Below are 57671 nucleotides of genomic sequence, written 5' to 3' on the forward strand. Positions count from 1 at the left end.
GAATGAACTTAATAAATAACCAGTTTTTAATCTATTTTTATTTTGATTGCTAAATTTAATTCGTAGTTAAATTTCAGACATAAAAAAACCACCTGATGCGGTATCTATATAATTAATCATTTTTATCGATGGTCGGAGCAGTAGGATTCGAACCTACGACCCCCTGGTCCCAAACCAGGTGCACTACCAGGCTGTGCTATGCTCCGATGTTCAACTCAAAGAGTTGGGGTGAATGATGGGATTCGAACCCACGACAACCGGAATCACAATCCGGGGCTCTACCAACTGAGCTACATCCACCATTACGGTGTCTTCATTATTTAGACATAAAAAAACCGCTTGACGCGGTATCATTTATCTTAACCACCATGAAGAAGATGGTCGGAGCAGTAGGATTCGAACCTACGACCCCCTGGTCCCAAACCAGGTGCACTACCAGGCTGTGCTATGCTCCGATGTTCAACTCAAAGAGTTGGGGTGAATGATGGGATTCGAACCCACGACAACCGGAATCACAATCCGGGGCTCTACCAACTGAGCTACATCCACCATTGCCTTGGTTCTTAAATATCAAGCCACCAAAAATGGCGCGCCTGACAGGATTCGAACCTGTGACCATCCGCTTAGAAGGCGGATGCTCTATCCAACTGAGCTACAAGCGCTTTACTGATGATTTTCACCATCCGCCTTGAAGAATTGGTCGGAGCAGTAGGATTCGAACCTACGACCCCCTGGTCCCAAACCAGGTGCACTACCAGGCTGTGCTATGCTCCGATTCATCTCAGCTTTCGTATCAAGCTTATCGCTTGGTACGGTGTGCATTCTAGGCGTGACGCCATAAGACGTCAACACCTATATTTAAAAAAAATCAAAAAAACACTTCAAGCGTTTATTTATCAAGCATTTCAGACATTTTTTATACAAAATCTTAGCGTTTCAAGCTGGCACTAAAATCCAGCATACGATCTAAAGGCAGTTTGGCTCGTTGAGCTAATGCGGGGTCAACATGAATCTCCTGATCACGATGTTGTAGAACATGCAAGATTCCATCTAGCTCGTTCATGGCCATCCAAGGACAGTGTGCACATGAACGACAGGTTGCTCCTTCTCCAGCGGTTGGAGCTTCAATCAAAATCTTATCTGGCACAGCCTGCTGCATTTTATAGAAAATACCGCGATCTGTTGCCACGATCAAACGCTGATGTGGCAAGGTTTGAGCTGCCTTGATTAACTGAGAAGTACTTCCGACTGCATCAGCAATTTCTACCACAGACATCGGTGATTCTGGATGGACCAGCACTGCCGCATCTGGATATAAGGCTTTCATATTAGCAATTCCGCGCGAACGAAATTCTTCGTGGACGATACACGCGCCATCCCAAAGCAGCATGTCAGCACCGGTTTTATTCTGGATATAACGCCCTAGATGCTGATCCGGTGCCCAGATAATTTTTCCACCTAAACTATCGAGGTGTTCAATAATCTCAACTGCACAACTTGAAGTCACGACCCAGTCAGCGCGGGCTTTAACCGCAGCCGAAGTATTAGCATACACCACTACAGTATGATCAGGATGCGCATCACAGAATTTGGTAAATTCTTCTACCGGACAACCCAAATCCAGTGAACAGGTCGCTTCAAGAGTTGGCATCAGGACGGTTTTTTCTGGTGAAAGTATTTTTGAAGTTTCACCCATGAACTTAACCCCAGCTACCACCAAGGTCGATGCGGGATGGTCACGTCCAAAACGCGCCATTTCCAATGAATCGGACACACAGCCACCAGTCAGTTCTGCCAGTTCCTGTATTTCAGGATCACAATAATAATGTGCAACTAGTACTGCATTCTGCTTTTCCAATTCGGCTTGAATCTGTGCAAATTTTTCCTGTTTGGCCTGTGCACTGATCTGATGCTCTTTGGGTTCTCCTAAACGATCTAAATGCGCCTGCACAATCGATTTGGCTTCATTGGCTATTAATTTGGTCGCATCATTCATAACAACTCTTACTCTACCCTCATGGTTCATTATTCAACGAACCTTTCACCCTACATCCCGGTCATCTCTAGCAAAATACTTTTTTGACCAGTCATTAAAAATCATAAGATATAAAAAAAGCCCCACAACGGAGGCTTTAGAAACAATCTGAATTATGAACGATAATCAGCATTGATCTTCACATAATCATAGGACAGGTCACAGGTATAGACTGTATCTTTTGCTTCACCACGTCCAAGATCAACACGAATCGTCATTTCAGCTTGTGCCATCACACGTGCACCTGCCTCTTCGGTATAGTCTGCTGCTGCACCACCATCCTTGCAGATTTGTACATCATCTAACCAAACCTGAATTTTTGCAACGTCTAAATTCGCCACACCTGCATAACCGATTGCAGCCAGAATACGCCCCCAGTTTGGATCAGAAGCAAAGATCGCAGTTTTCACCAATGGAGAATGCGCGATACTATAGGCCACGTCACAGCATTCCTGAGTATTGGCGCCACCTTCTACTGCAACTGTGATGAACTTAGTCGCACCTTCACCATCACGCACAATCAGTTGCGCAAGACGTTTCATGGTACGCATTAATACCTCAAGCACAGCTGCATAACGCGGATCTTCAACTGATGAAATTTCTGTTCCACCGGCCTGACCTGTAGCAATGAAAATACAAGAGTCATTGGTAGAGGTATCCCCATCAATGGTAATGCGGTTGAATGACTGATTCACTGTTTCAGATAAAAGCTGTTGAACCAGTTCACGGCTGATTGGTACATCAGTCGCCACATAGCCCAGCATAGTGGCCATATTTGGGCGAATCATGCCGGCGCCTTTGGAAATCCCGGTCATGGTATAGGTGACACCATCCAGCTCGAGCTGTTCAGACGCACCTTTCGGTGTAGTGTCTGTAGTCATGATGCCGGTTGCAGCATCGATCCAGGCATCATCACGCAATGACTCTAATGCAGGCTGTAAACCACTGAGCAGACGCTCCATTGGTAATTGTTCGCCAATCACCCCTGTTGAAAATGGCAATACTTCTTCAGCTTTCACGCCTGCAAGTTCAGCCAGTTTAGCACAAGTGGCTTCAGCATTTGCCATACCTGTAGAACCGGTACCTGCATTAGCATTTCCGGTATTAATCACTAAATAACGTGGATTACCTACCGCCAGATGTGCTTTAGAAACATGCACAGGGGCAGCACAAAAAGCATTCTGGGTAAATACACCTGCAACATTGGAGCCTTCAGCCAGTTCAAATATCACCAGGTCACGTCGGTTCTGATAGCGTACATATGCTTCTGCCGAACCAATTCTCACCCCTTTTACCACATGCATCTGTGGCATAGATACGTCACCAACTGCCATTTTTAAATGTCCAATATTGAAGTTTCAGAAAAATACAGCTTAGTTGATCTTCATTAAAAAATCGAGCCAAAGCCAGATGAACACTCACTTTTCTTATGGTTTTTCACAATAAAAAACCAGTCATAGTGACTGGTTTTATTAAACTGGATCAAACTTAGTTTTTAGCCAGCTGGGTTGATTCACTCAATAAAGCCTGTTTCGCCTGTTGCTGACTTGCCGCAGAAAGCGCAGGGTTAGAAGCAACAATACGGTCTGCATTGGCTGCATTAGCTGCTGCAATCGCTGCAGTCTGCAAAACGATTGGACGGTTTGAATTATTAAAGGTATAGCGAATGCCGGTACGCGGACTTGCAATGGTCACCTGACCATCTGTACCCGTCTGAACCTGAGCCGTAGTTGGACCAATGGCCTGCTGAACTTTAGCAGGTGTCGTTGTTGCTGTTTCAGCAAAACTTAAAGTCGGGATTACCAAAGCAGCAACCATCATCGTTTTTAATACTTTTGTCATTGTTTCTTCCACTTTGCGGTGTTCAATCTGCCATTAAATACCATTTAATCCGGTACAGTGCAAACAGTATTCATCAGCTGAAAAGTCCATATACATAAAAAGATCAGGACCATTTGGTCCTGATCTTTTTATAGTTTAGAAACTTAGCAGAAATTAGATCTTGCCATGACACTGTTTGTATTTCAGACCTGAACCACATGGACAAGGTGCATTACGGCTTGCCGGTGCTTCAAAGACTGGTGCAACAGGATTAGCCTGCGCATTTTGTTCAGTGGTGATTTCATCTTCTTCATCCAGTAATCCATCAAATTCCTGATGAGATAACTGTAAACGCATCGCTTCAGCCTGTGCCTGCTGCTGTGCTTCCATTTCAGCCAGCTCTTCAGGTGTTGGCACATGGATACGTGACAGATCAGTAATGACGTCAGATTTAATCACGCCCAGCATGTTTACAAACAGGTTATAGGCTTCTTTTTTGTATTCCTGCTCTGGGTTTTTCTGTGCATAACCGCGTAAATGAATCCCTTGACGCAGGTAATCCATCGCAGCCAGATGCTCTTTCCAGTGACGGTCCAGAGAGTTCAGCATGAAATGACGTTCAAGTGATGCTGCAGATTCAGCACCCATTTGTTCACGACGTGAACGGTAACGATTTACCACTTCTTCAGTAATTCGCTCAACCAGTGCTTCTTCATCTAAACGACGATCCTGCTCTAACCATTGTGCAACTGGCAGATCAATCGATAAGTCTTCACGTAGTGCAAGTTCCAGACCTTCAATATCCCACTGATCATGAATTGATTCAGGCGGAATATAGTTGGCGATCATGCCCTGCATCACTTCACGGATCATCTCTTCGATATAATCCTGCAATGAGCTTTCAGCCAGAATCTCATCACGCTGACTATAGATGATTTTACGCTGTTCATTATTCACGTCATCGTATTTCAACAGGTTCTTACGAATGTCGAAGTTACGTGCTTCTACTTTACGCTGTGCATTTTCGATTGAGCGTGACACCATTTTGTGTTCAATCGCTTCATCTTCTTTTAAGCCCATTGCACGCATCATGGCAACCACACGGTCACCCGCAAAGATACGCATCAAGTCATCTTCAAGAGACAGGTAGAAACGCGATACACCCGGGTCACCCTGACGGCCCGCACGACCACGCAACTGGTTATCGATACGGCGAGATTCATGACGCTCAGAACCGATAATATGCAAACCACCAGAAGCAAGAACTGCTTCATGATTTGCTTCCCATTCTGCTTTCAGGCGTGCTTCATCTTCAGGGGTTGGGTTTTCAATTTTGGCCAGTAGCGCTTTCCAGTTACCACCCAGCAAAATATCGGTACCACGACCGGCCATGTTAGTTGCAATCGTTACAGCACGCGGTGCACCCGCTTGGGCAATAATATCTGCTTCACGCTCATGCTGTTTGGCATTCAGGACTTCATGTTCAATACCAGCTTCTTTAAGCTTGTCAGAAAGAATTTCCGACGCTTCAATAGTGGCCGTACCAATTAGGATTGGCGCAACACCAGCTTCATGAACACGCTGGATTTCCTGAATAATCGCGTTGTATTTGCCTTCACGATTCAGGTAAATCAAATCGTTCTGGTCATTGCGGATCATTGGACGGTGGGTTGGAATGATTACCACATCCAGACCGTAAATTTCTTTCATTTCCGCAGCTTCAGTATCTGCAGTACCGGTCATACCGGATAATTTTTTATACAGACGGAAATAGTTCTGGAATGTTGTGGTTGCAAGAGTTTGGTTTTCCGGCTGAATTTCCAGACCTTCTTTTGCTTCAACTGCCTGGTGCAAACCTTCAGACCAGCGACGACCTGGCATGGTACGACCGGTATTTTCATCAACAATGATCACTTCACCTTCATGGATGATGTAATGCACGTTACGTTGATATAAATAGTGCGCACGAATCGCAGCAGTCACATGATGCAGCAAATTCAGATTAGAAGCTGAATACAGGCTTTCACCTTCAGCCAGCAAGCCCATTGCAATCAATTCACTTTCAATGGTTTCAAAACCGGTTTCTGTAATTTCTACTGAACGCTGTTTTTCATCAATCCAGAAATGACCGCCATCCGGTACTTTTTCTTCTTTCTGTGCTTTTAATTTCGGCGGAATGTTATTGATTGCTGCATAAAGCTGGGAAGAATCTTCACTTTGACCAGAGATAATCAGTGGTGTACGTGCTTCATCGATCAGGATCGAATCGACCTCATCGATAATGGCATAGGTCAGACCACGCTGTTTTTTCTCAGCCAGCGAGAACACCATGTTGTCACGAAGATAGTCGAAACCGAATTCGTTATTGGTACCGTAAGTGATGTCTGCTTTATAGGCTTCAGATTTTTCTATCGGATTCTGCATGGAATAGATAATCCCGATGCTTAAACCCAAGAATTCGAACAATGGACGGTTTAACTCGGCATCACGTTGTGCCAGATAGTCGTTCACCGTGATGACATGGACACCCTGCCCACTCAATGCATTAAGATAACAGGCCAGCGTCCCCATCAGGGTTTTACCTTCACCGGTACGCATCTCGGCAATCTTGCCTTCATGCAGGGTAATACCACCAATCAACTGTACGTCGTAGTGACGCATTCCCATAACACGTTTTGCAGCTTCACGACAGACTGCGAATGCTTCAGGAAGTAACTTATCTAGGCTTTCACCCTTATTATATCGTTGTTTGAATTCTTCAGTTTTTGCAGATAAGTCTGCATCGCTTAGGGCTGATATCGTCGGCTCGAGCGCATTAATCTTGTCTACGATTTTACGCATGCGTTTGAGTTCGCGCTCATTTTTGGTACCGAAGATTCCTCCGATCAGACTTGCCAACATGAATAGACTCTCTAAATCTTGCTTGTCAAATAAATATGTTCTTAGTCGTTATTATGGTGCTAGAAATTTGAACTACAAGGGTTTTGCCAGAAAACCAATGAAAAAAACTCATCCTTCGTCCTAGCCCTGAGACCTAAGGCAAAGTAATGTAGCAAATTTTACCCATGCAATATAGTTAATTAGACGACTGATTTGTCTGATTCTGAATCGACAGCCTACTTCTTTATTCGGTTTATTCATAAGAAATTCTAAAAACACTATTTTTAATCATAAAAAAATTGGTTCATATTTATTCTCATCGACACATTACAAGATCAATTGAGGCAAGAAAAATGAGTTTACGTTTAGGCGATACCGCACCGAATTTTGAACAGCAATCTAGCGAAGGCTTAATTAACTTTTATGACTTTCTAGGCGATAGTTGGGGCATTTTATTTTCACATCCAGCAGACTACACACCTGTATGTACCACTGAACTGGGCTTTACCGCGAAACTGAAAGACGAGTTTACAAAACGTGGCGTGAAAGCGATTGCGCTTTCTGTTGATGATGTTGAATCGCATCATGGCTGGATCAAAGATATCAATGAAACTCAAGGTACCACCGTTAACTTCCCGATCATTGCTGATCAGGACCGAAAAGTGTCTGAGCTGTATGGTTTCATTCACCCAAATGCCAGCGAAACCCTAACTGTACGTTCTCTGGTAATCATTGATCCAAACAAGAAAGTGCGTCTGATTATTACCTACCCTGCATCAACAGGTCGTAATTTCCATGAAGTATTACGTGTAGTCGACTCTCTGCAATTAACCGACAACCATAAAGTCGCAACCCCGGCTAACTGGCAACATGGCGATGATGTAGTGATTGTACCTTCACTGAAAGATGAGGAAGAAATTAAACAACGCTTCCCTAAAGGTTATAAGGCAGTAACTCCATACCTACGTCTGACACCACAGCCTGAGCGAGGATAAGCGAAGCACTGCTTCGCCCGAGCGCAAGAGCCATAGCTATGCTATGGCTGGTAAGGAATTAAAAGGACTCCTTTTTAATTTTGCGCAAGGCAAGCGTAGCGCGCAGTTTCCATTGTACTGCCCTTGCGCAAGACGAGAAGCTATGCTTCGAGTGACAAAACTGAAAGCACTGCTTTTCAGTTTTGCGCAAGGCAAACGAAGTGCGCAGTATTTGAGCACTGCCTTAATTTGTGGCAAGACAAGCGAAGCGCGTAGTTCAAGTTAAAACGAAGTACTGCTTCGCCCTGAGGAATATATTCCGCAAGAAGACCCACAGCTATGCTGTGGGTGCAAGAGGATAAGCTAAAGGTTGTTCTATCCTTTTTGAATAGTAAAAAACCCCAATCAACTCTCCACCATGAAAATGAAAATCGTCATGCATCAACCATCATTTTCATGCTTAGTTTGATACCCACCGACGAGCCGGGTTTTCGAACTTTTCCCATCAAGCCTGTCTTCGGACAGGCTTTTTTTTGCAAAAGCCGATATGCTGTTGAAGAGAATGATTAAAAAGAGGGTTTAACGCGCAATGAAAAATAATTATGTACTTCTTCTGGTTTCTACGCTTGTTTTATCTGGCTGTACTCCAGCGCTGCCTGAACAGGAACGCCCAATGCATTGGGGACAGGGAGTGCATGAAGAACATAATTTTTATCAGATTAGCGATGAACTTTACCGGAGTGAACAGCCGAGCGATGAACTGACGCCCTTATTAAAACGATATGCCATTAATGTGGTGATCAACCTGCGTTCACGCGATAAAGATACGGATATTTTGTCAAATGAAGACCTCAAGCTTAAACATGTTCCCATTCATACCTGGGCTATGAATCGCGAGGATTTACTGAACGTAATGCAGTTGATTCAACAGGCACGGCAAAATAATGAAAAAATACTTTTACACTGTTATCATGGTTCAGACCGTACCGGTGCCAGTGTGGCCATGTACCGGATTATTTTCCAGAACTGGCGCATTGAAGACGCAGTACGGGAAATGAAGCATGGCGGTTATGGCTTTCATTCCATTTGGCGCAATATTGAAAAATTATTTATCCCTGAAAATGTAAGATGGATTCGCGAGCAACTCACGAATCCATCTACAGAAACTTCGGTTAAGTAAGAGAATTAACGCTTATCTAGCGGCACCCAGTCATTCACCCAGGCTGATTTCATGTTCAGGCTGGCATCAGACGCGATTTTCTTACGCAGTGCATCTGCTGTTTCACGGTCTTTAGATGGACCGACCATGATACGCACACCTTTAGATGTCTGACTCTTGGTGACCTTGTAGCCTTTGGCTCGCAGTTTGGCCGCAATGGCATCAGCATTGGCTTCATTGGCAGCCAATGCCACCTGCACCATCCACTGTTTATCACTTTCACCTTCAAGAAGTTTACGGGCTTTTTCAGCTTCAGCCTTTTTCTTGGCCTCTTCTGCTTTATGTTTCTCTTCAGCTTTGCGCTTTTCTTCTGCCTTACGTTTTTCTTCTGCCTTACGTTTTTCTTCAGCAGCTTTATGCTCAGCTTCTTTTTTCTTTTCAGCCGCTTTGTGCTCTTCCTCGGCCTTACGTTTTGCTTCAGCTGCCTTATGCGCTTCTTCAGCTTTACGTTTCTCTTCTAGCTTACGTTTTTCTTCTGCAGCCTTCTGCTCTGCCTGTTTCTTGGCAGTATCAGCTGAAGTTTGGGCTTTTTGCTGCTCAAGTTTCTGCTGTTCTAACTTTTTTTGTGTAGCAGCCTTGTCTTCAGCCAGACGTTTTTGCTTCGTCTGTTCATCTTCTGCCAGCTCAGGTGGAATATTGTCTGAACTTTGCTGTCCCATACGATGGGCATTCAAAGCAGCATATTCTTCAGCCGCACGACGTGCTGCATCTGCCTCAGCCTGCTGTTGCATGGCTAAAAATTCAGCTGCACGGGCTTCCTGTTCAGCCACTGCTTTTTCGCGGTCACGACGCTGCTGTTCCAGCAGACGTTTTTCTGTTTCCACATCGACTGTTAAAGAACCTAATGAATTGTTGACTGTATCTTTTGATTCTACTTCTGCAGCCAGTGCCGGGTTTTGCTGACGATCCTGATGAATTTCATTTTGGCCTTTCAGGAGTAATGCTGCCAATAAAACACCACCACCTAGTAAAACAACGCCACCCATCCAGCGTTGTTTGTTATTCATTGACATTCTTCCAAATACTCCCATACCGCTTCTAAGGTATGAAATGATCCACATACCAAAATCAGCTGATTATTCTCTGTTTCATCCAGCGCTGATTTAAAAGCTAATTTTACATTGTCAAATTGTTCTATCAATTCACCTTGCAATGCATCAGTCAAAAGTGTGACCTCTACCGCACGTGGCACAGATAATGGTGCAATTTTCCACAAATGAACAGTGTCTTTCAACAACTTGACGACAGAATTTATATCTTTATCTGCCAGCATGGAAAATACACAAATGACTTCTTTATATTTCTTGTTGTAATTTAAATAATTGCGTAATTGTTTTAACAGGAACTCTACCCCATGCGGGTTATGTCCGGCATCAAAAATTACAGTCTTATTCTGAATTTCTCGGACTTCAAAACGCCCCGGCAATTTAGCTGCCTGAACTCCTTCCGCAATCGCTGTCTGGTTGACTTCCAGACCACTTAGCAAGATCGCTGCAACTGCTGTCGAAATATTATCCAGCGCCAGTGAACCTGTTGGCAATTTTAAAGTCATACCTGACGATGCAAAGGCCCAGGTTTTGCCATCTTCAAAGGCTTCATAGAAATAATCACGGTTAACTGCATATAACGGCGCATTGCATTCAGCAGCTTTATCCAGAATGGCTTGCGGAATATCTTGCTGACCACCAAATATCACAGGAATATTCGGACGGATAATGCCAGCTTTTTCAAAAGCAATTTTTTCAATGGTGTCACCGAGCCAATCGGTATGATCTAGCCCAATATTGGTGATGACTGCAACATCCGGATTAACCACATTCACGACATCCAGACGACCGCCCAATCCGACTTCCAGCACCCACACATTACACAGTTCATGTTTAAAAATCACAAATGCAGCAAGTGTGGTTGCTTCAAAGAATGACAGGCTTAAATCGCATTCGCGACGTGCCCGATCGACTTCAACAAAAGCATCAATCAGCAACTGGTCTTCGACTTCAACCCCACGTAATTTCACCCGTTCATTAAAACGATATACATGAGGAGACTGATACAGTCCGACCTTAAAACCTTGAGCATTGAGAATGGCAGCCAGAGTCGTGGTCGTTGAACCTTTACCATTGGTTCCGGCAACCGTCAGGACTTTAGCCTCCGGATTGATCACCCCCAGCTTTTCAGCCACAGGAATAACACGTTCTAGACCTAAATCAATCCCCGTAACGTGAACATGGCTCCAATAATCGAGCCATGTATCAAGTGAATCAGTTGCTAATGGTGCTGTGTTCAAGGCAGGTTCATCAATTTCGTGATAATACGATAAACTGTATCACGTAATGCATGACGGTGAACAATCTGATCGATTACACCATGATCAAGCAAATATTCAGCGCGCTGGAACGGTTCGTCCAGTTTTTCACGTACAGTTTGTTCGATCACACGTTTACCCGCAAAGCCGATCATGGCTTTCGGTTCAGCCAGATGTACATCACCCAGCATGGCTAAAGATGCAGTTACACCGCCGTAGACCGGATGGGTCAATACCACCACATAAGGCAGACCTGCTTCTTTCAAACGCTGAATCGCTGCTGAAGTACGTGCCATTTGCATCAAAGACAGCATGCCTTCCTGCATACGCGCGCCACCAGAAGCTGCAAAACAGATTAGAGGTTGATGTGTTTCAATCGCACGCTCGGCTGCCTGCACAAAGCGGTCACCCACTACAGTGCCCATAGAGCCGCCCATGAAGTCAAACTCAAATGCGGTTGCAATCATTGGCACGCCTTTCAGCAGACCTTGCATTACGATCAGTGCTTCAGTTTCACCCGTTTTCTTTTGTGCTTCCGACATACGCTCAGGATAAGCTTTGCTGTCGACAAATTTCAGTGGATCTTTGGCCGTAAATTCCTGACCCATTTCAGTCTGTACCTGATCAAAGAACCAGTTCAGACGGTCACGTGCTTTCATTTTCAGATGTTCATCGCATTGTGGACAAACATAAGCATTAAATGACATTGCAGTACGTGTCACCAAAGCATGACATTCAGGGCACTCAATGGTTGGCTCTGTGAATGTCGCTTTTAGGGTAGTTTGCTCATCAGGTACATGAATGCCCGGAACAATACGCTCCGTCCATGGGGTCGATGGGCTCAGAATTTTGCCTGATTTCACTTGTTGACTCATACTATAACTCATCGAGCGCTGCTCGAAGCTCCTTGACTTTATTCACCGTCGCAATAACGGCTTGTTCTGGCGCGAGGGTTGCAAACTGTTTTACAAACGCACTTCCCACAATAACTGCATCGGCAGCAACACCCATCGCTTTCGCAGATGCAGCATCACTGATACCAAAACCCACGCCTACAGGAACATCTGTCTCTGCCTTAATTTTCTGAATACGTGCAGCTGCTTCAGATACATCTAATGTTGCAGCACCCGTCACACCTTTCAACGACACATAGTAAATAAAGCCACTGGCCTGTTTCACTACATGCTGAATACGCTCATCAGTTGAGGTCGGAGCCAACAGGAAAATCTGATCCATTTCATATTTTTCCAGCACCTGCCCCAAATCTTGAGCTTCTTCAGGAGGAAGATCGACCAGAAGCACGCCGTCGACACCGCATTCATAGGCATAAGCCACAAACTTTTCATAGCCAATGACTTCAACCGGATTGAGATAACCCATGAGCACTACTGGTGTTTCGCGGTCTTTCAAGCGAAATTCTTTCACCATGTGCAGGGCATCCAAGGTATTAGTGCCACCGGCCAGCGCGCGTTCAGCGGCCAGAGCAATCACCGGACCATCTGCCATTGGATCTGAGAAAGGAAGACCCAGTTCAATCACGTCGACGCCAGCGTCCACCATCTGGTGCAGCAAAGGTACGGTTACCTCTGGATGCGGGTCACCAGCCATAACATAAGAAACTAAAGCTTTACGCTGTTGAGATTTAAGTTGTCCAAATCGTGTGGCTAAACGTGACATAGGGCTGAGCTTTCCTTAAGGTGTTTCAAACTTGAGACATTGACTATGTAGAAATACAAGACATCGCATTGTAACGCTATTTTTTGTACATTGAACAGTGTGCAACATCGACCTCTGGCATTTCATTTCCTGTGCGAGGATTTCAGAACAACCCGAAGGGATCTATTTACGATTATTTTGATTTTTTTCTCAATGATCAAAGATGCCTAATTTTGGCATTCCCTAAAATGTTGAATATTTAGATAAACTTATTTTTATCATGGAAAAATTAATAAAAATGCAGATGTTAGCGCATTCATTTAAAGTTTTCTGAAATTGCAAAACCTGTTTTATACTAGCCCCATTCTCTTATTTTTTTATCTCCTATGCAGACTGACTCTGAAGGTACAGTGCAGGCACGCGCCATTGCACTGTTGCCGCTTATTGTATTTTTAACCATCTTTTTAGGTAGCGGGATCTATCATTCTCTGATCGGAACTGAATTTGCGTTTTATCAGATTAAAGCACCTGTTGCCGCCCTGCCCGCGATTATCTTGGCTGCATTAGTGTATCGCGGCAAACTCAACCAGGGTATTGAAGAATTTCTGAAAGGTGCCAGCCATCCCAACCTGATTCTGATGTTCATGGTGTTTATGCTAGCCGGTGCTTTTGCTAGTGTTAGCAGTGCGATTGGCAGTGTTGATGCTACTGTACAAATGGGCCTGTCCGTTATTCCTCCGAGTTTTGTCTTACCGATGCTGTTTGTGATTTCGGCATTTATTGCGACGGCGATGGGTACCTCTATGGGAACCATTGCCGCCTGTGCACCCATTGCCTTTGGCTTTGCACAAGTGACCGAGATTCCGGTGGTTTATGCGATCGGCGCCGTGGTCGGTGGGGCAATGTTCGGTGATAACCTGTCCATGATTTCGGATACTACCATTGCTGCAACCAGCAGCCAGAAAGTGCAGTTACGTGACAAATTCAGCGTCAATGTCTGGATTGCTGTACCGGCTTCCATTGTTACGATTTTGATCTATATCTTCAATGCTGGCAGTTCTAGTCCAGTGGAATACAAGGATTTTAACTGGATCCTGGTCCTGCCTTATATTGCAGTCTTTTTACTGGCTTTTAGCCGTCTGCATGTTCTAGCGGTTTTAACCATCGGTGTCGTGTTATCGGGTTTATTCGGGCTATTTGCTACGCCAGATTTCAATATTCTCAAGCTGAACACTTCCATTTATGACGGCTTTGTCGGCATGTTTGAAGTGGCATTATTATCCATGTTCCTGGGTGGCCTGTCTGCGATCATGCAACGTGAAGGTGGTTTACGCTGGCTGATCGAACGCATCTACGCGCTGACTCGCTTATTTAAAGTAGGCCGTCAGCGTGCCGGTGAAATTGGAATCAGCTTTCTGGTGGTATTTTCCAATCTGTTTGTAGCAAATAACACTGTCGCGATTATTCTGGCTGGTGATATGGCCCGTGAAGTGGCGAAAGAATATGGGGTTGATCCGAAACGTGCCGCCGCCCTGATGGATATTTTCTCCTGTGTGGTACAGGGGCTGATCCCTTATGGCGCACAATTATTACTGGCCTGTTCGATTGCCAAACTTTCTCCAGTCGAGCTAATCGGGGGCGTGTATTATTGCTGGATTCTGGCAATCTTTGCAGTGATCGCGATTGCTTTCCGATACCCTAAATTAAAAACAGCTTAAATTAAGTCATGAGATAAAGCGGCCAATGATGGCCGTTTTTTTATGCCTGATCCTGTTTTAATTGTTTTCTATATTGCAATAAAGTCCGGCTTGTTGCTGCCTTATAAGCTCGGGCCAAAGCTGACTGGTCAGAATAGTCTAGTTGTTGGGCGATTTCGGTCAGGGTTAGGGGCTGATGCAATAAGCTTTCACAGCGCTTGATCCTTTCCTGCTCCAACAGTTTTTTAAAAGAACTACCCTGTTCATTTAGTTGACGTTGCAAAGTTCGAGTCGATACAAAAAGTTGCTCAGCCAGCTGTTCAATTTTAATGGCCTGCTGTCTACTTCTCAGATGCTCTGCGACCACCTTTTGGGCCTGAGTTAAAATACTTTCTACAGGCGGTTTGGCCGCAATCGCTTCTTCAGCCTGACGAATCAATAACTGTAATAGCATGGGATCGGCCTGTTCCGATTTCAGGTTTAATCCCTGTATATCCAGTTCAAAGCCATAATCCTGCTGTGAAAACTGCACTTCCGCAGCATAGAATTTCTGATAATGAATTCGGGCAATTTCAGGAGTATGGGCAAAACGCACCCGACGCAAGAGCAAAGGATGATCCTGCAAAATAAAACGCCCCAATTGCACCATGGCTGCGATGGTCAGCTCATTCAGCAGGTTATAACGCTCATCCTGATAGATCCAATATAACTCAATACTCTGCGTATACTGTCTTAGTTGCAATGGGACAAATTCGCTCCCATCAATGACCAGTCGCTGAAAACGCATGATGTAGCTGATGATCTCAGGAATACTGCTGCTTTTGGAGACCATATAGCCCAGCACACCAAAATGTTCTGGCCGAATGCACTGCACAATTTCAAAAATTAACAGTGGACACGCTAGCTGTTTTTGGGTTCTTAACAGGATGCTATTGAGAAAATCCAGCGGAACTTGTGCATCAAAAGGCTGATCAATCAGTCCAATGAGCTGAGGTCGTAGATCTGCAAGAAACTTTGCGGTTAAAGGTTCTATATTTAAGCTACGTAAATAGGTGGCCCATAGCTGGATATAGCCATTGGAGATTTTGATGTCCTGCATGAGCGCGTCCCTGTCTCCGCTGCGAATGTATATTTTATTTTTCTCTGGCGTAAAATGTATAAAAATTGGCCATATCTGTCAAAACAATTTGTGCAATTCTGAACATACTGTCAGCATCTTCAGAAAAAGAATGAAAGCAGATGAACGCACCTTTAAAATCTTCCGTACAGCCTGTGGTACGCAGTAATCTTGATTTTAAGCTGAGTGAAATTCCGCGTTACTGGTTTGGTGGCGATCCATTCCTGACCCGTATGTTTGATGCACTGAGTCTGACCTTTCCAGATGGTGAACGTTATTTCATTCAGAGTGTGCGTCTGTTCCGCGACCAGATCAAAGATCCAGATCTACAAAAACGGGTAGCGGATTTTATCCGTCAAGAAGCCCAGCATGGCATTGCCCATGACAAGATGAATAACATGATGCGGGAACAAGGCATGCCGGTCGATCAGTTTATTCAGCGTCTGAACTACATGATGAACTATGATCTGAAGAACCGTTCGCCTGAGTACAATATTGCAGTCACTGCAGCCGCGGAACATTTGACCGCGCTCATGGCTGAAACTTTTTATGGGCAAAAAGATACTTTAAGAAATGCCCATCCTTTTGTCCGTGCCATGTTTGCCTGGCATGCGATTGAGGAAATGGAACATCGTGATGTTGCTTTTGATGTGATGAAAGATGTGGCAAAAACGCCAGAATGGCTGCGTCAATATACTTTGCTCATTACGACTTTGCTGATGTTTGGTTTTACCATTTACCGTGCCAATGTCATGCTTAAACATGATGGCTTTAGTCCGCTGCAACGCTTGCAAATGAATATCCGGGGCTTACCTTGGTTCTTTGGCAAAAAAGGGACTCTGACTCGTATGGGTAAACAGTATCGTGACTGGTTTAAAAAGGATTTCCATCCATCCCAGCACCCAGTGATTGCTCAATATGAGGTTTGGGTAAAAACGCTGGCAGAAACCGGCGACCCGATTCAGGCAGGAGAAGCCTTCTGGCAAGCTGCAGAAGATTAAACCTAGAAATCAAAAGCCTTCGAGATTGAAGGCTTTTTTAGATTTAGAAGTTAGAAAAATGAATTACCACTTGGCATAGTGCTGTTCTAAAAGTCCATATTCATTAACCAGTGCAATATCTTGGCCATCCTGCCGGATAGTTCCTGATACTTTTGCCTGCCACTGGCTAAACTGACTGCCCACCAGACGCAGATTCAGATTTTCATAACGGCGCCAGCCTGTGTGTACATTCAGGTTCAAACAGCCATCTAATGACTGGATGTTCCAGCGTTCGTCAGATTCCTGCTGAAACAATACATCCGCCACAGGATAAATTTTGCCATTTACCCACAAACAGTTTTCATTGCCAAAGCTTTCATTGACGCCGGAAGCGAGATTGATCCCGATACGGTTACGATTGGTATCCCAGAAATTACAAGATAGCCAGAACCAGGCAGTTTCAGGACGCAAAAAGCCGCAGGTATCATCCAGAGAGGCGAAGGTGCGCTCATTAAACTGGATGGTTTCACCTTGCTTATTTACGAAATAACCTTCACAACCCAAAGTGGTCAATTTCTGGGTATAGGTCCAGCCATTAATTCCGGTCGGACTGCACATACTCAGCGGATCTGTACCTGCACAGAAAATTCGGGCACTAAGCTTGATTTCACCATATTTGGTCACATGGATATAACGCACCCCATTGGCATGCTGTATATCAATCTGAAAGGGAGACTTATGAAAATAACTATGATTAAACAATGGCTGTTCATCTAGCACCGTATTGCGCGAGAAGAAATTAATCGCATTCCATTCCTGCACTTCGTTGGTGCTATGGTTATAGATGTAGAAAAAACTGTGTCCAGCCCAAGCGATATCCGCAATTGCAAGGCCAATCGTATAATGCTCGTGTTGAATACTACAGAATTTAAATTTTTTATATTTTAGTTGTTTACGCCAGCCAGTCAGTACATCACCATAAGGATTTTTGTACTGATACGCATTGTAGTCAATACTTTTTGGAATTTCCTTGAAACGTCCGTAACGTGGTTGTCCATTTTCCTGAATTAAATCCATTAAGACATTCCATCTCAATCAAAAACTATTTTTGCTTGAAGCTATTATGCCGATTATTGAGATTTGATAAAGAATTTTTTAAAACCGTTCGTCAGCTCTTCCGGCCAATTCTGCTTAAAATAACTATTTTAATTTTCTGAATGAGAAACTGATTTTTTGCTGTTTTATCCAGAACTTGAATAGTTTTTATCCCATTTTTAGCCAGATTGCTTCTTGCTCTTCATCTTTAAAAATTTTCTTATCTATAAAAATAAAAAAATCGTACTGAATAGCTTCAATACGATTTTTCTTAATCCACCCTACCCTCCTTTTAGAAAGGAGGGTTTTCTCTCTCTTTGAAAAGAGGGGCTGGGGGAGATTTTACATCTCAACCATTTCCACGCCATCAATACGGGCAACGGTCATCAAGTCTTTATCACCACGACCAGAAACGGTCGCAATAATGATTTGATCCTTGTCCATGGTTGGTGCAAGTTTAGTGACATAAGCCATCGCATGTGAACTTTCAAGCGCAGGAATAATCCCTTCGATCTTGGTCAGGTCACGGAAGCCTTGTAACGCTTCCTGGTCATTGATTGGCACGTAGTCCACACGTTCCATATCTTTCAGGAAGCTGTGTTCCGGACCTACGCCTGGATAATCCAGACCAGCAGAAATTGAATGCGTTTCAATGATCTGGCCTTCTTTATCAGACATCAGGTAAGTACGGTTACCATGCAGTACACCGACGTGACCCGCATTCAATGGTGCAGAGTGCTTGCCAGTTTCAATCCCTAAACCTGCGGCTTCAACACCATACATTTTCACATCCTGATCGTTCAGGAATGGATAGAACAAGCCCATCGCATTTGAACCACCACCGACACAAGCGACTAACGCATCTGGAAGGCGACCTGCCTGTTCCTGAATCTGACGGCGTGCTTCACGGCCAATGATGGACTGGAAGTCACGAACCAATTGTGGATATGGATGTGGACCTGCCACGGTACCAATCACATAATAAGTTGAGTCAACATTGGTGACCCAGTCACGCATTGCCTCGTTCATGGCATCTTTTAATGTTTTAGAGCCACTTTCTACAGGGACAACTGTTGCACCCAGCAGACGCATACGGTAAACGTTCATCGCCTGACGTTTCACGTCTTCAGCACCCATGAACACCACACATTCAAGACCTAAACGTGCTGCGATGGTTGCCGTTGCTACACCATGCTGACCGGCACCAGTTTCTGCAATAATGCGTTTTTTGCCTGAAAGTTTAGCCAGTAAAGCCTGACCAATTGTGTTATTTACTTTATGTGAGCCAGTGTGGTTCAGATCTTCACGTTTCAAGTAAATTTGCGCACCACCCAACTCTTTTGACCATCGCTCAGCATGATATAAAGGACTAGGACGACCTACGTAGTAGGCTAGATCACGGTCGAATTCTGCCAGAAACTGTTCATCATCTTTCATGCGGAAATAAAGCTTTTCCAGATCTTGTAAAGCCGCCATCAGAGTTTCTGACACAAAACGCCCGCCATGGATACCGAAATGTCCACGCTCATCCGGGAATTGGGTATAGTCAATCACGGGCTTGTTGTGATTAGTACTTTGCTGATCCACGATGGACTCCTTGCATAAAGCGTTCTATGAGTTGTTGGTCTTTTATACCTTTTGCGGATTCGACACCACCACTAACATCAACAGCATAAGCCTGCGTGGTGTGAATTGCCTGCTCGATATTGTCCGGGTTTAAGCCCCCAGCCAAGATCAAGGGAATATCTAATTGAGGAAAGGTGCTCCAGTCAAAGCTGTGGCCGGTACCACCTTTTAAATCAGGATGCCATGCGTCTAACAGTACTGCGCTGGCCCCTGCTGTCTGATAACGTTGAATCTCAGCGACTACGTCCAGATCAGGTTTGACCTGAATCGCTTTATACCAGCGACGCCCAACCTGCTTTGCGATAACCTGACATTGTTCAGGGCTTTCATCACCATGAAACTGCAGAATATCCAGCGGAACAGTTTTTAAAATATCCTGGATGTCATCTGCCGTACTATTAACAAATAAGCCCACCACTTGAATATAAGCTGGCACTGCTTTGACCAGCACTTCAGCCTGTGCCTGAGTCACGCTACGTGGGCTCGGTGAATAGAACACGAATCCAATGGCATCACAGCCGGCATCAGCAACAGCTTGGACATCTTCAACTCGGGTGATTCCACAGATTTTGGCACGGGTTCGCATATAGTGTTGGCTCTGATTTACCAAGATATCAAGTAATCTATGAGATTGGGGTGAATCATTGTAATGCAAATCATCGATCTTGCGTAAAGTTCATACGGATTATTCTTGATCTTGATTGTTTAAGTCATAAGCAGACTTTATACTTGCCACAATTTGCAACGAGTCAAGGCCTTAAGGCTTTAGGGAAGTTGGTGCAAATCCAACGCTGCCCCCGCAACGGTAAAAAATGAAAAGCTTGTCTTTATAAATCCTCAGGATTTACACCACTGCATCAATATGTGGGAAGGTGGATAAGTAAGTATGTTTCAATACTGCATTTAAGTCCGGATACCTGCTTGTTGTGTTCTTTAACTCAATCATTCACGGGGAGTGAATGTATGGAGCACATCTCATGTCTATTCCATTTCAACCTACTGCCTTGGTAGGTGCGATCGCACTTGCGTTGGGTTTTACTTCATCTGTTCATGCCGCCGAGCAAAAAGTTGCAAAAGCCTCTTTAGATACCATTGTAGTCACGGCAACTCGCTCTGCAGAAAACATTGAAAATGTACCTGCGCGAATTTCAGTGATTGAACCTGCGACTCTTGAGCAATCCCCTATTGCTTCATTGCCAAACTTATTGAAAAAAGAGGCTGCTTTAAACGTCGCTCAACTAGGCGGTTATGGACAACAATCCTCTATTTTTATGCGAGGCACAAGCTCGTCACATACACTCGTTCTGCGTGATGGCATGCGATTGAATACTGCTTTAAGCAGTTCAGCTTCTCTCCCTTTTATTGATACTACCGATATCAAGCAAATTGAAATTCTGAAGGGTCCAGCATCAGTTTTATATGGTACAGATGCCATTGGCGGCGTCATTCATATGATTTCTAAAACACCTGAACAATCAGGTGCATTTATAACAGGTGAAATTGGCGAGAATAAAACTTACAAATCACTCGTGGGTGCCGATTTAGCTGAAGATGGTTTTTATGCCCAAATCCGTGGTCAACGCCTGGAAACTGACGGAAAATCTGTTCTAGATGATGAAGATGAAAATTACTCCTTTGACCAAAAAGGTTTCAGCACAAAATTTGGCGTCCACAAAGACCAATATGGCTTATCTCTCGATTACAGCCAAAATAAAGGCACAAGTGATTACAATGCAGGTAGCCTCACTTCACAAGATTTTGAAAATGAAATGGTTAACCTGAGAGGACGAATTAACCTAGGCTCACAATTAGAACTCAATGCTCGCTTATCCCAGTTTGACGATCAATTAGATCAAAATGCTACGAATTATCTAGGTCAGGTCGATTATTCATATAGCACTACTCAAGAAGCAGAATTGTATGCCAAACTCAATCTAAATGATCAGCATCATATTTTACTAGGGACAACGTATAGCAATCTTGATGGTGATGTTCTTTCTTATGGAGTTGCCTACAAAGGTGATGTTTCCTCTCAAGGATATTACACACAGCATCAATATCAATCAGATAAACTCAATACACAACTCGGCATCCGTGTTGAAGACAACGAAAAGTATGGCTCTCATACTGTAGGGCAAGCTGCTGCACGTTATGCAATATCACCTCAACTCAGCGTCTATACGAATATTGGTTCAGCTTTTCGTTCACCAAACTTAAACGAGCTGTACAGTGGTGAATCTGCAAATCCAAATTTAAAAGCCGAAGAAAGTCTGTCTTATGAAATTGGCTTAGACCAGGCCCTCACTCAAAACTCATCTGTTTCATTTTCCGTGTATCAAAACGAAGTGGATAACATGATCCAAAAAGTTGATGGCAAGTTAAATAATATCAGCGAAGCAACGCTTCGTGGTGGCGAGCTGGCATGGAACTGGAAACAAGACGATTGGTTCATCGATACTGCTTTTGCGTATGTACAAGCTAAAGATAGCAAAACGAATATTGAGTTAGCTAAACGACCACGTCAAACCCTCACTCTGACCACAGGTTTGGAAAATGAAATTTATGGGATGAGTGCTTCTCTTATTGCCCGTTCCAAGTCAAAAAGCTGGAGTGATTCAGACCATAATCCGGGCTATGCGACCGTCGATTTAAATGCTTACTGGAATATCAACCCACATGTCAAAGTATTTACCAACATAGAAAATGTCGGTGATGTGCGTCATAAGATCGAATACAACTGGAATAATTATTATGTTGATGAAGGCCGCCTCGCTTCTGCCGGCGTGACTTTTAAATATTAAGATCATTCCAATCCAAGCAAATACTTTTGAGAATCATGTCATGCCTATGGCATGATTCTTTTTATTTACAGCATTTAATCATTTAAGGAACTCTCATGGGTCACCGTTTAAGTAAAATTTACACGCGCACAGGCGATTCGGGCACTACCGGACTGGGTGATGGCTCACGCGTTGCCAAAGATGACTTGCGTATTGCCGCGCTCGGTGATGTGGACGAGCTAAATGCCATCATTGGGGTTTTACGCGCACAAATCGCGGCAAGCAGCATTCAGGATAAAGCGACTTGGGATAAATCTTTAAGCCTGATCCAGCACTGGTTGTTTGATCTGGGTGGTGAAGTGTGTATCCCTGGCTTTAACCTGGTTCAACCAGTCTCGATTGATTTTCTGGAAAATGACATCGATCGTATGAATGAAGCTTTGCCGATGCTGAAAGATTTTATTTTGCCTGCGGGTACTTTAGTTTGCAGTTTTGCTCATCAAGCCCGTGCCGTGTGCCGTCGTGCAGAGCGCAGCGTGATGTCAGTTCACTCACGCGACCAGAATATTCAGGCGACTTCCCTGCAGCTATTAAATCGCCTATCTGACTGGCTGTTTGTGGCTTCACGCACCTTGCAACGTGTTGAAGGTGGTTCTGAGGTGTTATGGCAAAAAAATATCAACGAAACCATTGATCAATAAATCCGCTAAAATGTATTAAATTGCACGGAAAATTCTGCGCCAACAGTATTTGCAACAAAGTGTTTCAGGCGCAGAATATTGCAATACTCCTGTCACAACTCTTCATCATTATGTTTTCATCTTCACTTCTTCAGGTTATCGCAGCATGCGCATAATTGGACATCGCGGTGCGCGTGGGGAAGCACCTGAAAATACACTAGGCGGTTTTCAATATATTCAGGATATCGGGATTCGCGCAGTCGAATTTGACGTACGCCAGCTTAAAGACAATGCCCTGATCATCATGCATGATGATAATTTTGTACGCACTACCGGTTTGCAAAAGCCCCTCTACGAATGTAGCCGTCAGGATCTCAGTCAATATAATCACGCAGTAAAATGGTCAGAATGGAACAAGGTCGAAGCCACTCCTATGCTGGATCAGACCTTAACCGTGATTCATAACTTTGACCATATTGAAGTTGAAGTCAAAAGTGTAGCGAGCCAGGCCGATGCTGAAAAAATCACGCTTGAGCTTGAACAGCAGTTACAGGGTTATGAGCAGTCAGTCGTGATTACCAGTTTTGATCCTAAAATCCATCAGGCTTTGCAACAGCAAAATTCCAGTTTAAAACGCGGCCTTCTGATTGAAACAGATGTGAAATATCAGGCGATTGATCAAGCTTTAGAACTTGGCTGTTGTCAGATTGGCTGGATGAATGAACTGGCCAGCAAAGATATTATTCAGGCCACACAAGCTGCCGAACTCACCATCAGCGTCTGGACCGTAAATGATGTTAATCGTGCCAAAGAATTACGCGACTGGGGTATTCAGGGTCTCATTACCGATTATCCGAAGTTAATGATGCAACATCTTTAAATGACCCAAAATGCAAGATTCTATATATAGATTATTTTTCTTTAAGCCTTGAAAAATAATTTAAAGAAGAATGCCTGTCTGTAATCTTGTTTAACTTTGGGTTACGGGTTTGCTTACAAATTTATTTCTCTGCAATCTAGTAGAAAAAATGAACATTCACTTAACTCATTTTAAGAAAATAAATTTGATTAAAAGCTTCAAAAATCTCAGTGATTTACTCGGAAATCAGAGCCTGTCTAGCCCGCGAAAATGGTAGTTTTCATCCTACTTATTCTGTTACCGATAAGTACAATACAACCGTACAATAATGCTAGTGATGCCCTAGGGGGCGTGCTAATATGAATGACTTAACCGCTGTTAAAATAAACAATAGCGGCCTCTGCTTTTTGTTATACCTTCCCAGGTTCCAGGAGTGCTGTTGGAGATGAATGCTCCCCTACCTCAAGCCCCAATTAACTGGGTCGCTGTGTTTGCTCTGGTAGTTTTACCCATTGTAGCTGTTATCGCGATTCCGTTATATGCGTATCACCATGATTTTAGCCTTGCCGCTTGGATCAGTATGTTTGTTTTGCTCGGCGTTAGCAGCCTGGGGATTACAGCGGGCTATCATCGTCTTTGGGCACATCGTGCTTATGAAGCGACTTTACCTTTAAAATTCATTTTAATGATCATGGGTACCTTTGCCGTGCAGAACAGTATTCTGTACTGGGGTTCAGGTCACCGTACCCATCACCGTCATGTCGATGACGTCGAAAAAGACCCATATTCAATTAATAATGGTTTCTGGTATGCGCACCTGGGCTGGATGCTGCGTGACTATCCTGCTGCAGAACCAAACTACAAAAATGCACCAGACCTGCAAAACGACAAAGTCGTTATGTTCCAGCACAAATACTATGTGCCTCTAGTAATTGCAGTACATGCTGCGATTCTCTTGCCAATTGGCTGGGCTGTAGGCGATGTTTGGGGTGTATTATTATTGGGTGGTCTGGTGCGTTTAATCCTGAGCCATCATGTCACCTTCTTCATTAACTCACTGTGCCATATGTGGGGTTCACGTCCTTATACGGATGAAAACACTGCACGTGACAACTTCTGGTTAGCGATTGCGACTTGGGGTGAGGGTTATCATAACTATCATCACATCTTCCAGTATGATTACCGTAATGGCGTGAAATGGTGGCAATATGATCCAACCAAATGGTTAATCTGGACTTGCTCTAAACTGGGCCTGGCTAAAAATCTGCGCCGTATTCCAAGCTTTAATATCAAAAAAGCTGAACTGGCAATGAAGTTTAAATATGCTGAGCAGGATCTGGCGGTATATGGTCATAATGTCAATGAAGACATTATCAATGTGAAAAGTAAAATCGCTCAGGAATATGAAGCTTTTACTCAAACATTGAATGACTGGGCTAAACTCAAAGAACAGGAAATTCAGGTGAAAAAGGCGGCTGTAGCAGAAAAAATTCACCAGATGGATGACAAACTTAAAGTTGAATTTCAATTAGTCGAACAGCGTCTTTCCCATCATCGTGAAACACTGAATCTGTTAGTACGTAATTTGAAAAAAGCGCCTGTCTCTCAATAAGATTTAGATTCTCAAAAAAGCTCCTGAAATCAGGGGCTTTTTTTATTTCTACTCGTCTTACTTATACTTTCCTTTTACAACAGTTTTAAACAGAGATCTTTGTTATATTGCTTTTATTGCCTAAATATTTTGACTGCTATGTATTTTAATTCCCGATATCAAACTCTCCCTCCTCGCCTTTATCATCATCAGCCCCCGCTACCTTTAAAAGGTACTAAAGCGGGACATTTTAATGCTGCGCTTGCTGAGCAACTGCAATGGTCTGAGGAAGATAAAGCACAATGGGTCGAAATTTGTAGTGGTCAAAAAACCTTTGCTGAGTTTGAACCTTTGGCCATGGTTTATGCTGGCCATCAGTTTGGTCAATGGGCAGGTCAATTGGGTGATGGACGTGGTTTATTGATCGCTCAGATTCTGGATAAAGATCATCAGACCATTGATCTGCATTTAAAAGGTGCTGGTGCAACGCCTTATTCACGTATGGGAGATGGTCGTGCAGTGTTACGCTCGGTGATTCGGGAATACCTAGCCGGACACGCCTTAAATGCACTAGGTGTAGAGTCCAGTAATGCGGTTGGTTTTACCTCTTCCGCTCAAGGTGTACAGCGTGAAAAACTGGAACCGGGCGCGATGCTATTACGGACGTCTGACTGTCATATCCGGTTTGGACATTTTGAATGGATCAATCAGTATCAGCCAGACTTGCTGCCTGTATTCACACAAAAATGTATGGAATGGCATTATCCGCAATGTCTGCAAGCAGAACAGCCTATTCTGGCATTTGCTACCCAAGTCATTCAGCGCACAGCAGTGATGATTGCCAAATGGCAACTGGTTGGATTTGCACATGGTGTCATGAACACCGACAACCTGAATATTACTGGTTCAACGCTAGACTTTGGCCCGTATGGGTTTATGGAGCGTTTCCGTCCCAACTGGATTAATAACCACTCGGATTATCAGGGTCGCTATACTTATCAGCAGCAACCAAGCATCGGCCACTGGAACTTGTGGATGTGGCTGAATAACCTGATTCCATTATGTCCTGAAAACTATGATGAAGAACAATGGAAACAGGATCTGGCCCAATGTCTGGAACATTATGAACCGACCTTCCTGGAACATTATAAGCATGGCCTAAACCAGAAAATGGGCTTACCGAGTTTTCACAAAGACAGCTTTGACTGCGCCATGGCTTTTCTCAGAATCTTACAAAGCGAGCAACTCGACTATACGCAAAGCTTTATTCGCCTGCAGAATCATGAATATGAAGCAATCAAGGATGATTGTTTGGATCGCCGTCAGTTTGAAGCATTCCTGACTCAATATGAAGCGATCCGCGAACATCAGGATACTGGAGAATTAGATGCCGCCATGCAACTCGTCAATTCACACTATATCCTGCGCAATCATATGGCACAGAAAGCCATTGAACTAGCTGAGCGGGATGACTTTTCCGAAGTCGATCGCCTGTTTAAATTATTAAGTCAGCCTTATTTAAAACAGCCAGATCTGGAACACCCTGAAGATCTAGGACCATTGCCGAGTGATGTGCCTGAAGTCATGGTGAGTTGTTCATCTTAATTTATTCATAAGACGACCAAAAACTGTGGATAATTTAAGCATTATCCACAGTTTTATTTCAGTTTATTCACAACTTATGACCCTACATCAAATCTCAACACAGATAGCGATAAGTTTACCTGAAGTCACTGTGACTCAGCCTTTCGGTGAAGGTTGTGATGTATTCAAAGTGCTAGATAAAGTCTTTATGCTTCAGTTTTATCTTCAAGGCAAAGCTGTCATTAATTTAAAAGTAGCGCCTGATCATGCTGCTATGCTGCGAGATATTTATTCTTATATCCATGCTGGCTGGCATATGAATAAACAGCACTGGATTTCAGTGTATGAAAATAATGAACTGGATGAACCTCTGATTGAGGACCTAGTACAGAATTCTTATGAGCTGGTAGTATCGAAATTAAAGAAAGCAGAAAAAGTACGGATTGAATTATTACGAACATTAGAAAAATAAGTCTGGAACTTCAACCTTATAAAATGGTCTCTCATCCATTACAATTATCTTGTTCAATCATAAGATAACGTGATTAAATCAAATAATATTAAGATGTTAAAAATCACTCAAACTATGATTAACCAACACAGCACATTAATTGATTTAAGATCAAAATTAATTGAAATCCCGACAGAACAAAAAGAATGTTTACATCATTTAAGTTATCCATTTATTCCATTCTTGGATGAAAATTTTTATTCATCAAAGAATAAGGTGTTGCTGGTTGGTCAAGAAACAAAAGGTTGGCAAAGTCGATTAAGTAACTTTTTAAATGAAGATATTAATTTCGACACTGTGATTCAAAATAGTGTTCGTCGTCATCAAGAGCTTTACTCTCAATCACCTAAGCATAGTAGTTTTTTACAATTTCTAAAAAAAATTAAAATTCAAAATCATCAAGAACCTATTCAATGGCTAAATTTTTATTTATTTGACTATAAAAAAGCCTCATTCAATACTTTAAGTAAAAATAGAACATATAAGGATATTTTCTTGTATCTTCAAGAATTGTCTATTCTAAATTTATCCCAGCAAATCAAAGATACTCAACCACGTGTTATTTTTTTTTGTTGGGCAGTACCACAATAATTTCCCTAAATTAGAGGAAAAATTACACCTTACTTCAAATGATCGATTGTTATTAAAAGAACCTATTGATAAATTCAGCATGAAAATTTGGAACGACGAGATTTTAATTCTAAGAGTCCCTCACCCAGCACATTTTAGTCGTATTTCTAATCAAGCTAGAAATGTTGTTTTAGAATATTTTAAAATTTTTGATCAATGTGAAACTATGGCTGAGTTTAAAGAAGTCATTCACCATAAATTAAAGTAATGCTTAGATGTATACATATGAAAATGGACTCATCCGAGTCCATTTGCTAGTTTAAGCCTCTTTCTTCACCAACTTAAACACCCCAAATAACAAGCCAATCCAGACAGGCAACATCAACACTGACAACATAAAGCCTTGTGTCCACATGATATATAAAATCATCAGCATAAAAGCTAAAACAAAATAGTTACTAAACGGCGCAAAGATTGCTGGAAATTTGGTTTGAATCCCCTTTCGTTTGATGGCTTGTCTAAATTTCAAATGAATCAAACTAATCATCATCCAGTTCAATACCGCAGCTGCTACCACAATATAAATCAGGTAACTCAACGCTTTTTCAGGCACAAAGTAATTCAAGATCACACAGCCAAAGATCAGAAATGCTGAGAACAATACCGCAGCCACAGGCACACCATGTTTATTTACGCTCTTAAATAATTGCGGTGCATTCCCTTGTTGAGCCAGCCCCATCAACATACGGCTATTGGCATACATGCCACTATTACAAACTGAAAGTGAAGCAGTTAAAATAATGAAATTCAGTAAATGTGCAGCCCATTCAATCCCCATCTGGCTGAAAATCATTACAAATGGACTATGATCTAAATCGCCTAAATTCAGCTGATTCCATGGTACAAGTGAAAGTAATACGGCAAGCGAGCAGATATAAAATAAAAATACCCGAATCACAGTTTGATTCACAGCACGTGGAATGTTCTTATCAGGATTTTCGGTTTCTGCCGCTGCCATACTAATCAGCTCAATGCCGCCAAAGGCAAACATCATAAAGGCGAGCATATAAAACAGCCCATCAAAGCCATTCGGAAAAAAGCCACCATGAATCCATAAATTGCTGATCGAAGCGGTTGAGGTTGCATCAGCAGTGAGGAGCAAATATATGCCAAAGATAATCATTGCAATGATGGCAAAGACTTTAATCATCGATAGCCAGAACTCAGACTCACCATAAATTTTGACATTGGCTAGGTTGGCAAGGGTTACCGCCAAAAAGAAAATGAGTACAGATACCCAGGCTGGAATATGTGGCCACCAGTAATTGATATATTTGCCAATGGCGGTCAGCTCTGTCATTGCGACCAGAATATATAAAATCCAGTAATTCCAGCCGGTTAAAAAGCCTGGAAATTTACCCCAGTATTTAAATGCAAAATAACTGAATGAACCAGTCACAGGCTCATGCACAATCATCTCACCTAACTGGCGCATAATCAGGAATGCAATCAAACCACCAATCAAATAGCCCAGAATAATGGAAGGTCCTGCGGACTGAATAATCTGTGCGGACCCCAAGAATAATCCGGTTCCAATGGCCCCGCCCATAGCAATCAGCTGGATATGACGGTTCTTTAAACGGCGCTGTAGTTGCGGTGTTTCACTCTCCAAGACACGCTCTCATGATGAATAAAAAACCGAATTGTAGCGGGTCTCCAACTAATCAACCAATACATAAATTTAAGTTATTAATTATTAAACTTTTATTTTTTGTATCTACTCAGATAAAAAGAAATATAAATAATTGATTTCATAATAGATACTAGTTAAAAGCTATTTTACATTTCAAAACTCCATAACTTTTCAATAGAAATAGCTCTTTTTTGATGAATTATTGTGTCGCATTAAACGCCTCATGGTAAACCACTTCTCCCTGTGGAATAGATCCATTAAATGCAATGACTTGAAAATATTCTGATGGAACATCCTTGAGGTAAAGTTCTGAAAAAGCCTTAAACCCGAAACGACCATAATATTGAGGATCACCGAGCACTACACATCCTTGAGCCCCCAACTGTTGCAGGCGATCTAAAGCTACCCGTATAAGTAAAGTGCCGATTCCCTGTCCTTGTTTTGCAGGTAATACCGAAATTGGGCCAAGACCGTACCAGCCAGTTTCACCTGAAGAGATAGTGACAGGTGAAATAGCCACATGGCCAACCAGCTGATTATTTTCAATCGCAACTAGAGAAATCGTTAACTGCCCATGCGTGCGCAAAGCATTGACAATAAATTGTTCAGTATGACTTGAATGGTCAGTATTTTGAAAAGCCGCTCGGGTCAATTTAGCAATGGCTGGAATATCTTCTAGCCGTTCATCCCGAATGATGATTTTCATTATTTTGGCTCTCTTATATTGATCATTTTCAGAAATAAAAAAGCGAACAAACCAAGAAGTCTATCCGCTTTTCTTTAACGAATTCGAATATCAGTCTTCAGGATATTCAAAACGGTAACCTACCCCATAAACGGCCTGAATCCACTCATGACGGTTTCCGGTTTCCGCAGCATCTGAAATTTTACGGCGCAAATTTTTGATATGACTATCAATCACACGGTCTGCCACATCAAAACTGTCCGGATTGATATGATCTAGTAATTGTGCTCGTGAATACACCTGGCCGACATGCTCTAGGAACAGCTCCAGCAAACGGAATTCAGTCGGGGTCAGGTTCAAGGCTTTTTGCTGATACCAGATACGCTGTTGTGATTTATCCATACGGAATAAATCATTGCTTTCCAGCTCAGCTTTACGGTCTAAACGGCGTAATACGGCTTGTACACGGGCAACCAGTTCTTTTGGACTAAATGGTTTACAGATATAGTCATCCGCGCCCATATTCAGGCCCAGTACACGGTCAATTTCTTCAGTACGCGCAGTCACCATAATGATCGGCAAGTCTGATTGCTCACGTACTTTACGGCAAATGGTCAGACCATCCATACGCGGCACCATCAAGTCCAAGATCATCAGGCTCGGTTTACGCTGGGTAAAACTGTTATATGCTTCTTGCCCATCATGAAACACGCTGACTTCAAAACCAGCAGCCTCTAGATAATCTCGCACTAACAGGGCAAGTTCGACTTCGTCTTCAACCAGCATAATATGTTTCATGAATATATTTTCCTTTATGGTTTCATTTGTTTAGGAAAGCTCAGTTTGCATCGTAAACCACCTAATGGTGAATGTGCAAAGCTTAAGCTACCACCCATAGCCTGAGTAATTTTACAAGATAAGGCCAGACCCAAGCCTGTTCCACCGGTGGAACGGGTACGCGAATCATCAACCCGATAGAAACGCTCACCAATGCGAGCCAGCTGCTCATCGGTCAGACCGAATGGACTGTCATCGACATATAAGGTCCATTCTTTCTCATTCTGTTCGGTATGGATATGTACCTGACCACCGGCTTCTGTATAACGAATACTGTTGCTAAGCAGGTTGGCTACAATCTGCTTGAAACGGTCCAGATCTAGATCAACTTCAGCACCGTCACCTTCAATAGTCACTTTCAGATCAGCCTGTTCAAATTTAGGCTGGAAGTTCATCAATTCCTGCTGCACCACCTCCCATGGATTTACAGTTGCATAGTAAAACTGTAATTGCTGTGCATCAGCCTGCGCTAGAGCTGCCAAGTCCTGAGTCAGTTTTTTCAGGCTGGTTACCTGTGCCAACATCGACGCAAAATGCTCTGGTGTCGGTTTACGGATTCCATCCTGCATCGCTTCAATTTGTGCCTGCAAGACTGCCAGCGGAGTTTTCAGTTCATGTGAAGTATCTGCTACCCACTGACGGCGTGAAGTTTCATGCTGATCCAGAATCACGGCCAATTGATTCAGCTCATTAGACAGATCACCCAGCTCATCATTACGTTTCACTTTCACTTGATGTTGATAATTACCGCGAGTCAATTCACGCGTACCGTTCAACAAACGCTGAATCGGTTTTTTAAAATAAGTTGCCAGTAATAATGCAGCAATCAGACTGGCTAGAATACTTAAACCATAAACTAAAAATAGGTAACGTTTCTGATTACTAAAGAAATTAATACTTAAAGCATCATCTTGGTCTAAAACCGGTTTCAAGCCCAGATAACCGACCACCTGGTTTTCAACCATAATTGGACGATAGGAAATCTGCTCATCTGACGCCTCACCTACTACAAAACGCCGTTTGGCATCATAGAGTGACAGGCGTGAACTTAGACCCAGACGGTCTGGCATCTGGATGAACTGCTTCTTGCCGGTAGGCGGCTGAACTGACTGTTGACCGCCATTATTGTCTTTACGGTCGGTTCTAAACAGGTTCTGATTGGAACTAAGTGGAAATCTTAAACCTTCAAAGGGCTGGAATTGTGAAGGCAGGTTAGATGCCAGAATACGCAATTCTTCTTCATTGACTGAACGCGATGTCAGATTTGGTTCAACCATACTTGAAGGCGCTACAGTGGCTAAGGTCTGCTCCTGAAAGTAACGCTGCTGTAAGGCAATATCATACTGACGCCGCAACCACCAGCGCGATAAACGGTCATAATCATCCGGTGCGGCTTCACCTTCGATTTGCAGAATCTGCGCCTGAATGGCATTACCCCAGTCTTCATATACCGTATAGACATCGGCCAGATTCTCGATCACATGATCGAGCTTCTGCATTTCTACATCCGCCACATAGCGGGTAAAGTTGCGCTGCATATTCAGATGCAATACGCCTAGACTCACCGTGGTAATTACCAGGGTGGTCAATAAAACAGTCAAAAACAGACGTAATGCAATCGGAATACGGCGAATCTTCAAAGTAAAAATCTCAGTTTTTCTTCTCTATATTCATTATTGTAGCGAACACAGACTTAAAAAACTCTCCATTGTTTCTTCATCTTTATTATTTAATCTTTACTCATCAAAAAGAATCAGCTCTTGAATGGGGTAAAAACATGAAAGCAATGACAAGAATCGCCTTAATCAGTGCCAGTGTTTTATCGATGGGTGCATTGACTGCCTGTCAATCTACGAGCAACGTGAATGAGCAGAAAGATCATTCTCGTATGATGAAACATCATGAAGGTCAAAAACAGCATCGTCTCACTCCAGAGCAACGCGAACAATTCAAAGCCGCTCGTGCAGAACGCATGCAATTGCATAAACAGATTCAACAGGCCTGTGACGGTAAAGCTGTAGGTAGTGCAGTCCAAATCAAGGCGGGTGATAAAACCATTGATGGGCAATGCAAGATTTCTTTCAAACCTGACCATAAAGGCATCACAGGTCAACGTGGTGAATTCCGTAGTATGCGCGGTGAACATCGTCCAATGCGTGGTGAATTCCGAGGTGATATGAACCGTGGAGAAGCATTAACGGATAGTCAACGTGCAGAAATGGTTAAACAGTATGATCAGCGTTTATCAGAACGTCAGGCTCTACAAACTGCGTTTGCCAACGCTTGTAAAGGTCAAACCCACGGTAAGGCCGTTCAAGTGAAAGCGGGTACTCAAACTATTGATGGTCAATGTATCGTGCACTTCCAGCCGAATGCACCCATTAAGATGACTAAAGCTGCATCTTAATCTTCTTCTACGTTTCTTATTCCTTCAAATTCAGGCACCTTCGGGTGCCTTTTTTTATGGCTGACTCCTCAGTCCTCTTTTGACCATTCATGTTCTGCTAATTTCTACAAAAGTCTTTGCAGTCAATATGTTTACTGTTCTGTGCAGATTAATCTTTGACTTTATAGTCACCAAGAAAGCCGCCTGAAAGCTTGTATGGCTGGGCAAGATGTTGCACGATTAGATTCATAGCAATACGTGTCACTGAAGGCACGTTTCAATTAATTTAGGATGATAACGCTGGTCTAAACCAGTATTGAGGAAACCGATATGCCACAATACAAAGCGCCCTTACGTGACATGCAATTCGTTCTACACGAATTATTAAATGCTGAAGAACATTACGCAAAACTTCCTGCGTTTCAAGAAAACGTAAGCCGTGAGTTGGTTGATCAGTACCTAGAAGCTGCAGCTGACTTCTGTGAAAATGAATTATCTCCTCTAAACCAAGTAGGCGACCGTGAAGGTTGTACCTGGAATGACGGCGTTGTAACAACACCGACTGGCTTTAAAGAAGCGTACCAAAAATACATCGAGCTAGGCTTCCCTTCTCTTTCTGCTGAAGAGCAATACGGCGGTCAAGGCTTACCAAATTCTTTAGGTATCACTCTTTCTGAAATGGTGGGTACTGCGAACTGGGCATGGGGTATGTACCCTGGTCTGTCTCATGGTGCAGTTCGTACTTTAGAACACCACGGTTCTCAAGAACAAAAAGACGCTTACCTGCCTAAACTGGTTTCAGGTGAATGGACAGGTACCATGTGTCTAACTGAATCTCATGCAGGTTCTGACCTCGGCATCATCCGCACTAAAGCTGAACCACAAGCTGATGGTAGCTATGCAATCTCTGGCGAGAAAATCTTTATCTCTGCTGGTGAACACGACATGGCAGAGAACATTATCCATATCGTACTTGCTCGTCTTCCTGGCGCGCCTAAAGGTACTAAAGGTATTTCTCTGTTCATCGTACCAAAATTCAACCTGAATGCTGACGGTTCAATCGGTGAGCGTAACGGCGTACGTTGTGGTTCAATCGAACACAAAATGGGGATCCATGGTAACGCAACTTGTGTCATCAACTTCGATAACGCCAAAGGCTTCCTGATCGGTCCTGAAAACCGTGGTCTGAACTGCATGTTCACCTTCATGAACACTGCACGTATCGGTACTGCTGTACAAGGTCTGTCTGCATCTGAAGCGGCGTTCCAAGGCGCTTTAACTTATGCCAAAGACCGTCTGGCAATGCGTTCTCTTTCGGGTCCTAAGGCACCTGAAAAAGAAGCTGATCCAATTATTGTTCATCCAGCTGTACGTAACATGCTTTTAACTCAAAAAGCATTTGCTGAAGGTGGTCGTGCACTGGTTTACCTGTTGGCTCAATATGCTGATGTGGTTGAACAAGGTACTTCTGAAGAAGAGCGCAAGTTCGCTGACAATATCCTGTCGCTATTAACTCCAATCGCAAAAGCATTCCTGACTGAAACTGGTTCAGAAGCTGCGAAACATGGTGTTCAAGTCTTCGGTGGTCACGGCTTTATCTCTGAGCATGGCATGGAACAAATCGTACGTGATACACGTATTGCCTGCCTGTACGAAGGTACGACTGAGATTCAAGCACTGGATCTGTTAGGCCGTAAAGTACTGGGTACTCAAGGTGCGATGTTGAAAGACTTCACTAAGATCATCCACAAATTTGCGGAAGCGAACAAAGACAATTCTGCAATGAAAGAATTTGTTGAACCGCTTGCGGCATTGAACAAAGAATGGGGTGACCTGACCATGCAGATTGGTATGCGTGCGATGCAAAACCCTGAAGAAGTGGGTGCAGCTGCAGTAGATTACCTGTACTTCTCTGGTTATGTAACACTGGCTTACCTGTGGGCTCGTATGGCACTGGTTGCTCAAGAGACTCTTGCTGCAGGTACCACTGATGCAGACTTCTACAATGCTAAATTGACGACTGCACGCTTCTACTTCAAGAAAATCCTGCCACGTGTTCGTTCACACGTTGACGTGATTGCAACTGGTGTAGAACCGCTTATGTCTTTAGATGCTGAACATTTCGCATTCTAAGCTGATGCAGTTTTAAATGCATAATAAGAAAAAGGACGGCCATCTTCAGGCAGTCCTTTTTCTTTATAAAGAGTTACAGAATTAACCTTTAGTCGTCTAACATTCAGATTTTTAATGCTTTAGACTGAGCCAAAACAATCCAATTAAACAATAAAACAGGTGACATACTATGCCAATTTATAACGCGCCACTTGCTGACATGAAATTCATCCTGAATGATGTTTTCAATGCAGAACAGTTCTGGCAGGCCAATGAAAATCTTGGCCACTTGGATACTGCCACAGCAGAAGCCATTCTTGAAGAAATGGCGAAGTTTGCGCAAAACGTCATGCTTCCTCTGAACCGTACCGGTGATGAAGAAGGCGCAAAATATGAAAATGGCAATGTCACCACACCTGCTGGCTTTAAAGAAGCATTCAAACAATATGCTGAAGGTGGCTGGATCGGTCTGGGTGCCGATGCAGAATGGGGCGGCCAGGAAATGCCGAAAATGCTTACCGTACTTTCTGATGAAATGCTGTTTGCAACTAACCCATCTTTCATGCTCTACCCGCTTCTTTCTGTGGGTGCAGGTATGGCTTTAAACAGCTATGCATCTCAAGAGCAAAAAGAAACCTACCTTCCTAAAATCTACTCTGGCGAATGGTCAGGCACCATGTGCTTAACTGAGCCACATGCCGGTACTGATCTGGGTATTATCAAAACCAAAGCTGAACGTAATGAAGATGGTACGTACAGCATTACTGGTACCAAAATCTTTATCACGGGTGGTGACCACGATCTTGCTGAAAACATTATTCACCTGGTGCTGGCAAAAACACCTGATGCGCCTGCCGGCTCTCGCGGTATTTCCCTGTTCATTGTACCAAAGTTCCTGGTCAATGAAGATGGTTCAATTGGTGAACGTAATCCAGTTGGTCCTGGTTCAATCGAACACAAAATGGGGATCAAGGCCTCTGCAACATGTGTAATGAACTTTGACGGTGCCAAAGGTTACCTGGTGGGCAAAGAAAATGAAGGTCTGGCCGCCATGTTCGTGATGATGAACTACGAACGTCTGTCTATGGGCATCCAGGGCCTAGGCGCCTCAGAATTTGCTTATCAAAATGCTGCGCAATATGCGACAGATCGTTTACAGGGTCGTAGTGCCCTTGGTGCTCAATCACCGGCTAAACCGGCAGACAGCATTTTAGTACATGGTGATGTACGTCGTATGTTGCTGAATGTTCGTGCGAACAACGAAGCATCTCGTGCATTTGCGGTGTATGTCGGTCAGCAACTGGATATCACCAAGTTCTCGACTGATCCTGAAGCCGTAAAAAAAGCCAATGACCGTGTGGCACTGTTGACACCAATCGCGAAAGCTTACCTGACGGATACTGCATTCCAGGCAACCCTAGATGCACAAATGGTCTTTGGTGGACATGGTTATATCCGTGAATGGGGTATGGAACAATGTATCCGTGACCTGCGTATCTCACAGATTTATGAAGGAACCAATGGCGTTCAGTCACAAGATTTAATCGGCCGTAAAACCATTAAATGTGGCGGTGCGTACATCGGTGAATACATCGAAGAAATCCGCGACTTTGCGAACCAGTTAGATGCAGACCTGAACTTCATTAAAGATGCAACTTTAGATGCAGCTACTGAAGTAGAATCATTGACTCAGTTTGTGCTTGAAGCTGCTGGCGAAAATGCAGAATTCCCGAATGCTGCAGCGGTTGATTACCTACATGCAGTAGGCCTATTGAGCTTCTCTTATATGTTTGCGCGCATTGCCAATGCTGCAAAAGACAAAGATGGCGAGTTCTACCAAAACAAACTGGCACTGGCGCGTTATTTCACGCAACGCATCTTGCCTGAACTTGCACTGCGTATCACTAAAGTGAAAGCCGGTTGTGAAGTAGTGATGAATTTCTCTGAAGATTACTTCACGACTCAAGCTTAATCTTGACGTGAATCCATATAAAAAGCCCTGCATCTGCAGGGCTTTTTATGCACTATACTTTTTCAATCAAGATCGTATCTGGTTGCGTCGTTATTTTAGGATTGAAATGCTTATTCACTATTTTAATTCCCCCTTGCGACTCTAAAGATTCACACAGTTCAAGTACCTTCTGCATCTCTTCAGCCTTGATCCCCGTGCCCAGGATTAATTTTTTTCCTGCTTCTAATTGACTAATTTTTGTTTGAATTTTGTCCAACATTTTTTTCTCCTATTTATTCAATGTAGTTCTCATACAATATAACAAGTTAGTGCAAAAAAAGTGCAAAAGTTCGAATAATTTCACTTTTATTTTATTTTTCTCTTTTTGTGCATGATCTTTGCTAGTTCTTTCCTGTTCATATGTTATTTCACATGAAAAATCTGGAGGAGAACATGAGTAAATCTGAGTCTAAAGTAAAAAGAATAGAAACTCTCCTCGACCGTTTTGGCAACCTTGCCGTTGAAAGTTTCCATTATCTTGCGCTGTTTATTATTGGCTGTATGGTGATCTGGTCCGCAGGTCATACCGTATTTGACATCTTGGCCGTCAAACAGTTTGCCACCATTGATGATATTCTTTTGCTGTTTATCTATCTGGAACTTGGTGCCATGGTCGGCATCTATTTCAAGACCAATCATATGCCGGTTCGGTTCCTGATTTATATTGCGATTACTGCCCTGACCCGTTTACTGATTTCTGATATTCAGCATACACACAAAGCCAGCATGGATCAGGTTATTATTACCGGTTCGATTCTGATTTTGGCTTTTGCCATTCTGGTGGTCCGTTATGCGTCCTGGACCTATCCATCCGTTATTCGCGACAAGCATAGCGAAAAGCCATTACCAGAAGGTAAAACTCCACGACCTGAGGATGATGAGTTGGCATAGTCATAGAAAAGTTCCCCTTTGCAAAAGGTGAGAAGCACTGCTTCGCAAGAGGGTAATTAATCACCCCTCCTAACAAGAGAGGGAATTTCTTTTAACGGTTATTCATCAACACATAACGACCATTTTCATAAATCCAGTAACTTCCGCGTGGTGGTGCCGGCAATCCCAAACGCTGCCAGTCAGTAATCACTGTATATCTCGAACTTTCAATGTAGGCCACATTTGGATCACCATTAACCCAACTATAGCTATTGGAATTCTGGTAAATCGTGGTCGGTGCCTGATACTGGATATTGAACCCGCTTTGGCTCTGTGCAGGAGGATAATAGCCGCCATGGGATGGACGTTGCGGATAGTAAGGCCGCTGCGAATGAGGAGGTTGCGGTGCATAATGAGGACGTGATGGAGGACGATGTTGAGGTTTAGAACGATCAACACCAGTATAGCCTACCCAGGCATTATCCGCCCAAGCGGGCACCGCAATACCAAACAGGAATGAAGCCAGCAATGCACCTGAAGCTAATTTTTTCATAAGTGCGTCCTCCAAAGATTTCTGACCATATTTTAACCAAAATCCATGCAGAAAATATGGATAAATTCCCTGCTGCTGCAAAGTTTTGTAATTGATTCCATGACTTTAACAGGCTTGCGTGATGAGCGCTGAAGTGCGTATGCTAATATCACTTTTTTAATGCTTTGAGTTGCATACTGTGTCTGATTTAAATTTCGATCGTTTATATGAATATTTTTGCAAGGTACCCAGTGTTCAAAAAGGACTGATTGATAGCTATGGCTCAGATGGGAAACAGGCCTGGTGGTTTAAATTTCAGATCAACGTTGATCATCCTTTAGCATGGCAAACTGTGCAGGAACTGGGTCATGTCCTGAACTATATTTCTAAAAATGAGCGCCTGCCGACTCAGTTTCTTCCAGTTTCTCCACCGCCTTATATGAATGGTGTCGCTAAAGATTTCCTGTCTTGGGTCATTCAGTGTAATCATGCCGACTTCCCACCAGATGTAGTGTGCGACTGGCTAGAAGCACGTTTGCCAAATCCGGTGGATGATGAATCTCAATGGAAAATCAAGACTGATATTTCTGAACTGGATGAGCTGACAGATAAAGAACTGGATCAACTGGTTCCGCCGAATCCAGAAAAATAACTCCCCTCATCCCAACCTTCTCCCATAGGGAGAAGGAGTTCCCTCTCCTTTCAGGAGAGGGCTAGGGAGAGGCCAATCAAAACGTCGACCAACCACTCCATTCCATAAAACGGTATAACCAGTATTTCCAGAATGACTCTTCAGCATATTGAGCATAGTCCACGCTCATGGAACGGCCATTCAAATTAGACCAGGCCGTATTGAAATACTGCTGCGCATCGCTAAAGACTTCCGCCTGAGGCTGTCCCACCACACGCAAATTGGTTTCCAGATTATAATTTTTCAGATTACGTGCCGTGAAATTGGCGGAACCTAAAATCATTTCAGCTTGCTGGGCACCATATTTCATCAGAATTTTGTTATGACATTGCTCGCCTTGGGTATTACACCAACGTACCGGAATACCAGCTTTATGCAGTTCTGAAGCCACCTGCCGGTTAGGAATGCCATTTTTTTCACGACCAAATGCATCTTTATTTGGATCAAGTAAAACCCGAAGTTTCACTCCGCGCTCATGCGCTGCAATTAACCCTTTCACAATCTTACGTTCTGACAGATAGAACATGGCCAGATCAATCTGCTCATCTGCTTTCGCCGTTTCAAGCAGCTTTAGAACTCCCTCATAAATGGCTTTTTCAGTTAGCACCTGAACTTGAGGCTGTTTTTTTTCTGCTTCAAACTCACCTGCAATCACAGCCGGCATATTGGCTTGAGACATGATCCCGACCGCCTGTTCTGTCGCAAGAATATCAATCGCTGTTCTGCCCCAGACCAGTAGACCAATATTGGAGTGCCGTGAACTGCCATCATGTGGGTTCATTGAGGTAACCAGTGCTTTCCAGCCCTGATCTGTATCCACGACCAGTGTTTTACGATGATTGGCTTTGAAATTAAACAGGTCGAAATAGCTGCGTAAGGTCACTTTTTCTGGACCAAATGGATTCGGCAACCAGCCTTTTTCCGGATTATTGCCAATCCCCTGACAGCACAGATACCAGAAACCTGACCAGCTTGGATTAGAAGCACGCAGCGGTGTCAGATTGGTTTCGATTACATCTACTCCCGCCTGACGCAGTTCACGATAATGCTGTGCTGTAATTCCACCATAGACAGAATTAATCGGATCGGTAATAAATTTGATTTCCACTTCAGGCTGCATTAATCGCTTGTTGAGTAAGGCCTCTGTGAGCTGTTTGCTGAGTGCCTGATGTTCCTGTTTAGAGGCACCGGTCTGCTGATTAAACAGAAACATATCCAGCACGATCAGGGATTTTGCTTCCTCAACCATTTTCAGCATTTCATTAAAAATCTGATGATCCAGTTGCTGCTTGCCCTGTGCATTCAGATAAGTCTGATCGACCAGAAATTTCACCTGTGCATGGCGCAGCTTACCCGTGTAATTCAGCCCTTCAGGTAAGGGTTTATAAGTATGATAAATTGCTGAAGCCAGATAACTGGCCATCAGCACACCAATGATCAAGGCCGCATAACGGCGGTTTGACCAGTTCAGTTTATTGTGAATTCGTTGAAAGATACGCATAAGAAAAAACCTAACCCAATATACTCAGGCTAGGTTTAATCTGATGATTTTTCAAGTCTATTTCAGTGACAGTACTTGGATTCGGTCAGTTATTTCATCTGAATCCTAGAAATCATATTGTACGCCGACTGTGAAATTACGTCCGACTTGCGGAATATTCGACAGGAATGAGCTATGTGAATAGACCTGATCATCGAGCAGGTTATTGGCTTTAAAATAAACCCGATAGGCATTTTTATCAGCAATGCTATTAGCATAGCTTAGACCGACATTGACCATGTTATAGCCTTGGGTTTCATCTTCATAACTGGCCGTTTTGTCCTGATTAAAGACATGATAATACTCTGCCATTCCTGACCAGCCATCGGCAAAGTCTGCTTCAACCTTGGTTCCTAAGCGGCCTGCTGGAATACGGGGTGCATTTTCACCCTCAATTTTGCCGCGTACATAATCACCGAACACACCAAACTTGTATGTGTCATTTAATGCATAAGTAGCTTCCGCTTCAGCCCCATAGAAACGAGCTTTATCTTGAGTATATTCTACCCCACGCAAATTTCCATTTCTGGCCGTAGTCGCACCGTAGATATAGTCATCAAACCAGTTATGGTAAATATGCGCATGATAATCCAGCTTATCACCTTCATATTCGAAACCCAGCTCTAGGTTATTCGAGCTTTCTTTTTCCAGATCAGGATTACCGACTTCATAGGTATTGGTGGCAAAATGCAGACCATTGGCATACAACTCTTGCGCCAGTGGTAAACGTTGCTGATGTGAACCTACAATGGATAACTTATAGTTCGGGGCAAATTCCCAATTCGCAGCGGCAGAAGCAGAGATACCTGTGCCTGAATAATTTTTCTGTTCAGATTCAACTTGTACTTTTTGATGATCAACACGTGCACCCAGTTCGACATGCACATCACCGAGTTGTTTATGCTCTAAAGCAAACAGACTGTATTTTTCAGTTTTGGTATCTGGCATGACTACGCTTGAACCATGAACATGATGTTCTTCATCATCCTCGTCACCATCTTCATGATGATCATGTTCTGTAGCAGCCAGATTGATTTTCTGCTGGCTATATTGGGTGCCAATTACCCCTTCCCAACCAGCAACCGGAACATGCACCAGCTCTAAACGGCCATCGTAGCCTTTGCTTTTGAAATTACTAATCACTTCATTTTCTTCCAGCTCATCATGCTCGATAATCGGTAAAGCTGGCATGGGCACGTAACTTGTCAAAACCAGCAAAAGGCTGTTCCAGTTCAGTACGTACTTCATAACGTTCAGATTTCAGATCTACCCATGGTCCGCCATGCTCTTCTTCATGCTCTGCGGTAGCACCCAGCTCTGGACAGCCATGGAAATGATCACCATGCAATACACAGCCATGATATTCATGACTATGCCCCGGCAAGCCATATTCATCCTGACGGTTGCTATAAGACAGGCCAACGAAACCACGATCATGAATCCATGATCCACCAATATTCACGGTCTGGCCTTCAGCAAAGGTATTACCTACACGACGTTCTTTGTGAAAATGTGAATGATCGCCATGAGGTTCTTCTACTACATAATCAGGCGCAATATAGTCATTGGCTTTGTGTTTAGTGCCTTCTACACGCAGGGCAAAATTTGCACCGACTGCAGCAGTCACGCCTGCACTTGCCAGTTTTTCATCACTGCCCGAGTTGTAACGTAGTCCAGCAGTCCCTTCCAGACCATCTTCCGGCATTTGGGTTGGGATTTTCTGGTCAGTGACATTGACCAGACCACCGACGGTTCCCGCGCTATAAAGCAAAGTTGATGGGCCGCGAATAACTTCGACCTGTTTGGCTAGAATCGGATCGACTGTCACTGCATGGTCAGGAGATAGAGTAGATACATCAGCCGTTTCGGAGGCATGCTGCAAAACTTTGACACGTGGACCATCCTGGCCTCGAATTACCGGTCGGCTCGCTCCGGTTCCATACTGATTTGAATAGACACCCAATTCATCTGCCAGTGCATCACCAATAGTCGTCGCACGCTCAGATAATGCTTTTTGATCCACCACATGATCCGCAACCGCAAAATCTGCTGCGGTTTGTATCAATGGATGGGCCTGAACCTGGATGGTTTCCAGCGTTTGTACAGCTACTGTCGCTTCTTCTTGTTGTGCGAATGCTGATGGTGTAATAACCGCAAAAATAGAGAGTGTTATTAAATTCTTATGAAAAGACATGACCCAAGCTCAAAATGACTAAAATAGAATAATGTTATAATATAACATTTCATTATTTTTGCAATCGTTTACGATAACCAGTGATATATTTTATTAGAATGCTCTTTGAATATTTTTTATTACATTAAAACATTATTTTTATGCCCTTTACCTTATCGCATGCTGTGCTTGCTCCACCTATTTCACGTTTAAGCGGTAATCGGCTACCGATTGCTGCGTTGGCGATTGGCTGTATGGTGCCCGATTTACATCGACTGTTTACTTCGAGCAATTCAAATATCACGCATTTATGGTCTTCGCTGATTCATCCAGACCTCTTGATTGGGCTGGCTTTCTGTAGCATCTGGTATCTGGTTTACCGGCCAGTAATTTACCGTTTCATGGGCATTCAGCATGATTTAAATATTTACAGCATCCTTTCAGCTTTAAGATTCATCTTGGCGATGTGTCTAGCACTGATCATCGGCACAGCCACTCATTTAATCTGGGATGGTCTGACCCACGTCGATTTTCGGACTTTTGCCTTCCATGAAGTTTTAGCACAACAGTTTCAGTTGTTTGGACAGAGTTATCCCTTGCATCGGATTTTACAGATCGGTACGTCCGTGATTGTTTTGCCGTTTATGCTGTGGATGAGTGTGCACTACTATAAAAAGCATCGCCAATATCTCGCAGTCAGTCTGAAAATCAAATCATTTGCCGGAGGCTTATTTTTCTTTTCTATATTAACCGCTCTGTTTTCAGTCTGGGATTATGCACGCTATATTCCTACAGACGTCTGGCAATCAGATCTCTACTATTTTACTGGACGATCTATTAATGAATTTAGTCAGGGCTTTTTAATCACTTTTAGTCTGGGCTGTCTGCTATTTTTATTTCTGGATCGTGATCGGCGTATGGGCTAGGAAAATCTCCCACTTCCTGCTTATTCACTTTAAAATGATACTGTTTTTGCCTCAAGTTCTTGTGACAACATGCCCAAAGAGGCATAATCCTACCTTTGCTAAAGGCGGTACGCTGTTTACGTATACGCTTCCTTAACCCATATAGTTGGATTTTTAACGCTATGATGCGAACTCATTACTGCGGTTCTTTAACCGAAGCTCAAATTGACCAGACCGTAACATTATGCGGTTGGGTACACCGTCGCCGTGACCACGGTGGTGTCATTTTCCTTGACATGCGTGACCGTGACGGTCTTGTTCAAGTGGTTATCGACCCAGATACACCTGAAGCGTTTGCAACAGCAGACAAAGCACGTTCTGAATACGTATTAAAAATTACAGGCCGTGTACGTCGCCGTTATGCGGGTACTGAAAATGCCAACATGGTGAGTGGTCAAATCGAAGTATTGGGTAAAGAAATTGAAGTTCTTGCTCAGTCTGAAACTCCTCCATTCCCATTAAATGACGAAAATACAAGCATTTCTGAAGAAATTCGTTTGAAATATCGTTTCCTGGACATCCGTCGTCCTGAAATGATCGATCGTTTACGTTTCCGTTCTAAAGTGACCAACCTGATCCGTAACTATTTAGACGATCACGGTTTCCTAGACGTTGAAACTCCGATCTTGACTCGTGCGACCCCTGAAGGTGCGCGTGACTACTTAGTTCCAAGCCGTGTATCTAATGGTAGCTTCTATGCGCTTCCACAATCACCACAGCTGTTCAAACAGTTGTTGATGGTAGGTGGTGTAGATCGTTACTACCAGATCGCTAAATGTTTCCGTGACGAAGATTTACGTGCGGATCGTCAGCCTGAATTCACTCAAATCGACATCGAAACATCGTTCATGAGCGATGACGATATTATGGATTTGATGGAAGGCATGACTGTTAAGATGTTCGACGAACTTCTTGGCATCAAATTCGACAAATTCCAACGTATGCCTTATTCAGAAGCAATGCGTGACTATGCTTCTGACAAACCAGACTTACGTATTCCTTTGAAACTTGTTGACGTTGCAGACTTGATGCAAGACGTCGAGTTCAAAGTATTCGCAGGTCCTGCTAAAGATCCTAAAGGCCGTATCGTTGCGCTTCGCGTTCCAGGTGCGGGCTCACTGCCACGTAGCGCAATCGATGAATATACTAAATTCGTTGGTATCTACGGTGCGAAAGGTTTGGCTTACATCAAAGTTAATGAACTTGAAAAAGGCATCGAAGGTCTTCAATCTCCAATCGTAAAATTCATCGAGCCTATCGTGCTGGATCTGTTGAAACGTGTTGGTGCTGAAAATGGCGACATCGTATTCTTCGGTGCAGACAAAGCCAAAGTTGTGAATGATGCAATGGGCGCACTTCGTGTGAAAATTGGTCATGATATGAACCTTGCAACTTGCGAATGGGCTCCGCTTTGGGTAGTTGACTTCCCAATGTTCGAAGAAACTGATGATGGCAAATGGACTTCTGTTCACCATCCGTTCACGCTTCCTAAATCAAGCGTTGAAGATGTGAAGAATAATCCAGGCGAAGCATTGTCTGTTGCTTATGACATGGTATTGAATGGTACTGAAATCGGTGGTGGTTCACTGCGTATTTATACTTTAGAAATGCAAAAGGCGATCTTTGAAGCGCTGGGTATTTCTGAAGAAGAGGCAGAAGAGAAATTCAGCTTCTTGCTAAATGCGCTTAAATTCGGTGCGCCTCCGCATGGTGGTTTGGCATTCGGTCTGGATCGTCTGGTGATGTTGATGACTGGTGCATCTTCAATCCGTGATGTGATTGCATTCCCGAAAACCAAAACTGCTGAATGTCCATTGACTCAAGCACCTGCACCAGTTGAATCAACTCAACTGCGTGATTTGGGTATTCGCTTACGTGAAAAACCAAAAGCCGAATCTCAAGAATAATTTCTTGATGATTTGAGTAAAAAAGCCCTGTTCTAACAGGGCTTTTTTATTGCATTGAGAAGCCTGCACGACAGTGGCATAATAGCTTCAGTTTCTATTTTTAGGTAATTTGGCAATGGCGATGCGTCCTGCTGTTCGTAACCGTGGCATCATGCTGATCGTGTTTTCAGTCGTACAATGGCTGTTCATGCGCTATATCCTTGCAAACAACCTGTTTAACCTGGACACCAATGACCGTATTGTGTACTTCTGCCTGAGCAGTATTTTAGGTGCACTTGTCATTTTTGTAGGTTTGATTTATATGGTGCTTAAAGGCAATCCTGATCAAGAATCTTAATCAGGCAAGCTGCACACCATGTACGCATTACTCAAGAACTTCTCCAAACTCCCGTTAAGATTCATTCAAAATTTAGCGAAAAGTGTTGGATCACTTCTCTATATTACAAATTCATCGATTCGCCGTACTACAGAAATTAATTTAGGGATTGCCTATCCTGAACTGTCAGCATCGGAACGCACACGACTGGCAAAACGAAGTGTTCAGAGCCAATGCATGACCTATGCCGAGTCAGTCAAAATTTGGGGTTCTGAACCTGAATTTGCATTAAAACAGATTCGGAATATTCATCATCCGGAAATTTTTACTGATGCACTGAAAAACCCGAATGGAACTTTAGCAGTCGTTCCTCATTTTGGTACTTGGGAGTTACTTAATGCCTGGGTGAATCAACACACTAGCCCTGTCATCATGTATAAACCGAGCAAAAATCCTGATGTCGATCGGTTTATGCTCGAAGCACGGCAGCGTTTAAATGCTACCCTTGTTCCGACTGATGAAACGGGAGTAAGGGCTTTATTCAAGCATTTAAAACAGGGTGGCTTCGCTGCTATTCTTCCTGATCATGTGCCCAAAGAAAGTGGTGGTATTTACTCACCTTTTTATGGACAGAATGCTTTATCTTCCACCCTGCTCTCTAAATTGGCTGCAAAAACCCAATGCTCTGTAATTGGCTTGAGTTGTCTACGTCATGATGATCTAAACGGCTTTGATATTCATGTAACTAAATTATCAACAGATATTCTCTCTAAAGACTTACAGCTTTCTGTAGATACCTTAAACAAGGAAATGGAGCGAATGATTAACATTGCTCCAGAGCAGTATTTGTGGGGGTACAAAAGGTTTAGGAAACTTGCAGGTAAGGAAAGGATATATAAGAACTAACTTTCAGTTAAATTTATTACTATGCCTTAATATAAAAGATAAATTTTATTTAAACTTGCTTTTTAAATAATATCTAATAATCAATAACAAATTCTTAAAAGTCAAATTTCCAGAAAATTGTTTGATAATGTTTTTGCTAGTATCTGAATCAAAATTTAATTTACTCAAGTAATATTTATCATGAACCAACTTTTTATATGGAACTTTCTTTTCAGATAAGGCCCAAGAATCAAAAAAATGATGTGATGCATAATTCTCAGGTAAATCTAAACAAAAGTAATTTGAAGAAAATATATTAATTCTATCATTACCATCGTATCCAACTTGATCAATATCTAAATTAGGATCTATATTAAATTCTTTTTTCAAAATACTACCGATAAGTAATGTATTAGGTTCCTCCGATAAACTATATTCCTTATTCTCGTAATAAAAAAGGAGATTTGTAAGTAATGAGTGATTTTTTTTACTTCCCCATACGGCAGAGGTAAAGGGTATACCTTCAGTTTCAAAACAACTAAAAGCATCATACTGTAAAAAATATTCTATATTTTTCTTGAGTTCAACATCTGTATCTAAATATACACCACCGAATTTATTTAAAGCCCATACCCTTACATAATCTGTAACAAAAGCATACTTTTTCAGTTCATATGCTTTTTTTGTAAAAGGAATTGAATTTACATCAAAATTAGTCTCATTCCAAAGAATTATTTCCCACTCAGGACATAATTCTTTCCACTGGTTAATATACTTCAATTGATTTTCCGAAATTTCATTTGGACCAAACCAACAATAATGTATAATTTTAGGAATCATATCTTGCTAAATTTCCATAGGTTATTTAATTAAAAGTGCTGAAAATCTTTTTTGACCGATAATCAAAGATTTTAAAAATACGTAAAATTTCTCTAATAATTTTTTTTCTGAATGGGATTTTAATCTTTTCTTTTTTTAATTGTTCGCTAACTCTTAATTTTCTCTCACCCTCAATAAAACTAAGCAAATTTTTATCACTATTATTAATAAGAAAATCTTGCTTACAAATTGCTGGTTCTATTTGATAAATATTAATATCTCTGTTACAAATTAGGACTTCAAACATAAAACGATCAATAGGTTCAAATTTTTTTTTACTTTTAAGAATACTTATAAGTTTAATCGCGGATTTTTTATTCAAAATATATCCAGCTGTGCCAAGATTTCTAGACTTCAATTTTAGAATTTTTCTATCTAAAATTTTCTTTGAAAAAATAGAGTCGACCGATATAACATCATTAAAACATTCTAACTTAATAATATCAAAATCATCAGGATAAATATCTATATGGCTTAAAAAATCAAAAACACTATTCCCTAAATGTATATCGTCCTCAAAAATACAAACATAGTTCAGGTTTTCATCAATTATTTTTTTCCAAAGACAAACATGGCTTAAAAAACACGCTTGTTCACCTAAAGTTAAATCAGAATCTCTAATATCAATACCTAGTGACTTAGAAATGAGATCAATTCTATTTGGAGTAATTGCATCAAAGAATTTAAATGGTATATTTTCTTTCGCAAATTCTTTCTTTATATGATTTTGACGCAATAAAGCTTCCGAGAGGGTAATTACAAAAGTATTCATTTTAAACCGCAATTCAATTCTATGATTTATTAAATAATCTAGGGTCTACCTAAACCCATAATTTAATAACATTATACTCCTTAACATACAGTTACGAAAGTTATTCAATCCTTTAACTTATAACTTAGCAACCTTAAAAATTCTCTAAATTTGAATTTTTATAAAGTTTATTTTTAGTTCCTTTATTTAAAATCAACTTCTTTTCCAAATAAATAATATTTAATTTGATGAACAATACGTATAATTTCCTTTTTTATTTTTTTCAATCCCTTCTTCTTATATTTTTTCATTCTTGCTTTACGTTCATCTATTAAATCACTTGAAAGAACTGTCTTCTTCTCTGGATATAACATCATTTCTTGTATACAAATAGCTGGTGACATTTGATAAACATCACATTGCTTAGTTTGAATAAAGTCTCTAAACATCACCTCATCCAAAGGAACTAAAAAATTTTTCTTGATGTAACTTAGATATTCCTTTGCCCCTTTTAAGGACAAAATATATCCAGCCGTTCCTAAATTTTTACTAGTTAACCTTTTAATTTCACGGTCAGTATTTTCGATATTATATGTATTTTTCGCTAATAAAACTTTTTTGGAGAATGCTTCAGTTTTAATAATATGCCAGTTTTCTTGAATCCATGCAGATGTACTAAAAATTGAGAATGCATCTTGACCCAAAAAAATATCATCTTCAAATACTGCAATATATGGAATCTGCTCGTCGACCATCTTTTGCCAAACAGAGACATGGCTCATAAAACATGCCAACTCGCCACCTGTTAAATACTCATCCCCAACATTCAAGTGCATTTTTTCCGCTAAAGGTTTGGCTAAATCTGGTGTCAAAGCATCAAAAAAATCAAAATTTATATTTTGCTTTCCAAATTCCTTACAAATGTGTTCACGACGTGCAGTAGCTGTTTTTAAACTAATAACAAAATTTTTCATATCACATAACTTTTTTTGATTTTAATAAATGCTTAACCGCATAATAACGATCACGCCACATACGTTTCTGTTTTTTTAAACCATACGATAGATCACGATTTTCTTTCTCTTTACGTGACACCCCTTGAGCTGCAACTGTCCCCAAAATATCACTATCTACCCCCGCTGGCTTCACTAATGGTGGCCAAACTCCTAATCCTTTACCATTTTTACTTAACCAAGTTTGAAAGAAAATATCTACTGGCATATTTATAGTTTTTCCAGCGTTAACGAAAGCCTGTGCTCCCTGACGAGACCAAATCAATCCCAAGCCACGAATTGGAAAATAATAAGCATGCCATATACTCATATTCTCAATTTGAGTAATATTTTTTGCCAGCTTTTTCTTTTTAGCTGCAATATTCACTAAATACCAATCTAAGTTTTTATGCTGGTCTAGATACTCAATCAGGCAATCAAGTTTTATTTTAAAATCTGGTTCAATCTTCATATCATCTTCAAGTACGATAAGATAATCCGCATCAGTAGCAAGAAACTTTTCTGCACAACCATAATGACTTAGATAACATCCCAACTCCGAACTCATTAGACTACGACCTAATATCTGGTTCGCTTCATCATCATTATAATGTGCAAATTCAGAGAGAGCTTGACCTCGCCCATCGTATGCAGCAAAACGTTCGAATTCCCAACCGACACTATTAAGTTGTAGAGTTGCATCAGCCAGCCGTTTATCACTTCCGTCTAAATTAATTAAATAAGTTATAACTTTCATGGCTAGCTCTTAGTAATGATGAATAAATAAAGGCAAATAATCTTTAAATTTAGTTATTAAAGCAGAGGTTATCTTTAACGATTGTTCAGGATTTAATTGATCTAAACTTTGTACACAGCCAAATTTAATAGTTGTGTCATTCAAGTCAGATAGAAATGAAGATAATGAGGCTTCATTTTTAAGATAAGCAATATTTATATCATCACATAATATCGCTTTACTAGCTTGAATTTTTAAATGATTATTTAATCCAACCGGTAAAAACTGTAAAGCACTTCTAAAACGGTATTTAATCTGTTGATGTAATATTTCAGGATACTTTGTAAAATACTCTTTCAAAAATTCACGATCTAGTATATGGGGACGGTGATGAATTTCATAATATTGATTTAATCCACAAAGGTCAGCACTAAGCATTTGGGCAATTGTATATTTAGGCTGTAAAGACTTACCAAAATATTTATTAAGGCCTTTACGCAGATTAAATTTTGCTTTAACTAACGAACTGCGTTCCCAATGCCCATAAATTTTAATTTGATCATTCGCTAAAAAATCCTCAAATTCAGAAGGTGCATTGAAGAAGAAATCATCATTTAAATAAATAAAATACCGAGATAAGCTTGGAATATTCCAAAGCATAGTTTCAATACTTAAAGAGTTAAATGTAGGCAAGTATTGCTCATACCCAGTAAATATTGTTCGATGATCAATTATTTTTATCTGATCCGGATTACATAACCCCTGTTCGACGAAATCATAAATATTTGCTGGTTGTTGTTCATCAGTAATAATATAAATTGTTCCACAATAAGGAACATACTTAAGAATTGAAGCAATTGAAAAGTAGATTTCATTATTACTGGCAAATCGAGTTTCCTCGGCAGCACCTTTGGCAATATTAGCAGGCTGAAACTGTTGTCTTTTAAGTCGATGTTTTTCATCCTTACCATCAACCCAAGTAATAACAAAATCTATTTTTTCCATAATTTTTCTAATCAATAATCAGATTATGTAAGTCTTAGGACTTACTGCCAAGCATCCTTGATCCATTGGGATGGCAACACATAGCGATACCATTTACCACCACCACCATTAATGGCATCAGGTGGGTTAATCTCCCCATGGAAAATAATAATTTTTACGCCCTCAGGCTTTACTGGCGGTTTGAAATAAGCCATCGGAATTTTTTGTAGGCAATGGTATTTATAACTTTTGCACCAGCTATCCGGCCAATAACCAAGTTTCTTCTCCTGGTCTACATACCAAGAAAGATAAGCCTGCTCATTACGGAATTTTTGACGGATTTCATCAAAGTGTTCGCGGAAATATGGCAAAAGACCAGGAAAAGCTCCGAGCTTAAAGCGATAAACTGAACTATTACCCGTAATACGCCATGGTCGTTTCCAGTCATGGATAATCAGAAACTCACCCGGATGCGTAAAGAATTCATCAATATTATCGACAATGACAACATCCAGATCTAAAAATAAAGCATTGCCTTTCAAACCATAGAGATCAGGTTCAAAGGTAGAGAGCTTATTCCAGCCACGTTCTGGTGCACCTTCTGGCAAAGCCAACGGTGGAATAGGAAAGCATTGCACATTTGGATCAATCCCTTCAGTACGGTCAGTTAAACACACCATTTGAAAATCAACAGTTGTGTGTCGCTTCACCATATTGTAAAGACGATTGACATATTCAGACCCATATTTTGTGCCCCATTTCATACAGATCACAATATTTTGTTCAGGTGACTGTTCACCCTGAGTCTTAAGGTCATTTTGCTTTGCGTTCATGCACCCATCATCCACCTATGCAATATCAGTATCATACCATTACTGGTACTGACTGAGCCTATTGCTTTTCATTTCTGCACAGTTTACCGCAAATCTCATAAAGAAATATAATCTTCATTTTTTCATCACAAGAATTGAATATTTTTCCAGCAACTTATATCAAAATAAAGTTCATATTTGAATGATAAGTATAGAGCAACACTAATTTTAGTTGTTCGTTACGCTTATTCGTTTATTTTTATAGTGAATATATAACTTTCCAAAATATGAGAGTCGTCATTTTTTCTGCAATTTATTGGCTTCTCTACCTAACAACCTAATAGTTTAATATTTTGAGAAAGAGTCACTAAAATAAAAAAAGGACTCAAATGAGTCCCTTTTTCATAGATTTAACTTATTTTACGTAAGTTAACCAGTGCGCATATTTAGGGTCTTTACCCTGAACTGCATCAAAGTAAGCTTTCTGGATTTGAGTTGTGATTGGACCACGTACGCCTTCACCAATTTGACGGTCATCATATTCACGGATTGGTGTTACTTCAGCAGCAGTACCAGTGAAGAAAGCTTCATCTGCAATATAGAATTCGTCACGGGTAATACGGCGTTCTACCACTTCATAACCAAGATCTTTAGCAATGGTAATAATCGATTGACGAGTAATACCGTCTAATGCGCCACCAGCGATGTCTGGAGTATGAATTACGCCATCACGTACCAGGAATACGTTTTCGCCTGAACCTTGGCATACATAGCCTTGCGGATCAAGCAGCATTGCTTCGTCATAACCAGAATGTGCCACTTCTTGGTGAGCAAGAATCGATAATGTGTAGTTACCAGATGCTTTGGCTTTACACATAGTCACGTTTGGATGATGGTGTGTGAATGATGAAGTTTTTACACGAATACCTTTCGCCATCGCATCATCACCAAGGTAAGCACCCCAGCTCCACGCTGCAACTACAGCATGAATAGTATTGTCAGTAGCAGCAATACCCAATTTTTCAGAGCCAATAAAAATAATTGGACGTAAATAGCAAGATGCCAATTTATTTTCACGAACCACATCAATTTGAGCTTGTTCTAAAGCTGCGTGATCAAATGGAACTTTCATTTGATAAATTTTTGCAGAATTGAGCAAACGTTTGGTGTGTTCTTTCAGACGGAAAATAGCCGTTCCATTCGGGGTTTCATAAGCACGGACACCTTCAAACACACCCATGCTGTAATGCAAAGTATGTGTTAATACGTGAGTTTTCGCCTCACGCCAGTCTACTAGTTGTCCATCTTGCCAAATGAAACCATCACGATCAGCCAAATTCATGCCACAAACTCCAATTTTTCACAATTATTCACTATCCGGTGCAAATACTGCACTTGGATCAATCAGTCTTTGCCATAACTTGCAAACGGTCTTTCGGGTATCGTGCCAGTCGCTTGCAGACACTTGCATGGATTGATTTGCAAGGGCTAAGCGGTGGCTCTCGGCGCGTTCACGGAGATAAGCTTGAATCAGAGCAGTCGCATCGTCGCTGGATAAGCAACCTGATTTTGCGGCATCCTCAAGGATTCTTACATTGTCGGAGTAATGGGCGAGATCTTTATTCGTCCCACTCCAAGCTAACACCGCATACTGTGCCATAAATTCGATATCAACGATACCACCTGCATCTTGTTTTAAATGAAAAATCCCATCTTTTTTTTGCTCTTTGGAAGAACCCAGATGATCTTTCATTTTCTGACGCATTTTCAGAACTTCACTACGTACATGACAGATATCGCGTTTCTGGGTAAGAATTTTACAGCGTAGTGCTTCAAATGTCTCTCTCAGGCTATCTTCTCCGGCAATGGAACGTGCGCGTACCAAGGCTTGATGCTCCCATAGCCATGCATTTTTCAACTGATATTGCTCAAATGCTTTCAGGCTAGTGACCAGCAGCCCTGCTTCTCCAGAAGGACGTAGACGAGTATCGACTTCATAGACACGTCCATCCAGTGTTTGTGTGGTCATGAGCGACATAAACTTCTGTGCCACACGCATGGCAAACTCAAAACCGCTAATCGGCTTGAGACCGTCCGTATCAGCCTGCTCGCCCATATAATGAATGAAGACCAGATCCAGATCCGAACCATAGCCCAACTCAATGCCACCGACTTTGCCATAGCCAATGACGGCAAAAGCCGTATGTTCTATCGAGCAGCGCTGCCCTTCTGCATCCAGCGGAAAACCATGTCGTTTGGCCACAATCTGATAAGCCAGATGTAGCGCAGCATTCACTGAGACTTCTGCAATATCTGTTAAGGCATCCGAGACTTTCATTAAAGGGCTTTCCGCCAGCACATCACTGGCCGCTACCGCAAGTACATTGGATTTTTTAAATAGGCGTAGCACCCGCATCTGGTCTTCAACCTGATCAATTTCGATTCTGAGCAATTGCTGACGCAGGCTATCTTCCAGATCCTGACGCTTAGGCAATTCAAAATCCATCGACAGGAACTCATCCAGCAACACCGGATAATGGGTAAGTTCCTCACATATCCAGGGGCTGACAGTCGCCATTTTTACCAAACGCTGTAAAGCACCTTTACTTTCAATCAGCATTACCAGATAAACGGTACGACGCATGACGGATTCAACCAATGGCATCAGGCGGACCAGTGCAACTTGCGGTTTATCTGATTCTAGAATCGCCTCTATCAGATAAGGCCAAAACGTTTTTAAACGTTGAATGGCTTTAGCTGGCAATTTTTTTAAGGCATGACCATGCCAGAATTCATGCACCAGATTTTTTGCATGATCATCCAAGACTTCATTCAGCTGTTGTTCCAACTGAGAAAAACTTTTGCCTTGAGGCTCTGGTCCATTTTCCTTGATCAAGTGCTCAAACTGGTAAATCACTTTAGCGCGTTTTTGATCCAGCACTTCCATAAAGGCGGACCAGTCTGAAAAGCCCAAAGTATCCACAATACGTTGACGTAAATCTGGCTCAGTCGGCAAACATTGGGTTTGTTGATCATGCAGCGCCTGAATAGCATGCTCTACCCGACGAAGGAATAAATAGGCATCTTCGAGGTCAGTCACCGCCTGTTCATCCAGCAGTTCAGCCTCATCCAGATGATTCAGGCTGACCAGACATTGCCGATCCTGCAATTCCAGCTTGGCTCCCCCATAAATCAGCTGAAAAACTTGCACTATAAATTCAACTTCACGAATCCCGCCTGCCCCAAGCTTGATATCGTCTTCAATATTGCGGCGCTGTACTTCACGCTCAATCATTGCTTTCATTTCACGCATCGCTTCGAAAGCGCTGTAATCGACATATTTACGGAATACAAAAGGACGGGTCATGTCCAGCAGTTCATCACCTTCTGGGCTCGGATTGACGATGCGGGCTTTGATCCAGGCATAGCGTTCCCATTCGCGGCCATGCTGGCTGAGATATTTTTCTAGTGCGGCATGACTGATGGCCAGAGCAGAACCATCACCCCATGGTCGCAGACGCATATCGACACGGAATACAAAACCTTCAGCAGTGATATGATCCAGCAGATAGATTAACTTTTGCCCCCACAGAATACAGAACTGCTGAACGTCAATGCATTTGCGCCCATCCGTTTCACCCTGTTCATCAAAGGCAAAAATCAGGTCAATATCACTGGAAAGGTTAAGTTCCTGCGCGCCCAACTTGCCCATTGCAATGATAATGAGATCCTGAACTTTACCGTTATAGCCAATTGGCTGGCCATATTTGGTGACTAGAGGAATACGGGCAAACTCTTTGGCAGCACAGATACAGGCATCAGCGAAATCAGACAGCTCTCGAGTCAGCGTGATGACATCGGTGAGTTGATTAGCATCCCGCCAGATCCAGCGGAACATCAGGCGAGCACGCAGAATACGTAAACTACGCATCCACATGGTTTCATCACTGATATTTAATAAATTGGCCTGAATTAAATTTTGAATCTGTTCAGTGTCGAGTGATCCCCGAAACTGATCAATTGCATAATCCTGATTCAATAGATCTTGATGATTGGCCAATACCTGTTCTGCATATTGACTGGCTCTTAAGGTTTTCTGCAATTGTACCGCGTCCATCACTCGGTGATTCCCTCAAAACTTTTATTTAGTTATAGCAGGAGTTCACGTCGAGTGGGAACGGTTTTAATAGAAATTTATGATTTTCAGGACTTTTCAGTATGCAGGTCTTCAAGTACCAATGCCTGATGATCATTGGTCACTTTAGGTAAATGCACAGTAAAGGTGGTTCCAGCGCCTTCTTTAGAATCTACGACAATCTGTCCATGGTTCAGGTCTACAAAACGCTTACACAGTACCAAACCCAGACCTGCGCCTTTCTCATTGTCTGTGCCTTTTAAGCTCATTGTGAGATTAGGTCTAAACAGATTTTCCATTTGCTCTTCAGTCATACCGAGACCAGTATCCTGAACAGTAATCTTGACTTGCTCACCTTCCATTTCAGCAGCCAGAATCACCTGGCCACCCTGATCAACTGGAGTAAATTTCAGCGCATTCGATACCAGGTTCTGCAAGACCGAAGTAATCATATTGATATCAGCATGCACCTTAATATCTTCAGGAACCTGGTCAATCAGCTCAATATTCTTTTTCAACGCCAGACTTTTCAGTACATCACAGACAATTTTAGTAGACTGTTTTAATTCATAGTTAATCGGATGATAAACGAAACGTCCACCCTCGGCCATCGCCCAGGTCAACAGACTTTCTAACAAGTTATACGTCGATTGAGCCGTATCATATAAATAATCAGAAATACTCTGGATACTGGATTCATCCAGAGTGTCACGTTCCTGTGCCAGCACTTCCGAGAAGCCTAACAGACCATGGAAAGGTGCACGCAGGTCATGAGCAATAATTTGGAAGAATTTGGTTT

The 57671-nt window shown here is 42.2% G+C and carries 48 protein-coding genes, 6 tRNA genes, 1 pseudogene and 1 riboswitch (1 of these 56 running past the window's edge); of the genes and pseudogenes, 20 read left to right on the forward strand and 35 right to left on the reverse strand.

What is annotated here, in order from left to right; translation table 11 throughout:
• Positions 1–129: 129 nt before the first annotated feature.
• From FTV12_RS06225 to secA, 10 genes are all read right to left on the reverse strand, one after another.
• Positions 130–206, reverse strand: a tRNA-Pro gene (locus tag FTV12_RS06225).
• Between the two features lie 18 nt (positions 207–224).
• Positions 225–300: transfer RNA gene (locus FTV12_RS06230), tRNA-His, on the reverse strand.
• 78 nt (positions 301–378) lie between these two features.
• A tRNA-Pro gene (locus FTV12_RS06235) sits at positions 379–455 on the reverse strand.
• An 18-nt stretch (positions 456–473) separates the two neighbouring features.
• A tRNA-His gene (locus tag FTV12_RS06240) sits at positions 474–549 on the reverse strand.
• 36 nt (positions 550–585) lie between these two features.
• Positions 586–662 (reverse strand) — tRNA-Arg (locus tag FTV12_RS06245).
• A 35-nt stretch (positions 663–697) separates the two neighbouring features.
• Positions 698–774: transfer RNA gene (locus FTV12_RS06250), tRNA-Pro, on the reverse strand.
• 154 nt (positions 775–928) lie between these two features.
• The gene (gene nadA, locus FTV12_RS06255) at positions 929–1996 is read right to left on the reverse strand and encodes a quinolinate synthase NadA (protein ID WP_180033767.1); all 1068 of its coding nucleotides are present in this window, start codon (positions 1994–1996) and stop codon (positions 929–931) included.
• A 152-nt stretch (positions 1997–2148) separates the two neighbouring features.
• The gene (gene argJ, locus FTV12_RS06260) at positions 2149–3369 is read right to left on the reverse strand and encodes a bifunctional glutamate N-acetyltransferase/amino-acid acetyltransferase ArgJ (RefSeq protein WP_180033768.1); all 1221 of its coding nucleotides are present in this window, start codon (positions 3367–3369) and stop codon (positions 2149–2151) included.
• Between the two features lie 154 nt (positions 3370–3523).
• Positions 3524–3877 (reverse strand): hypothetical protein, encoded by a 354-nt coding sequence (locus FTV12_RS06265; RefSeq protein WP_159124164.1) that lies wholly within the window; start codon positions 3875–3877, stop codon positions 3524–3526.
• A gap of 153 nt (positions 3878–4030) precedes the next feature.
• Positions 4031–6757, reverse strand: a complete 2727-nt coding sequence (gene secA / locus FTV12_RS06270; RefSeq protein WP_180033769.1) for a preprotein translocase subunit SecA — start codon at positions 6755–6757, stop codon at positions 4031–4033.
• A 332-nt stretch (positions 6758–7089) separates the two neighbouring features.
• On the opposite strand from secA, the gene FTV12_RS06275 reads away from it, so the two are divergent.
• Together FTV12_RS06275 and FTV12_RS06280 are read left to right on the forward strand one after the other, a co-directional pair.
• A complete protein-coding gene (locus FTV12_RS06275; protein WP_104426585.1) occupies positions 7090–7731 on the forward strand; it encodes a peroxiredoxin in 642 nt (213 codons plus the stop codon).
• Between the two features lie 568 nt (positions 7732–8299).
• Positions 8300–8890, forward strand: coding sequence for a dual specificity protein phosphatase family protein (locus FTV12_RS06280; protein ID WP_180033770.1), 591 nt, complete (start codon positions 8300–8302; stop codon positions 8888–8890).
• Between the two features lie 5 nt (positions 8891–8895).
• Here the strand turns inward: FTV12_RS06280 and FTV12_RS06285 are convergent, their stop codons facing one another.
• Genes FTV12_RS06285 through trpA form a run of 4 tightly spaced genes read right to left on the reverse strand, consistent with a single transcriptional unit; the run spans position 8896 to position 12911 of the window.
• Entirely contained in the window at positions 8896–9942 is a 1047-nt protein-coding gene (locus tag FTV12_RS06285; RefSeq protein ID WP_373684505.1) for an SPOR domain-containing protein, read from the reverse strand.
• Positions 9933–11216, reverse strand: a complete 1284-nt coding sequence (folC, locus tag FTV12_RS06290) for a bifunctional tetrahydrofolate synthase/dihydrofolate synthase (RefSeq protein WP_180033771.1) — start codon at positions 11214–11216, stop codon at positions 9933–9935. Before folC ends, FTV12_RS06285 begins: the two co-directional genes overlap by 10 nt.
• Positions 11213–12109, reverse strand: a complete 897-nt coding sequence (gene accD / locus FTV12_RS06295) for an acetyl-CoA carboxylase, carboxyltransferase subunit beta (RefSeq protein WP_034169942.1) — start codon at positions 12107–12109, stop codon at positions 11213–11215. Before accD ends, folC begins: the two co-directional genes overlap by 4 nt.
• 1 nt (position 12110) lies before the next feature.
• Positions 12111–12911: a tryptophan synthase subunit alpha gene (gene trpA / locus FTV12_RS06300; protein WP_004782187.1), complete on the reverse strand. Its 801-nt coding sequence runs from the start codon at positions 12909–12911 to the stop codon at positions 12111–12113.
• Positions 12912–13276: 365 nt separating this feature from the next.
• On the opposite strand from trpA, the gene FTV12_RS06305 reads away from it, so the two are divergent.
• The gene (locus FTV12_RS06305) at positions 13277–14608 is read left to right on the forward strand and encodes a Na+/H+ antiporter NhaC family protein (RefSeq protein WP_179993250.1); all 1332 of its coding nucleotides are present in this window, start codon (positions 13277–13279) and stop codon (positions 14606–14608) included.
• A gap of 40 nt (positions 14609–14648) precedes the next feature.
• Here FTV12_RS06305 and FTV12_RS06310 read toward each other — a convergent pair whose 3' ends face one another.
• Positions 14649–15686: an AraC family transcriptional regulator gene (locus FTV12_RS06310; protein WP_180033772.1), complete on the reverse strand. Its 1038-nt coding sequence runs from the start codon at positions 15684–15686 to the stop codon at positions 14649–14651.
• Positions 15687–15826: 140 nt separating this feature from the next.
• Between FTV12_RS06310 and FTV12_RS06315 the strand changes: the two genes are divergently transcribed.
• A complete protein-coding gene (locus FTV12_RS06315) occupies positions 15827–16705 on the forward strand; it encodes a metal-dependent hydrolase (protein ID WP_180033773.1) in 879 nt (292 codons plus the stop codon).
• A 63-nt stretch (positions 16706–16768) separates the two neighbouring features.
• Here the strand turns inward: FTV12_RS06315 and FTV12_RS06320 are convergent, their stop codons facing one another.
• The 3 genes from FTV12_RS06320 to FTV12_RS06330 form a co-directional block, all read right to left on the reverse strand.
• A complete protein-coding gene (locus tag FTV12_RS06320; RefSeq protein ID WP_180033774.1) occupies positions 16769–17761 on the reverse strand; it encodes a DUF2804 domain-containing protein in 993 nt (330 codons plus the stop codon).
• A 360-nt stretch (positions 17762–18121) separates the two neighbouring features.
• The gene (gene trpB / locus FTV12_RS06325) at positions 18122–19366 is read right to left on the reverse strand and encodes a tryptophan synthase subunit beta (protein ID WP_180033775.1); all 1245 of its coding nucleotides are present in this window, start codon (positions 19364–19366) and stop codon (positions 18122–18124) included.
• The gene (locus tag FTV12_RS06330; RefSeq protein WP_166139520.1) at positions 19347–19991 is read right to left on the reverse strand and encodes a phosphoribosylanthranilate isomerase; all 645 of its coding nucleotides are present in this window, start codon (positions 19989–19991) and stop codon (positions 19347–19349) included. Before FTV12_RS06330 ends, trpB begins: the two co-directional genes overlap by 20 nt.
• Positions 19992–20134: 143 nt before the next feature.
• A riboswitch (cobalamin riboswitch) is annotated at positions 20135–20345 on the forward strand.
• A 37-nt stretch (positions 20346–20382) separates the two neighbouring features.
• Between FTV12_RS06330 and FTV12_RS06335 the strand changes: the two genes are divergently transcribed.
• The 7 genes from FTV12_RS06335 to FTV12_RS06365 all read left to right on the forward strand — a co-directional run bounded on the left by FTV12_RS06335 (position 20383) and on the right by FTV12_RS06365 (position 28001).
• On the forward strand, positions 20383–22206 hold the full coding sequence (locus FTV12_RS06335) for a TonB-dependent siderophore receptor (protein ID WP_127799854.1): 1824 nt from the start codon (positions 20383–20385) through the stop codon (positions 22204–22206).
• 95 nt (positions 22207–22301) lie between these two features.
• Positions 22302–22886 carry a cob(I)yrinic acid a,c-diamide adenosyltransferase gene (locus tag FTV12_RS06340; protein ID WP_159124153.1) on the forward strand — a complete coding sequence of 195 codons (585 nt, stop codon included), beginning with the start codon at positions 22302–22304 and terminating at the stop codon, positions 22884–22886.
• Positions 22887–23031: 145 nt separating this feature from the next.
• Positions 23032–23745: a glycerophosphodiester phosphodiesterase gene (locus FTV12_RS06345; protein ID WP_104495371.1), complete on the forward strand. Its 714-nt coding sequence runs from the start codon at positions 23032–23034 to the stop codon at positions 23743–23745.
• 424 nt (positions 23746–24169) lie between these two features.
• Positions 24170–25336, forward strand: coding sequence for an acyl-CoA desaturase (locus FTV12_RS06350; RefSeq protein ID WP_180002335.1), 1167 nt, complete (start codon positions 24170–24172; stop codon positions 25334–25336).
• A gap of 138 nt (positions 25337–25474) precedes the next feature.
• A complete protein-coding gene (locus FTV12_RS06355) occupies positions 25475–26920 on the forward strand; it encodes a YdiU family protein (RefSeq protein ID WP_180033776.1) in 1446 nt (481 codons plus the stop codon).
• Positions 26921–26996: 76 nt separating this feature from the next.
• The gene (locus tag FTV12_RS06360; protein ID WP_180033777.1) at positions 26997–27371 is read left to right on the forward strand and encodes an MmcQ/YjbR family DNA-binding protein; all 375 of its coding nucleotides are present in this window, start codon (positions 26997–26999) and stop codon (positions 27369–27371) included.
• A gap of 93 nt (positions 27372–27464) precedes the next feature.
• Positions 27465–28001: a hypothetical protein gene (locus FTV12_RS06365; RefSeq protein ID WP_257220877.1), complete on the forward strand. Its 537-nt coding sequence runs from the start codon at positions 27465–27467 to the stop codon at positions 27999–28001.
• 298 nt (positions 28002–28299) lie between these two features.
• On the opposite strand, the gene FTV12_RS06370 is transcribed toward FTV12_RS06365, so the two are convergent.
• From FTV12_RS06370 to baeS, 4 genes are all read right to left on the reverse strand, one after another.
• On the reverse strand, positions 28300–29652 hold the full coding sequence (locus FTV12_RS06370) for an amino acid permease (RefSeq protein ID WP_180033778.1): 1353 nt from the start codon (positions 29650–29652) through the stop codon (positions 28300–28302).
• A gap of 220 nt (positions 29653–29872) precedes the next feature.
• A complete protein-coding gene (locus FTV12_RS06375; protein WP_180025146.1) occupies positions 29873–30379 on the reverse strand; it encodes a GNAT family N-acetyltransferase in 507 nt (168 codons plus the stop codon).
• 90 nt (positions 30380–30469) lie between these two features.
• Positions 30470–31156, reverse strand: a complete 687-nt coding sequence (locus FTV12_RS06380; protein ID WP_180033779.1) for a response regulator — start codon at positions 31154–31156, stop codon at positions 30470–30472.
• Between the two features lie 14 nt (positions 31157–31170).
• Complete coding sequence (gene baeS, locus FTV12_RS06385; protein ID WP_180033780.1) at positions 31171–32835, reverse strand: sensor histidine kinase efflux regulator BaeS; 1665 nt, start codon at positions 32833–32835, stop codon at positions 31171–31173.
• 137 nt (positions 32836–32972) lie between these two features.
• Between baeS and FTV12_RS06390 the strand changes: the two genes are divergently transcribed.
• The 3 genes from FTV12_RS06390 to FTV12_RS06400 all read left to right on the forward strand — a co-directional run bounded on the left by FTV12_RS06390 (position 32973) and on the right by FTV12_RS06400 (position 37665).
• The gene (locus FTV12_RS06390) at positions 32973–33602 is read left to right on the forward strand and encodes a hypothetical protein (protein ID WP_180033781.1); all 630 of its coding nucleotides are present in this window, start codon (positions 32973–32975) and stop codon (positions 33600–33602) included.
• Between the two features lie 309 nt (positions 33603–33911).
• Positions 33912–35714, forward strand: a complete 1803-nt coding sequence (locus tag FTV12_RS06395) for an acyl-CoA dehydrogenase C-terminal domain-containing protein (RefSeq protein ID WP_159124145.1) — start codon at positions 33912–33914, stop codon at positions 35712–35714.
• 169 nt (positions 35715–35883) lie between these two features.
• Positions 35884–37665, forward strand: a complete 1782-nt coding sequence (locus FTV12_RS06400) for an acyl-CoA dehydrogenase C-terminal domain-containing protein (RefSeq protein WP_180011794.1) — start codon at positions 35884–35886, stop codon at positions 37663–37665.
• Positions 37666–37717: 52 nt separating this feature from the next.
• Here the strand turns inward: FTV12_RS06400 and FTV12_RS06405 are convergent, their stop codons facing one another.
• Complete coding sequence (locus FTV12_RS06405; RefSeq protein WP_125279369.1) at positions 37718–37924, reverse strand: hypothetical protein; 207 nt, start codon at positions 37922–37924, stop codon at positions 37718–37720.
• A gap of 173 nt (positions 37925–38097) precedes the next feature.
• Between FTV12_RS06405 and FTV12_RS06410 the strand changes: the two genes are divergently transcribed.
• Positions 38098–38595, forward strand: a complete 498-nt coding sequence (locus FTV12_RS06410; RefSeq protein ID WP_159124143.1) for a phosphate-starvation-inducible protein PsiE — start codon at positions 38098–38100, stop codon at positions 38593–38595.
• A gap of 91 nt (positions 38596–38686) precedes the next feature.
• Here the strand turns inward: FTV12_RS06410 and FTV12_RS06415 are convergent, their stop codons facing one another.
• Entirely contained in the window at positions 38687–39127 is a 441-nt protein-coding gene (locus FTV12_RS06415; protein ID WP_159124086.1) for an RcnB family protein, read from the reverse strand.
• Positions 39128–39305: 178 nt separating this feature from the next.
• Here FTV12_RS06415 and FTV12_RS06420 point away from each other — a divergent pair, with 178 nt between their 5' ends.
• Positions 39306–39758, forward strand: a complete 453-nt coding sequence (locus FTV12_RS06420) for a hypothetical protein (protein WP_159124087.1) — start codon at positions 39306–39308, stop codon at positions 39756–39758.
• Positions 39759–39834: 76 nt separating this feature from the next.
• On the opposite strand, the gene FTV12_RS06425 is transcribed toward FTV12_RS06420, so the two are convergent.
• Positions 39835–41298 (reverse strand): phospholipase D family protein, encoded by a 1464-nt coding sequence (locus tag FTV12_RS06425; protein WP_180033782.1) that lies wholly within the window; start codon positions 41296–41298, stop codon positions 39835–39837.
• Positions 41299–41403: 105 nt separating this feature from the next.
• Positions 41404–43531 (reverse strand): annotated as a pseudogene (znuD, locus tag FTV12_RS06430) (zinc piracy TonB-dependent receptor ZnuD).
• Between the two features lie 140 nt (positions 43532–43671).
• Here znuD and FTV12_RS06435 point away from each other — a divergent pair.
• The 4 genes from FTV12_RS06435 (at position 43672) to FTV12_RS06450 (ending at position 47604) form a co-directional block, all read left to right on the forward strand.
• Complete coding sequence (locus tag FTV12_RS06435; protein WP_180017148.1) at positions 43672–44436, forward strand: DUF4184 family protein; 765 nt, start codon at positions 43672–43674, stop codon at positions 44434–44436.
• A gap of 161 nt (positions 44437–44597) precedes the next feature.
• Positions 44598–46382, forward strand: a complete 1785-nt coding sequence (gene aspS, locus FTV12_RS06440; RefSeq protein WP_034704264.1) for an aspartate--tRNA ligase — start codon at positions 44598–44600, stop codon at positions 46380–46382.
• Between the two features lie 115 nt (positions 46383–46497).
• On the forward strand, positions 46498–46719 hold the full coding sequence (locus FTV12_RS06445) for a hypothetical protein (protein ID WP_005232078.1): 222 nt from the start codon (positions 46498–46500) through the stop codon (positions 46717–46719).
• An 18-nt stretch (positions 46720–46737) separates the two neighbouring features.
• A complete protein-coding gene (locus FTV12_RS06450; RefSeq protein ID WP_180017150.1) occupies positions 46738–47604 on the forward strand; it encodes a lysophospholipid acyltransferase family protein in 867 nt (288 codons plus the stop codon).
• Positions 47605–47649: 45 nt separating this feature from the next.
• Here FTV12_RS06450 and FTV12_RS06455 read toward each other — a convergent pair whose 3' ends face one another.
• The 9 genes from FTV12_RS06455 to FTV12_RS06495 form a co-directional block, all read right to left on the reverse strand.
• The gene (locus FTV12_RS06455; RefSeq protein ID WP_180017152.1) at positions 47650–48423 is read right to left on the reverse strand and encodes a glycosyltransferase family 32 protein; all 774 of its coding nucleotides are present in this window, start codon (positions 48421–48423) and stop codon (positions 47650–47652) included.
• Positions 48424–48448: 25 nt separating this feature from the next.
• A complete protein-coding gene (locus tag FTV12_RS06460; RefSeq protein WP_180017155.1) occupies positions 48449–49234 on the reverse strand; it encodes a glycosyltransferase family 25 protein in 786 nt (261 codons plus the stop codon).
• Between the two features lie 182 nt (positions 49235–49416).
• Positions 49417–50187 carry a glycosyltransferase family 25 protein gene (locus FTV12_RS06465; RefSeq protein WP_180017157.1) on the reverse strand — a complete coding sequence of 257 codons (771 nt, stop codon included), beginning with the start codon at positions 50185–50187 and terminating at the stop codon, positions 49417–49419.
• A 1-nt stretch (position 50188) separates the two neighbouring features.
• The gene (locus FTV12_RS06470) at positions 50189–50962 is read right to left on the reverse strand and encodes a glycosyltransferase family 25 protein (protein ID WP_180002347.1); all 774 of its coding nucleotides are present in this window, start codon (positions 50960–50962) and stop codon (positions 50189–50191) included.
• Positions 50963–50971: 9 nt separating this feature from the next.
• Positions 50972–51946, reverse strand: coding sequence for a Stealth CR1 domain-containing protein (locus FTV12_RS06475; RefSeq protein WP_166139023.1), 975 nt, complete (start codon positions 51944–51946; stop codon positions 50972–50974).
• Between the two features lie 41 nt (positions 51947–51987).
• Entirely contained in the window at positions 51988–52758 is a 771-nt protein-coding gene (locus FTV12_RS06480) for a glycosyltransferase (RefSeq protein ID WP_180017159.1), read from the reverse strand.
• A gap of 394 nt (positions 52759–53152) precedes the next feature.
• Entirely contained in the window at positions 53153–54079 is a 927-nt protein-coding gene (locus tag FTV12_RS06485; protein ID WP_005232095.1) for a branched-chain amino acid transaminase, read from the reverse strand.
• Between the two features lie 24 nt (positions 54080–54103).
• Positions 54104–56854, reverse strand: coding sequence for a bifunctional [glutamate--ammonia ligase]-adenylyl-L-tyrosine phosphorylase/[glutamate--ammonia-ligase] adenylyltransferase (glnE, locus tag FTV12_RS06490; protein ID WP_180033783.1), 2751 nt, complete (start codon positions 56852–56854; stop codon positions 54104–54106).
• Between the two features lie 86 nt (positions 56855–56940).
• A protein-coding gene (locus FTV12_RS06495; protein WP_180033784.1) for a sensor histidine kinase KdpD crosses the window boundary here: on the reverse strand, positions 56941–57671 show its 3' portion. The gene runs 538 nt beyond the window's last position; 731 of the gene's 1269 nt are visible here — the last part of the coding sequence; the start codon falls outside the window, past its right edge; the stop codon is at positions 56941–56943.

The organism is Acinetobacter sp. YH12233 (assembly GCF_013417725.1).
In the GTDB taxonomy this organism is placed as follows: Bacteria; Pseudomonadota; Gammaproteobacteria; order Pseudomonadales; family Moraxellaceae; genus Acinetobacter.

Excerpts from the sequence above, each read along its gene's own strand:
- FTV12_RS06480 (WP_180017159.1), bottom strand. The coding sequence starts at position 52,758 with ATGAACGCAAAGCAAAATGACCTTAAGACTCAGGGTGAACAGTCACCT.
- FTV12_RS06425 (WP_180033782.1), bottom strand. The coding sequence starts at position 41,298 with ATGCGTATCTTTCAACGAATTCACAATAAACTGAACTGGTCAAACCGC.
- FTV12_RS06485 (WP_005232095.1), bottom strand. The coding sequence starts at position 54,079 with ATGAATTTGGCTGATCGTGATGGTTTCATTTGGCAAGATGGACAACTA.
- FTV12_RS06310 (WP_180033772.1), bottom strand. The coding sequence starts at position 15,686 with ATGCAGGACATCAAAATCTCCAATGGCTATATCCAGCTATGGGCCACC.
- FTV12_RS06350 (WP_180002335.1), top strand. The coding sequence starts at position 24,170 with ATGAATGCTCCCCTACCTCAAGCCCCAATTAACTGGGTCGCTGTGTTT.
- FTV12_RS06375 (WP_180025146.1), bottom strand. The coding sequence starts at position 30,379 with ATGAAAATCATCATTCGGGATGAACGGCTAGAAGATATTCCAGCCATT.
- FTV12_RS06265 (WP_159124164.1), bottom strand. The coding sequence starts at position 3,877 with ATGACAAAAGTATTAAAAACGATGATGGTTGCTGCTTTGGTAATCCCG.
- trpA (WP_004782187.1), bottom strand. The coding sequence starts at position 12,911 with ATGTCACGTTTAGCCACACGATTTGGACAACTTAAATCTCAACAGCGT.
- FTV12_RS06365 (WP_257220877.1), top strand. The coding sequence starts at position 27,465 with ATGTTAAAAATCACTCAAACTATGATTAACCAACACAGCACATTAATT.
- FTV12_RS06405 (WP_125279369.1), bottom strand. The coding sequence starts at position 37,924 with ATGTTGGACAAAATTCAAACAAAAATTAGTCAATTAGAAGCAGGAAAA.
- FTV12_RS06340 (WP_159124153.1), top strand. The coding sequence starts at position 22,302 with ATGGGTCACCGTTTAAGTAAAATTTACACGCGCACAGGCGATTCGGGC.
- FTV12_RS06450 (WP_180017150.1), top strand. The coding sequence starts at position 46,738 with ATGTACGCATTACTCAAGAACTTCTCCAAACTCCCGTTAAGATTCATT.
- FTV12_RS06415 (WP_159124086.1), bottom strand. The coding sequence starts at position 39,127 with ATGAAAAAATTAGCTTCAGGTGCATTGCTGGCTTCATTCCTGTTTGGT.
- FTV12_RS06470 (WP_180002347.1), bottom strand. The coding sequence starts at position 50,962 with ATGAAAGTTATAACTTATTTAATTAATTTAGACGGAAGTGATAAACGG.
- accD (WP_034169942.1), bottom strand. The coding sequence starts at position 12,109 with ATGAGTCAACAAGTGAAATCAGGCAAAATTCTGAGCCCATCGACCCCA.
- nadA (WP_180033767.1), bottom strand. The coding sequence starts at position 1,996 with ATGAATGATGCGACCAAATTAATAGCCAATGAAGCCAAATCGATTGTG.
- FTV12_RS06455 (WP_180017152.1), bottom strand. The coding sequence starts at position 48,423 with ATGATTCCTAAAATTATACATTATTGTTGGTTTGGTCCAAATGAAATT.
- FTV12_RS06410 (WP_159124143.1), top strand. The coding sequence starts at position 38,098 with ATGAGTAAATCTGAGTCTAAAGTAAAAAGAATAGAAACTCTCCTCGAC.
- FTV12_RS06380 (WP_180033779.1), bottom strand. The coding sequence starts at position 31,156 with ATGAAACATATTATGCTGGTTGAAGACGAAGTCGAACTTGCCCTGTTA.
- FTV12_RS06395 (WP_159124145.1), top strand. The coding sequence starts at position 33,912 with ATGCCACAATACAAAGCGCCCTTACGTGACATGCAATTCGTTCTACAC.
- FTV12_RS06390 (WP_180033781.1), top strand. The coding sequence starts at position 32,973 with ATGAAAGCAATGACAAGAATCGCCTTAATCAGTGCCAGTGTTTTATCG.
- FTV12_RS06275 (WP_104426585.1), top strand. The coding sequence starts at position 7,090 with ATGAGTTTACGTTTAGGCGATACCGCACCGAATTTTGAACAGCAATCT.
- FTV12_RS06360 (WP_180033777.1), top strand. The coding sequence starts at position 26,997 with ATGACCCTACATCAAATCTCAACACAGATAGCGATAAGTTTACCTGAA.
- argJ (WP_180033768.1), bottom strand. The coding sequence starts at position 3,369 with ATGGCAGTTGGTGACGTATCTATGCCACAGATGCATGTGGTAAAAGGG.
- FTV12_RS06315 (WP_180033773.1), top strand. The coding sequence starts at position 15,827 with ATGAACGCACCTTTAAAATCTTCCGTACAGCCTGTGGTACGCAGTAAT.
- FTV12_RS06320 (WP_180033774.1), bottom strand. The coding sequence starts at position 17,761 with ATGGATTTAATTCAGGAAAATGGACAACCACGTTACGGACGTTTCAAG.
- FTV12_RS06460 (WP_180017155.1), bottom strand. The coding sequence starts at position 49,234 with ATGAATACTTTTGTAATTACCCTCTCGGAAGCTTTATTGCGTCAAAAT.
- FTV12_RS06285 (WP_373684505.1), bottom strand. The coding sequence starts at position 9,942 with ATGTCAATGAATAACAAACAACGCTGGATGGGTGGCGTTGTTTTACTA.
- FTV12_RS06355 (WP_180033776.1), top strand. The coding sequence starts at position 25,475 with ATGTATTTTAATTCCCGATATCAAACTCTCCCTCCTCGCCTTTATCAT.
- FTV12_RS06335 (WP_127799854.1), top strand. The coding sequence starts at position 20,383 with ATGTCTATTCCATTTCAACCTACTGCCTTGGTAGGTGCGATCGCACTT.
- FTV12_RS06465 (WP_180017157.1), bottom strand. The coding sequence starts at position 50,187 with ATGAAAAATTTTGTTATTAGTTTAAAAACAGCTACTGCACGTCGTGAA.
- FTV12_RS06280 (WP_180033770.1), top strand. The coding sequence starts at position 8,300 with ATGAAAAATAATTATGTACTTCTTCTGGTTTCTACGCTTGTTTTATCT.
- FTV12_RS06330 (WP_166139520.1), bottom strand. The coding sequence starts at position 19,991 with ATGCGAACCCGTGCCAAAATCTGTGGAATCACCCGAGTTGAAGATGTC.
- FTV12_RS06445 (WP_005232078.1), top strand. The coding sequence starts at position 46,498 with ATGGCGATGCGTCCTGCTGTTCGTAACCGTGGCATCATGCTGATCGTG.
- aspS (WP_034704264.1), top strand. The coding sequence starts at position 44,598 with ATGATGCGAACTCATTACTGCGGTTCTTTAACCGAAGCTCAAATTGAC.
- secA (WP_180033769.1), bottom strand. The coding sequence starts at position 6,757 with ATGTTGGCAAGTCTGATCGGAGGAATCTTCGGTACCAAAAATGAGCGC.
- glnE (WP_180033783.1), bottom strand. The coding sequence starts at position 56,854 with ATGGACGCGGTACAATTGCAGAAAACCTTAAGAGCCAGTCAATATGCA.
- FTV12_RS06305 (WP_179993250.1), top strand. The coding sequence starts at position 13,277 with ATGCAGACTGACTCTGAAGGTACAGTGCAGGCACGCGCCATTGCACTG.
- FTV12_RS06345 (WP_104495371.1), top strand. The coding sequence starts at position 23,032 with ATGCGCATAATTGGACATCGCGGTGCGCGTGGGGAAGCACCTGAAAAT.
- FTV12_RS06435 (WP_180017148.1), top strand. The coding sequence starts at position 43,672 with ATGCCCTTTACCTTATCGCATGCTGTGCTTGCTCCACCTATTTCACGT.
- FTV12_RS06400 (WP_180011794.1), top strand. The coding sequence starts at position 35,884 with ATGCCAATTTATAACGCGCCACTTGCTGACATGAAATTCATCCTGAAT.
- FTV12_RS06475 (WP_166139023.1), bottom strand. The coding sequence starts at position 51,946 with ATGGAAAAAATAGATTTTGTTATTACTTGGGTTGATGGTAAGGATGAA.